Origin of the sequence: Paenalicyclobacillus macrosporangiidus (genome assembly GCF_900116805.1) — a bacterium.
GTDB classification, from domain to species: domain Bacteria; phylum Bacillota; class Bacilli; order Alicyclobacillales; family Alicyclobacillaceae; genus Alicyclobacillus_H; species Alicyclobacillus_H macrosporangiidus.
In genome coordinates this window covers 1-57671 of sequence record NZ_FPBV01000011.1, presented here as the reverse complement: position 1 = coordinate 57671, position 57671 = coordinate 1, and the positions used below count along the sequence as shown (strand labels likewise).

Sequence of the window (57671 nt, the reverse complement as noted above, 5' to 3'; positions counted from 1 at the left end):
CCCGTGCAGCCAATAGCTCATGTACAGCAGCATCGCCGCCGCAATGACCCCTGTCCACCCGGCGATGAGAAAGTTGTTCTGCCCGAACGCGCCGGAAGAAAAGACGAACTTGACGAGAATCGCCAACACCACGCTGACGCCGAGCCCGGTCCCGACACCGGCCCAGACCCACGCCCGGCCGCGGCGCGAACCCGACTTCTTCACGAACGCGAGCAGTGCGGCCACCACGAGGAGGGCTTCGAGACCTTCGCGGATCGGGATCATCGCCGCATCCCACACCGTGTACCCTGCCTGTGCGGCCAGAGGTGACAGATAGCCAATCATGGTGTCCAACAGCGTGATCGCACCGTGCGTGTCAGGCGGTGTGGCGGCCAGCATCGCGTTGACCGTCACCATGTCGCGCTCCGCGTTGTTGTAGACCGTGCTGGACTTGGCGACGACCTGCCCTTCGACGCTGAGCCACACCTGGCGGACCTGCGCGATGTCCGTCAAGGCCTGAGACACGTTCCCGCCGGCCGCTGCCGCCTTGGTCTGCTGCAGCAGGACGATGAACTGGTCGAGCGTGACGTCCTTCGGAATCACGGTCTGATCCGCGCCATACCGGCCCGCCGCAAACGCTTCGCACGCCTGGTCGAGCTTCTGGAGCGCCGTGACGGCCGCCTTCTGGTCGTGTTGCATCAGGGCGTATTCCACCTCGCCCATGGCGCCCTCGATGTCCGCGTACGCTTTGCCGGACTCCTGTTTCACGCCATCCTCAATCTGGAACCAGCGCTGATGGAATCCGTCATACTGCCGTTGGGCCTCGTCCAGACGGTTGGCCTGGGCCGCCTGCAACGCTTGCTCCACCTGTTGAGCAGCCGCATCCACATTGTGTTCCGCCTGCGTGTCGGCCAGGACGGGCTGGTTCAGAACGGGCTGGGCGAGCCCAAGCCAAAGCCCGACGGCCACCAGCAGGCGCATCATCCGGTTTGCCACCGGTCCCCCTCCTTCCCGCTCCGCCGGGTGAACCCCGGATGCGGGTTGCGTCGCGAAACCAGGTCTGGGATGTCCCCTCGCCATGGCCCGATTCACAACACGATTCTAAGGGATAATAATTGACTTCACAAGTCATGTTTTGAATTCGTATTGTGACGGATTTCAAAACGGAAATGATGAGAATTAGTCTAATCTAACATAGTGTTTCGCATGATGTTTCGCCGGTCTCCGGCGTTCGGCCTCTCACCGGCTTTTCATCAACAGTTCGATGGCTTCCCGAATCCCCTTGTCCGCGCAGCCGCCCCCCGACAGTTCGTCGCGGATGCACTGCTCCATATTCTCTCCGACCACGTACAGGATCACCCGGTCCACAGCCGCCCGAATGGCCGACAACTGTGTGACCACCTCTTTGCACGACTTGCCCTGCTCCATCATCTGAAGCACGCCACGCACCTGGCCCTCAATGCGGCGCAGCCGATGTTTCACCGGATCCGTGTATTCCATGAGACGTACCCCCTGTCGGTCCTCATTATACCCCCCTCCGTACAAAAGCGAACCCCGTCACCCTGTCGCGGTTTACGCTGACGCATATGGTATTCTATAGCCGTGTTCCCCCACCCCGCAGGCGGATGGAAAACGCACGACGGATGCGTGCGGTCGCATGAGGGGGATTGGGGGCAGCATCCACGATGAAAGAGGGTTCCCCAGTGTCTGGACAGACTGCGACGATTCGAAAGGGGATCTGGATTGAAGGGATCTCCGTTCTGTGGATGGCCCTGGAGGCAGGCGTGGCCATCGCCAGCGGACTCCTCGCCCGCTCCTTGGCATTGGTGGCGTTCGGGGCGGACAGCGTCATCGAATTGGCGGCCGGCCTGATCCTGCTGTGGCGGCTCTCGATAGAAGCCAAAGGTGCCCACCAGGCACGGGTGGAACGGGCGGAGAAGACCGCGTCGTGGGGCGTGGGCACCGCGCTGCTGTTGTTGGCGGTGTACATCGTGATCGCGTCGCTCCACAAACTGTGGACCCACGAAGGGGCGGAAGCGAGTCCCCTCGGCGTGGCCTTGGCCATCGCGTCGGGAGTCCTGATGCCCTTCCTGTCCCGGGCGAAAATACGGATTGGGCGCGAGATCGGCAGCCAGGCGCTGCGTGCGGATGGCGCCTGCAGCATCGTCTGCGCCTACATGGCGTGGACGGTGCTGGCCGGTGTCGCCCTCACGGCCCTGTTCGGTTGGTGGTGGGCCGACGCCGTAGCGGCGCTCGCCCTGGTGTACTTCGTGGCGAAGGAAGGCTGGGAGGCCATCGAAGAGGCGCGGGGGAAGCCGGACGCTTGCGGATGCGGCGGGTGCCACGATTGACGTGTCCGGATGGTGTACCCTGCTATTCTGGCTTTTCCATCCGGCGGCGAACGATGAGGCTCTGGTCATCAACCAGGGCCTTTTTCTTTTGTCCCCCTTTGTGCCTGATGAATCCACAACGAAGTTGTCCAAAATTCGGACAATAGGCTGGAGCACAGTGCGAATTAGGGCTTCGTCCATACCGTGCGCTTCTGCAGGGCATATCACTGTCTCAGGGAGAGCGGCAATCAGGAGATTGGGACGCCAATGCATTCGAAGCGAGGGGTCGAGATGAATGAGGTGGAACAGGTCTTCGGTGTCGTGTATGAGCCGGATGGATCGGGCAGCGAGGGCACTCATTCCCATGAGATTTTCTTGGTTACGTGGGATGGTCGAGTCCTTCATACGCACGGGTTCTCGGGTATCACGTCGTTTGACGTGGGGCATCGGCATGGATACGCCGGGGTGACCGAGCCCGCTCCCAGCGGCATACCACATACTCATGCATATTCCACCGAAACGACGTTCAACGATGGACACCGCCATTTCCTCAGCGGCCGTACGGGACCTGCCATACCACTCCCCGGTGGGGGCCACTACCATGTTTTTGCCGGAGTTACCACCGTGAATGGGAGAATCCCACACCGTCACTCGTACAGCGGTCGAACCGGGAATGAAATGCCGGTATGACACCCTCCGACGTGCGTTCGCAAGGAACGATGGCATGCACGTTCAGCCATACGACAGGTGTGGATGAATCCGTTGCCCATCACCGCTTCGGTCATGCTGACCAAGCACGCTTTCTCCCCCTTTCGCACAGGGGGAGAAAGCGTACCTTGTACGGTCGGACAACTCCGGCATCGGCCGTGGAGACCGTGTGAGACCCCGGTGCAGGGGCAGCCGAGGCATTCCACCGGCGGGTTACAGCGGATCACAGCAGTGCCCGTTCAATCGCAGCGTGGTTACGGCGGATGGAGGACGTCATCTCCTGAATCGCGTCGGTGAGGCGTCTCACCACGTCCGGATGCACATCCGCGGCTCCGCTGTCGGTCCACGTCACCTGTTGTTCAAGGGCAAAGACGCCCTTGAGGCACTCGCTCGCCCCGAGCACGGACAGGACGGGTTTCAACGCGTACTCCATGGCCAACAGGTGCGCCATCGTTCCTGCAATGGTGACGGGCAGCACCACCTTGCCGGACAGAATCTTCTCCGGAAGCAAGTCCAGGTAAGTTTTCAGCAGCCCTGTGTAAGCGGCTTTGTAGACGGGAGTCCCCACCACGACCCCTGCCGACTTCTCCAACCGCTCACAGGTGGCCAGGATGGCCGGGCTTTTCGTCCGGGCGTACACAAGGTCTTCCGCGGGCAGATCGCGGACATTCACCCAGGTGACATCGTATCCCTCCTGCACGAGCTGCGTTTCCACGATCCGCAACAGCCCGGAAAGCCTGGATGTGGCGGACGGGCTGCCGGCAATAATGGTCACATGCCCCATTCCAATCCCCTTCTTTTGCGCAGATTCCCATCGCCATCCGGAGTCCCCCGACGATGGCGCAGGCGCACACGTTCAGTCAAGCCGACTCGATCCGAAAGGCGCACCGTTCATCGTGTGGCCGGTACACCATAGTGATCGCGCAGGGTCACCCCGGTGTATTCGGTGCGAAACAACCCCCGCCGTTGCAGCTCTGGAATGACCAGGTTCACAAAATCGTTCAGCCCCTCCTCCATGAGCTGCGGCATGACGTTGAACCCGTCGGCCGCCCCGGTGACGAACCACTCCTCCATAAAGTCCGCCACCTGTTTGGCCGTCCCCGCGAAAGTGAGATGTCCCCGGCCACCTGCCAGACGCAACAACAATTGGCGGACGGTCAACTGTTCCCGTTGCGCCAGATCCACAATCAACTGCGTCCGGCTCCGATGACCTTCAATCTGCTCCGCCGGCGGCAGGGGCGGCAACGGGGCGTCCAGGGGATAATCCGTCAGATCCACCCCAATCCGGTTGGACAGCAGAAGCAGGCTGTGGCGGGGATCGGACAACCCGTGAAGCTGGGCCTCCTTCTCCTTGGCCTCCTCCTCCGTCCTCCCGATGATGGGGCAGATCCCCGGCAGGATCAGCACGTGATCCGGGTTTCGCCCGAGCCTCTCCGCCCTCGTCTTGAAATCGGCATAGAATGCGCGCGCCTCTTCCACGGTCTGCTGCGCCGTGAACACCGCCTCGGCGAAAGCCGCCGCAAACGCCTTTCCATCTTCCGAGGACCCGGCCTGAACCAGCACCGGATGTCCCTGCGGCAGGGGAGGAACGTTGAGCGGACCGCGCACACGGTAGTACCGTCCATGATGATTCAGTTCATGAACCTTTTCCGGATCCGCGAACACCCCTCTCTCCTTGTCCAAGACGAGTGCGTCCCGGTCCCAACTGCCCCAAAGTTTCAGGGCCACCTCCACAAACTCCCGAGCGCGTTCGTAGCGTTCGGCGTGGCTCGAAATTTTTTCGAACCCGAAATTCTGCGCTTCCTGGTCCGTCCCCGACGTGACAATGTTCCAACCCGCTCGCCCCCGGCTGATGTGGTCGAGGGAAGCCAGGCGGCGGGCCAGGTTGAACGGATCGTTGAAACTGGTGGAAACAGTCCCAATCAACCCGATGCGGCTGGTGCTCACCGCGAGCGCAGACAGAAGCGTCAACGGTTCAAATCCTGAAACCGTCCCCGATTGCACTGCACGGGGAGAGGTGGAGACGCGGTCCGCCAAGAACACGGCATCCATCTTGGCTTCCTCGGCCACCTGCGCCAGGTGTTGATAGTATCGAATGTCGGTGAGCCGCTCCGGCCGGGCGCTGGGATGGCGCCAGGCCGCCTCGTGATGGCCCATGCCGTTGATAAACAGGTTCAGGTGCAGCATGCGATGGTTTGCACCCATGGATTTCACCCCCGTATGAACGTTTCGATCCCCAAGCCGATCCCGCACGGCCGACCATCGAATGCAACGCGCATTCGTTTGCTTGCTCAACCTCCATAGCTGTCCCGCCACCGCAACAGGCGGCGCTCCAGCCACCGTACGAGAGAGTCGGACAGTTTCCCCACCGCGGCGAAGATGAGGAGGCCGACAAACACGACCGAGGTCTGCGAGAATTGGGAAGCATTTTCTATCAAGTAGCCAACCCCGGCACTCGAACCCATCAATTCGGCCACCACGAGCCCGAGCCAGGAAACCCCCAACGAAAGCCGCAGTCCGAGCAAGATGTTCGGAAGCGCAGCGGGCAACATCAGCCGGGTCACCAGATGGAGGCGATTGAATTCCAGGATGCGGGCGACCTCAAACAACTTGGCGTCCACGTTGCGAATTCCCGTGAAGGTGTTGACATACAGCGGGAAGAACGCGCCCAGCGCAATCAGGAGCACCTTGGACCATTCGCCGAGGCCAAACCAAAGAATGAACAGCGGCGTGATGGCCAGATGAGGGATGGTGCGGACCATCTGGATGGTCGGATCCGTAAAGCCCTCAAAGTGTTTGGAAAGTCCGGCGGCCATTCCAAATGCAAAACCGAGCGTTCCTCCCAGCAAGAAGCCAAAGAGCGCGCGGAGCAGACTGATTTCGATGTCATGCACCAACTCCCCGGTGGACACCAGATCAGCCAGCGCCCGTACAATGTTGACCGGAGACGGAAGCAGCGTTTCCGGCGCCCAGCCCAGCGAGCTGGCCACTTGCCAAAGCGCCAGAACCACCAGGGGAAGCGACGCCCCTTGAAGCAGCTTGCCGCCTCTGCCTGCGAAGGCCCTTTGAAACCGTGGATGCGACAACCGGGTCACCGCCCGGTCAGATGCCGCGTTGCGGGACATGCCAACGGCTGGATAGACGGCGTCCTGATTGGACGGATTCATTCGCCGCATCCCTCCTAGGTTCCGCTGCTTTGGTTGACCTTGTTGATGAAAGAGTTGTCCACCACCGCCGACACGTCGATCCGGCGATTGAGTTCGCCCAGCCGGTAGAGAAAGTCCGCCGTGCTCTGCTGGCTGGCCACCACGTCCGGCGTGACGGGTGCACTGACCGACTCACTGTTCAAAATCACGGTCCGGATGACCGACTTGTCAATCTTCCTGGCCTTGTAATACTCCTCCACCGCTTCGTCGAGATGCTGCTTCTGCCAGTTCAGCGCCTGCTGGTACACCTGCAGGAAGAGCACCACCAAATCCGGATGTTGTTTGGCAAACTGCGTCCGCACGATGGTGAACCCGGGAACCAGCACCCCAAGGGACTTGGCGTTCGCGAGGACCCGCGCGCCATGTTGCTGGGTTTCCAGCGTGATGAACGGATCCCAGATAGCCCACGCATCCACCGCACCCGATTCAAAAGCGGGTTGCGCCTCATTCGGTTGCAGCGGGACAATCTGTACGTCCGACGGCTTGAGCCCCGCCTTGTCCAGGGCGGTGTACAACAGGCTGTACGCCGCGCTGCCTTTGGCCACTGCGATTTTCTTGCCCTTCAACTCCTGCAGGGTTTGCACGTGGCTACCTTTGGGCACGATGATGGCGTCCCCGTACCGCCCGGTCCCGGTGATGCCAATCTCTTTGAAATCCACCCCGGCCGCCTGCCCCACAATCACAGGCGCATTCCCCACCTGACCAAAATCGAGCCGGTTGGACGCAATCGCTTGAAAGTAGGGAGGGCCGCTTTGAAATTCGATCCAGTTCACCTTGGCACCGACCTTGGCAAAGGCCTGTTCGTACCATCCCTTCTCCCTGGCCAGCCACAGCGGTCCGATGCTCTGTTGCACGCCGATGTTCACCGTGATGGTCTGCCCCGGCGCCGACGTGCCATTCGCAGCCGCATTGGCCTGATTTCCTCCGCTCCCGCAGCCGGCCAACAGCCCAAGCAAAGTGGAAGAGACAGACAACCAAGCCACCAGTCTTCGAATCATCCGCCCGTTGAACACTTCTGTGCGGCACCTCCTTCCAGAATGCGCGGTCATCCATGTCCCGTCTCACGATCCGGTCATTCTGCCGCGGTCCACACTCCTTGGTCGCTCAAGGCGCGCAGAATCTGGTTGCGGATCTCCTGAAACGCCCCGTCCACCCGCTGCCGCGGGTAGGGCAGGTCCACCGGGATCACCGCCTGGATGGCGGCCGGTTTCGGTGTCATGATGACGATCCGGTTCGCCAGCACCACGGCCTCGTCGACGTCGTGCGTCACGAGAATCATCGTGATCTTTTTCCGCATCCAGACCTCCAGCAGCGCCGTTTGCAAGTGCGCGCGCGTGAACGGATCCAGGGCACCGAACGGTTCGTCCAGCAACAGCACCTTGGGGTCGCGCAGCAGCGCCCGGGCAATGGCGACCCTTTGCGACATCCCGCCGGAAAGTCGCTTCGGATACGCCCTTTCGAAGCCTTTCAGGCGCACCAGCTCGGTCAGCTGGTCCACCTTCGCGCGGATCTGCGGATCTCTCAACGACAGGTTTGCGGCGATGTTTTGTTCCACTGTCATCCACGGGAACAGCCGGTGTTCCTGAAAGACGAATCCTTGCTGGACACCGGGGCGGACCACCTTTTGACCGTCTATCCACACGCTTCCCCGGTATTCCGTGTCCAGGCCCGCCAGGATCTTCAACAGCGTGCTCTTCCCGCAACCGCTCGGCCCGATGATGGTGACAAATTCACCCGGGTGAATCTGCAGCTGAATGGGACGCAGCACCTGAACCTCGCCGTGCTCCGAGTGAAAAGATTTGTGCTCCAGTTCGACGGTGACCGCGGACATGATCCACCCCCTCCCAAACGCTTGTGCCCCGCACGCCAACACACCCCTGCGGCACCAGTCGCTTCACCTGCGCCTCATCTTTCACCGACTACAGAGACGTCCCGCCATCAGACGCTTCACCGGGCTGTCACCTCCTCTTCAGCCGCCTCCATACAAAAAGGCCCTCCATCCCCGGGTTGGGGAGAGAGGACCTCCAGTGGTCTGGTCGGTGGATATCCAATTGGTCGTTCATCAACCCTTCTTGCGTCCGGAACCCGCGCGCGCCGCCGGGTTCGCATGGCCGGACGGCTTCGGAAGTTCCAGCCGGATGCGTTCGCGGCGTTCAATCTGCACGATTTGACCGTCATGGACGGTGATTTCCACCGTGCCGTACCGCATGCCGCTCAGGCTCTCCGCGATGCGTTCTTTCCAGACCTCGTCGAATTCATTCCCCATCGCTTCGTCTGCCACCCCCGCGACCGATCTGAAAAGTTCCGAAGACGACTGCACTCCCGCCTTCTCCTTGCAAACACAGACCGTTCATGGACGACACGGCATAATGCTTAGTAAACAAATAGACAATAAATGAATTGATGTCGCAAGTATAGGGGGTTTTCTGCCTGTTGTCAACAGTTCGCCCACCCGAAAGCCGCTGAACGCAAGGGCCCTTGATCTATCCCTTCGTGCTCGGGGATCCGATGTCGTTCCGATATTCCCACCAGGACAACGAACAGCGGGAATTTCTCCTTCACGACGGCCCACCACCTCTCTGACCCTCGGTCGCTTCGAATTGCATGCCCAGACGTATGATAATATGAATTTTGGGATGTTTCGATATGTGGCACTCCTGCAGTATCGTGCTTATGGGATAGGTCATGGATCGTGTGAGCCCTGTGCGGAGGGTGATGATGATGCAGGTCGCAAGGGCAGGTCTATGCGTACTGGTATCCATTGTCATCCTGTCAGGATGTGCAACGGGTACGACCGCCATTGCACCAGGCGAACCACAAAACAAGAACAAGACGGCGACACCGAAAAACGTCACTTCACCCCTGTCACCGGCTTCTGACATCTCTTTCGGCTGGCGCTATTTGGACCTCACATCGGCTTTTGGCCCCAATTCACAAATCGTGGGTCTGAAACCACAAGATTCAGTGCTGACGGTGATTGCTGCGCAAACGGTGCAGTCTGACGGCTTGATGAACGATGTGTACGCTGCGGCCCCCCTTCATTTGAGCACGTGGGCATTTACCTCGCAAAGCCATCCGGCAGAAGCACCTGTTGGCTACTCCGGACAGTGGAGCCTCAAATTTGGCCCAATGAACGGGCATCGTCCCGTGACCGTCACGCTCATTCACGATGGCCAGGCCGTCTTCTCTCTCCCGCCTTCGATTCCGGGGTATGCATCCGAGGTCAACCCGCCCCCCGGAGACCCCGGTTCATTTGACAATCGTATTCTCGGTGAAAGCGGTCCGTGGCTTTGGTTGGCCATGAAGGGCCCCGGGGATCCGCCGCTGCCAGAACTCGTGTGGGGTTACCGGGTATGGGACCGCATTGTTGCCATCAACACCGATACGCGTCAGACGTTCGTGTACTCCATTCCGCCATCGACATCGTCGGTGGACACCTGGGGTGTGACACCAGCTTTCGCAGAACAAAATGGAGTGGTCTATATCGGGACGGGATCGTGGCTTGGCGTGTTTCCTGCCAAGCCATCGGCAACCTTCAAAACACAGGTTGTCCAGCCGGAACCGGCGAGCGTGGAGAAACAGGACGAGAAGGATATGCTGAAGGCACTTCAGCAAGTGGTGGAAACCGGAGCGGACAGTGTTGCATTGCTGTGGAATGAGTACATCATGCGAGGAAAAACGAACATTCCTTGGAATTCATGGATTTTAAGTCCGCTGTGGTACGTCCACGGGACGTTGCCGCATGACATTGCTTGGGCTGTGAACTTCCCCCTCGAGGAAAACAGCGAGGCATTTCAACAGCGGGCAAAACTCTTGGCCGACCTGGAGACCCTTTTGAAGAATCCGTTGCCATACGCGTATGTGGCCTATACCAGTGCGCCGGACCTTCGCAAGCACTTTCACGCTCAGCCGCCGGCCCCACTCCCCGGTTACTCCGTCGAGCAGGGATATTACGTCAAGAACCATAAGTAAGAGAGGGTGACTTCTTGCCTCGAGTATTCATCTTCAATTCATGTACGTTGTGGATTCCATTCGAAGGAGTGATTCCCCATCATTCGAAAGCATGGGATCATTTTGGGGACTGTATTGCTGTTCCTGCTTGGAGTATGTGGCTATCAAGTGGTTAGCGTATGGGTTTATCAACAAGAAACGGCCAAGTCCAGCCTTCCAAAGCCGTACATATTACCGAATGACGACTTCGATCAGAAGACGATGAATGCCATCAGAGCAGCCATCGACCACTTCCAGGTAGCCACGACTCCTCACAATCATGAAGTGTACATCGTCACCGGTGGACTGGGTGAAGCGAATCCGCAGCTTGACGGATTTGATTCGGACGGAAACATGACCTTCCGTATGCGAACAGAGAACAATGCCACCATCGACATTCGGGAAACACCCGTTTCACCGGCGAGATGGCAAATGCAACATCAGGGCACAGGGATCATGGTTGCGGAAGATCCCAGCGGACCCGTCGCGGGCTTCTCACCCGTTCCATGGGTCCACAAAACCACCACAGACGGATTTGATTATTACGAGTGGGATGAGTTCCCCACAACGAAAGTGTACTACTTCCAAAAAGATAAGACCTATATCATCCTGACGGTGAACTACATCGGACAATTCGAATTCCCGGAGGGCATCATCCATCACCTGGAATCCATCGGAAACCCTCTCAGTTAATCGTGGGAATTTACGCCCCGGCATCTCGCCGGGGCGGAAGATGATTTTGGACCACAGGAGGCTACTTCTTGTCCCCATCCTCTCTGATCAGCTGCGCGCAGCACTCCACGTGGCTCGTCTGCGGAAACATGTCCACCGGCTGCACCTCGGCCACGTGGTAGCCGCCGTCGCACAGCACGCGCAGATCCCGCGCGAGAGTCGCCGGGTTGCATGAAACGTACACCACCCGCCGTGGCCGGGCCTCGAGGACCGCGTCCAGCACGCGCCGATCGCAGCCGCGCCGCGGCGGATCCAGCAACACCACGTCGAAGCGCCGGCCCTCCGCCGTCCAGCGAGGCAGCACCCGCTCCACCTGGCCGGTGACAAACGACGCGTTGTCGATCCCGTTGTGCGCCGCGTTCACCCGCGCGTCGGCGACGGCCGCCGCCACCGCCTCAATCCCCGCCACCTGCCGCACCCGTCGCGCGAACATCAGCGCCAACGTGCCCGTCCCGCAATAGCCGTCGAGCACCCGGTCCCCCGGCCGCACCTCCGCATACGCGAGCGCCGTCTCATACAGGCGGCGGGCCTGCAGCGTGTTGACCTGGAAGAACGACCGCGGCGAGATGAGAAACTCCAGATCGCCGATGCGCTCCGTCAGGTGATGATCCCCCGCCAACACGTCCACGGTGCGTCCCCACACCAGACCGTGCCGGTTGGGTTGCACCGTGCGAGCCACGCTGACGACCGGCGGGATGGCCAAGACGCGCTGGGCCACCTCCTCGAGCGGCACATCCTCCGCCTCGGCCGCGAACACCACCATCTGCGCCCCCGTCGTGAATGACTGCCGGACAATCAGGTGATGCACCCGGGCCGCGCGAGCCCCGAGAGAACTGGTCAGCTCGTCCGCCACCGCACGGATGGTCCGCTCCATTTCCACGGGCTCCAGGTGACAGCCCGGGACCGGGACCAGCGCATGGCTTCCCGGGGCGAAGAAGGCTGGAGTGAGGGAGCGGGTCGCGGGATCGAACGAGAGCGGCACCTGCACCTGGTTGCGGTAGCGCCAAGGCGCCGCCATGCCGAGGGTGGGATGGACCGTCACGCCTTCCATCCGCGCGATCCGCCGAAGGGCCTGCACCACCACCTCGCGCTTGTGCGCAAGCTGCGCATCGTACGCCAGGTGCTGCAGCTGGCACCCGCCGCAGATCCCAAAAGCGGCGCACGGCGGCGCGACACGCGCCTGCGCGTCACCCCGCCGCAATACGATCCGGCCGCGCGCGAACCGCCGCTCGACCGCGGTGATCTCGATGTCCGCCTGCTCCCCCGGCAGCAGGCCTGGCACAAACACCGTCAGCCCACCGACGGAGGCCACGCCGTCGCCGTCGTCGTTGAGGCGCACCGCCTCCACCGCATATCGATCCCCCGGCCGCACGGGCATTCCGGCCCCAGCACCGCCGGCTGGCCCAGCGGCAGCTTCGCATGGCGGCCCGCCGGCCGGCCCGGCCCCGTGGCCGGGGCCGACGTCCATTCCGCGTCCGGTCACTTGCCGATGCGCTCCAGGATCATCTTGTTGACCACCGCCGGGTTGGCCTTGCCCTTGGTCGCCTTCATCGTCTGACCGACCAGGGCGCCGAGCGCCTTCTCCTTGCCGTTCAGGTAGTCCTGCACCGACTTTGGGTTATTGGCAATCACCTCGTCGATGATGGCCGCCAACGCTCCCTCGTCGCTGATCTGCTCAAACCCGTGCTCGCGGATCACCGTCGGCGCGTCCTTGCCCGTCTCGCACATGATCTTGAACACGTCGCGCGCCTGCTTGATGGAGATGGTGCCCTTGTTCACCTCGGCGATGAGGCCTGCCAACTGCGCCGGGGACACCGGCGCCTCCTGGATGCTCAGGCCCTGGGCGTTGACGTACCCGAGCACGTCCGTCATCACCCAGTTGCTCGCCGCCTTCGGGTCCGCGCCCGCGGCGACCACCGCCTCAAAGTACGTCGCGACCCCGATGTCGCTGGTCAGCACCCCCGCGTCATACGCGGGCAGGTTGAACTCGCGCTCGTATCGATCCCGCTTCTGCAACGGCAGCTCCGGCAAACTGTCGCGCACCCGGGCCAGCCACGCGTCGTCCACCTGCAAACGCACCAGATCCGGCTCCGGGAAATAGCGGTAGTCGTGCGCCTCCTCCTTGGTGCGCATGGACACCGTCGTCTGCGTCGCCTCGTCGAACCGGCGTGTCTCCTGCTCCACGCTGCCGCCGCTCGACAGCACCTCCGTCTGCCGCTGCACCTCGTACTCCAGCGCCTTCTGCACGAACCGGAAGGAGTTGATGTTTTTGAGCTCCGTCTTCTCGCCGAACTTCGTCTCTCCCACCGGCCGCAGGGAGATGTTCGCGTCGCAGCGCAGCGACCCCTCCTCCATGCGGCAGTCGGAGACGTCGCAGTACTGCATGATGGAGCGGATGGCTTCCAGATACAGCCGCGCCTCCTCCGGCGAGCGGATGTCCGGCTTGGACACAATCTCAATCAACGGCACACCCGTGCGGTTGTAGTCGACCAACGAGTGCGACCCATCCGGCGCGTGCATCGACTTGCCCGCATCCTCCTCCAGGTGCACGCGGATGATGCCGATGCGTTTGCGCTCTCCGTTCACGTCGATTTCGACCCACCCGTCCTCGCCGATGGGTTGATCATACTGGGAGATCTGGTACCCTTTCGGCAGGTCCGGATAGAAATAGTTCTTGCGGTCGAACTTGCAGTCCTGGTTGATGCGGCAGTTGAGCGCCAGCGCCGCTTTGAGGGCCAGCTCCACCGCCTCGCGGTTGAGCACCGGCAGGGTGCCGGGGTGGCCCAGGCACACCGGGCAGACATTGGTGTTCGGCGGGGCGCCGAACTGGGTGGAACAGCCGCAGAAGATCTTTGTCTTCGTCTTCAGCTCCACGTGCACTTCCAGGCCGATGACCGTCTCAAACTGCGTCGTCATTGCTCCACCCCCGGCAGCGGCATCTCGAATCCGCGCAGCTGCTCATACGCGTGCGCGGCCGCGAGCAACGTCTTCTCGTCAAACGCCCGGCCGACCAACTGCAGCCCCACCGGCAGCCCGGCCTCGGTCAGGCCGCAGGGCACGCTGATGCCCGGCAATCCGGCCAGGTTGGCGGGGATGGTGTAGATGTCGTTGAGGTACATCTGCAGCGGATCGTCCACCTTCTCGCCGAGCCGGAAAGCCGGCGTCGGCGCGGTCGGCGTGGCAATCACGTCGCAGGTCTCGAACGCCTTCTGGTAGTCCTCCCGGATCAGCGTGCGCATCTTCTGCGCGCGCAGGTAATAAGCGTCGTAATACCCGGATGACAGGGCGTAGGTGCCAATCATGATGCGCCGCTTGACCTCGATGCCGAACCCTTCGCTGCGCGTGCGCTCGTACATGTCGATGAGCGAGTCGCCGGACACGCGCTTGCCGTAGCGGACGCCGTCGTAGCGGGCCAGGTTGGAGGAAGCCTCCGCCGGCGCGATGAGGTAGTAGGTCGCCACCGCGTAGTGCATGTGCGGCAGGCTCACCTCCACCACCTCGGCCCCCGCCCCCTCCAGGGTGGCGATGGCCGCCTCGACCAGGCGCCCCACCTCCGGATCGAGCCCTTCCTGGCTCAGGTCGCGGACGACGCCAATCCGCAGGCCCTTCACCCCGCGATCCAGGCCGCTGACGAAGTCGTCCACCGGCTCCGGGGCGGACGTGGAGTCGAGGGGATCGTGCCCGCTGATGGCCTGGAGCACGTACGCCGCGTCCTCCGCGGTGCGCGTGAAGGGGCCAATCTGGTCCAGCGACGAGGCAAACGCAATCAGCCCGTAACGGGAGACGCGCCCGTAGGTCGGTTTGAGCCCGACGACGCCGCAGAAAGATGCCGGTTGCCTGATGGATCCGCCGGTATCCGAACCCAGCGCGTACGGCACCATCCCGGCGGCCACCGCCGCGGCCGATCCGCCGCTGGAGCCGCCCGGCACGCACGCGGGATTGTACGGGTTGCGCGTCTTCTTGTAGGCGGAGTTCTCGGTGGACGATCCCATCGCGAACTCGTCCAGGTTCGTCTTCCCCACGAGCACCCCGCCGGCCTGGCGGAGTTTGTCCGCCACGGTGGCCGAATACGGCGGCACGTATCCCTCGAGGATGCGGCTGGCGGCCGTAGTTGGGATGCCTTCGGTGCACAGGTTGTCCTTCAGGGCGTAGGGGATGCCAAACAACGGGTGGTTCGGCGTCTCGCCGTCGAGACGGCGGGCCGCCTCCAACGCACCCGCCTCATCCACGTGCAGGAACGCGCCGATGCGCTCGTCCAACGCCCGGATGCGGGCGAGCGACGCCTCCGCCCACTCGGACGGCTTGCTCTCCCGCCGGCGCAGGGACTCCATGATCTGTTTGACGGTATGTACGGCCATGGTCAACCCTCCAGTACGGCCGGCACGCGCACCTGCTCGCCGTCGGTGTCCGGTGCATTCGCCAGTGCGCGCTCGCGCGGCAGGCTGGGCCGGGGTTCATCTTCGCGCAGCACGTTCACCAGTGCGAACGGGTGGCTGGTGGGCGGGACGTCGGCGAGATCGACCGCCTGCAGCTCGTCCGCGTAGCCGATGATGTCGCTCAACTGCGGCGCGAGCCGGGCCGCCTCTTCCTCACTGACCGCCAGGCGCGCCAATTTCGCCACATGGCGGACGGTGTCGGCTGAAATTTTCACGAGGTTCCCTCCTCACAGCGAAACGCCGGACGCTCGTCCACCGCGTGGGTGCACGGCCCGGCAGGATGTCACAGGCAGGGCATTCGTTGGGGATTATAGCACATCGAGAGGCCGCGCCGCACGACGGGCTTTGGGGGCACCGGCGGCATGGACCGCCGCGCCGGAGTGCCCCGCACAGGTCAGCGCCTCAATGGGACATGAGCAGAACGACGATGGAGGCCAGCGAGAAGCACACGCCGAGCAGGTACAGAAACGCCACCGTCTGCACCTGGCTGAGCCCCGACTTCATCAGGAGGTGGAAGGTGTGCCCCTTGTCGGCCACGTAGATGGGCCGGTTCTCCCGGACGCGCCGGATGACGACCCAGATGGTGTCGAGGATGGGCACACCGAGGGCCAGCACCGGCACGACCAGCGACACCAGCGTCGCGCTTTTGAACGCGCCGCCCACGGCGATGGCGGCCAGGACGTAGCCGAGGAACGTCGCGCCCGCGTCCCCCATGAAAATGCGCGCCGGGTGGAAGTTGTGGCGCAAAAACCCGAGCGCTGCGCCCATCAGGACGACGGCGAAGACGGCCATGGCCGCCTGCCCCTTCAGGAGGGCGATAAAGAACAGCGACATCGCCGAGATTGCCGACAATCCGGCGGCCAGCCCGTCGACGCCGTCGAGGAAATTGATCATGTTGGTGATGGCGACCACCCACAGGATGGTGGCCACCCACGACAACCACTCCGGGAACGTGTAATACGTCCCGCCCCAGGGCAAGGTCACGCCGCCGATGCTCACGCCGAAGCAGAGCAAAACCACGGCAGCGAGAATCTGGGTGAGAAACTTCGGCAGCGCTTTGAAATCCCGGCCGCGCGTCTTGTAGTAGTCGTCCACCACACCGATGGCGAAGATGAGGAAGCCGCCCACCGCGATGCCCCAGAAGGTGTTTCCCGCATGACCAAACAGCGCGGAGGTGACGACGACGCCGACGTACAGCGCGAGCCCTCCCAACAGGGGCACCGGTTCCTTGTGGATCTTGCGCTGGTTGGGCCGGTCCACAAAGCCGGTGCGCAGGGCGAACCGGCGCACGTACGGCACCAGCGCGTAGACAATCACGAAGGCGGTGAGAAAACTCAGGATGTAATACCACGCCGGATGCGTTCCCAAACGGCAACACCCTTCCTGAACCTGAGCCAAGACCTGCGTACGCCGCGTGCCGCCGCAGACCGCGCGGCAGGATCCTTACAGCCATTCGGCGGCCGGGCGCGGTTTTTGTCGAAACGGCGCGCGGATGGTTGAACCGAATCCCATTATACTCTTCGGACCTTGTACATACATATGGGATGAGGCGGCCGCCGCCGGCAATTCCAATCCCACAGGGAGGGATGGATGTTGACCCAGAACGAACTGATCCTCGCTTTGGTCATCGGCGTCCCGGTCGTGTTTGCACTGGGCCGGTTGTCCACGCGCGTCACCTGGTTCCATGCCAAGAGCGAGGAGAAGTACACGGTCTCCGAGTTCGTGCGCGGCCAGAAGTGACGGCCGATCCCCGGAGGGAGCGCCCGGCACCAGTCCGGGCGCTCGCACGGGCGCACTCCACTGGACAGCGGACCCGCGCGGCGGGTTACACGGAGGCACCGAGATCGCGCAGGCGAGCGAGGAACACAGCCTCGTCCCAAATCTCGAGCCCGGGCGCCTGTCCACTGTCGGCCAGCGCCCTCGCTTTGTCCAGTTTCGATCCCGCTTTCTCCCCCGCGACCACCACATCCGTCTTGCGGCTGACGCTGCCTGCCACGCTACCGCCAAACCGCTCAATCCATCCGGCGGCCGTCTTTCGGTCCATCGCCTGCAGCGTGCCCGTCAGCACGAACGTCCGGCCCGCCCAGGGGAGCGAGGCGCCCTCCGCGCCCGGGCCGTCCGCGCCCAGGTAGCGGGTGTTGACCCCGGCCTCCCGCAGGCGGGCGACGAGCGAGTGGGCCCCCTCGCCCCGGAAGTAGGTGACGATGCTCTCCGCCATCTTCGGGCCGATCTCGCGGATCGCCGTCAACTCGTCGACATCCGCCGCCATGAGCGCGTCGAGGTCGCCGAAGTTGCGCGCCAGCGTCTTGGCCGCCTTCTCGCCGACCAGCCGGATGCCGAGGCCGAACAGGAGCCGCTCCAGCGAGTTGCCCTTGCTCCGTTCAATTGACTCCAGCAGGTTGCTCGCGGACTTGTCCCCCATGCGTTCCAGGCCCAGCAGTTGTTCCTTCGTCAGGCGGTACAGGTCCGCGGCGTCCCGCACCAGCCCATGGGCGAGCAACGCGTCCACCCACTGCTCGCCGAGCCCGACGATGTTCATCGCGTCCCGCGACGCGAAGTGGATGAGCGCCTCGCGGATGAGCGCCGGGCAGGCCGGGTTGATGCACCGCCACGCGACCTCGTCGGGCAGGCGGTGCAAGGGTTCGCCGCACTGCGGGCAGCGATCCGGCATCCGGAACGGGACCTCGTCGCCGGTGCGGCGCTCGGGCAGCGAACGCACCACTTCAGGAATAATGTCCCCAGCCTTCTGCACGACGATGACGTCGCCGATGCGGATATCCCGCTCCCGGATGAGGTCCTCGTTGTGCAGGGACGCGCGCGTCACCGTGGTGCCTGCGAGGAAGACCGGATCGAACACGGCGGTCGGCGTCACGGCGCCCGTCCGGCCGACGCTCAGCTCGATGGTGCGCAGCACCGTCTCCGCCTGTTCCGCGGCGTACTTGTACGCGATGGCCCAGCGCGGGCTCTTCGCCGTGGCGCCGAGGGCCTGTTGGACGGCGAGATCGTCCACCTTCACCACCATGCCGTCGGTGGCGTAGGGCAAGTCGTGCCGCTTGTCCGCCCACGCCTCGATGTGCCGGATCACGTCCTCAATGTTGTCGTACACGGCATAGCTGGCGTTGACGGGCAGCCCCAGGTCGGCCATCCAGGCGAGCGCCTCGCTGTGGGTGGCGACGGGCGCCGGGGGATCGGATTCGGCCAGGGCGTAGGCGAACATCGACAGCCCGCGCGACGCGGCGACCTTCGGATCCAACTGGCGGAGCGATCCCGCCGCCGCGTTGCGCGGATTCGCGAACAACGGCTCGCCCGCGGCCTCGCGCTGCTCGTTGAGGCGCAGGAAAGCGGGCTTGGGCATGTACGCCTCGCCGCGCACTTCGATGGTTACCGGCTGGCGCAGCACCAACGGCACGGCGCGGATGGTGCGGATGTTGGCGGTGATGTCCTCGCCGGTCTCGCCGTCCCCGCGCGTGGCCCCGCGCACCAATCGCCCGCCCTCGTAGCGCAGGCTGACCGCCAGGCCGTCGATCTTCAGCTCGCACACATACCGCACGGCGCGTCCGGCGGCCTCGCGCACGCGCCGGTCGAACTCGCGCATCTCGTCCGGGCTGTAGGCGTTGGCCAGCGACAGCATGGGTATGTCGTGGCGCACCTTCACGAAACCTTCGAGCGGCGGCCCGCCGACGCGCTGCGTCGGAGAGTCGGGAGTCACCAGCGCCGGGTACGCCGCCTCGATGGCCGACAGTTCGCGCATCAGCTGGTCGTATTCGGCGTCCGGGATCTCCGGCTGATCCAGCACATGATAGAGGTAATCGTGATGGCGGATGGTTTCCCGCAGCGCCTCCGCGCGGGCGCGCGCCTCCGCCTCCGTCCCTGGGACGGGGATGGTCATGGGGCCTCCTCCTTCAAATCGCGTGTCCATGGCTTTCCCGCATGCGTCGTTGGGTCCACCCCGCATGCATCGTTGGGTCCGCATGCATCGTTTGGCCGCTCCGATTCCTGCGCATCCCCGGCTCAATCGACCTTGCGGATGGGGGCGAACTGGACCGCCAAGCGCTTGATGCCGGTGGGGGCCGGGAAGGCGATGGTCAACTCCTGATCATCCCCCGCGCCGTGCACCTCGACCACGGTGCCGCGACCCCATTTGCGGTGCTCCACCTTATCGCCGGCCCGGTACTGCGCGCCGCGGTCCGGCGTGAACGCATCACCCTCTGCGGGGACGCCGGCGGCAGCGCTGCGCGCGGCCCGGGGGTCCCGCATCCCTGCACTCAGCCCATCCGCAGCGTCTCGCCCGGACGATCCGGGCCTCGGCGACCACGGTGCCCTCGGACGCCGGCCGGGATCGTCCAACTGCACGTGCTGCGGCGGCATCTCCCCGAGAAACCGGGACGGCATGCAGGCCCGGTACTGCCCGAAGATGGTCCTCGTCGTGCACGTCGTCAGATAAAGTTTCTCCCGCGCGCGCGTCACGCCCACGTAGCAGAGCCGGCGCTCCTCCTCCATCTCCCGTTCGGAGTCGAGCGCGCGGCTGTGCGGAAACAACCCCTCCTCCATGCCGGGCATGAACACAATCGGAAACTCCAAGCCCTTGGCGGCATGCAGGGTCATCAACGAGACCTTGTTCTCGTCGGCCGCCGCGCCCGGGGCCGGCTTGCCCTGGTTGAGATCGGTGTCCGCCAGGAGGGCCACCTCGGCCAGGAATTCGGCCAGCGGATCGTCAAACCACCCGCCGTCCGCCAAAGGACCGCCCTCGGCCTCGTCCACGGCACCGTCCGCAGCGTCCATCGCGTCGCGGGACGCCGGGTCAGGGCCGGTCCGTCCAGCGCCGTCTCCGCGCACCGCCATGCCGCCGCCGGCCTCCCAGCGCTGATCGAACTCGCGTGTCACAGACAGGAACTCGTCCAAGTTCTCCACGCGCGCCTCCGCCTCCAGGGTCTTTTCGGCCGCCAGGGCCCGCCGGTAGCCGGTGCGCTCGAGAACCTCTTCGGTCAGCTCGGTGACCGAGAGAAACGGCCGCATCTGGCGCAGTTGATCCAAGGTCTCCACAAACTCGCCCAGCGCCTTGAGCGCCTTGCCGGACACACCGGCCTCCGCCGCCCGCCGGCACGCCTCCAGCAGCGGGGCGCCGTGCACCGCGGACCACTGCTGCAGCTTGTCCATGGTGCCATCGCCAATCCCCCGCTTGGGCACGTTGACGATCCGCTGCAGGCTGATATCGTCCGCCGGGTTGTGGATGAGGCGCAGGTACGCGAGGACGTCGCGGATCTCCTTCCGATCATAGAACTTCACGCCGCCGAAGATCCGGTACGGAATGCCCTGCTGCAGCATCGCCTCTTCAATCACGCGCGACTGCGCATTGACGCGGTACAGCACGGCCATCTCGCTCCAGTCGCGGCCCTGGCGCCGGTACTGCTCCATCTTTCCGACGATGTACGCGGCCTCGGCCCGCTCGTCCAGCGCCCGGTACAACGTGGCCGGCTCCCCCTCGGGGTTGTCCGTCCAGAGGGTCTTCTCCTTGCGCTCGACGTTGTGGCGGATGACCTCATTGGCGATGGCGAGGATGGTCTTCGTGGATCGATAGTTCTGCTCCAGCCGGATGACGGTCGCATCCGGGTAGTCGCGCTCGAACTGCAGGATGTTCTGGATGTCGGCGCCGCGCCAACCGTAGATGGACTGGTCGGAGTCGCCGACCACGCACAGGTTGCGCCGCTTGTCCGCCAGCAGCCGAACCAGCCGATACTGGGCGTGGTTGGTGTCCTGATACTCGTCGACGTGAATGTAGTGAAAGCGTCGGTGGTAGTACTCGAGCACGTCCGGCACCTGTTCGAACAGTTGCACCGTCTTCAGGATGAGATCGTCAAAGTCGAGAGCGTTGTTCGCCTTCAGCCGCCGCTCGTACTCGAGGTACACGTCCCCCGCCACCCGCTCGAACGGATTGCCCGCGCGATCGCGCACCTGCGCCGCCGTCCTGAGCACGTTTTTCGCATTGCTGATGACCGACAGCACGGCTCTCGGCTCATAGCGCTTGCTGTCGATGTTCAGGTCGGCGAGGATGCGCTTCACGGTGGCGAGCTGGTCCCCGTCGTCGAGGATGGTGAAGCCGCTCTGATAGCCGATCCGCTGGATATCGCGGCGGAGGATGCGAACGCACATGGCGTGGAACGTCATGGCCCAGATGTCCTGGGCGATGGGGCCGACCAGCCCCTCGATGCGATCCCGCATCTCCCGCGCCGCCTTGTTCGTGAACGTGATGGCCAGGATGCTCCACGGCGCCGCACGCCGGGTGCCGATGAGATACGCGATCCGGCGCGTCAACACGCTCGTCTTCCCGCTGCCCGCCCCGGCCAGGATCAGCAGCGGCCCGTCGGTGTGTTCGACGGCGGCGCGCTGCATCGGGTTCAGGCCGGCGAGAATGCCGTCCACCTCCGGCGTCGCTGCTCGCACAAGCACTCCACCTTTCCACGTGATCCCCGTTTGCGGGCGTTGGTGTCCCTCCCATTATAGTACATATGTTCGGGGGTTACGCCTCCTGCCCCACCTCGTCCGCTTCCGGCGGCAACAGCTCCGCCGCCCGATCCACCGGCAACTCCTGCACCCGCTGCAGCCGCCGCTCAATCGTCCGCGTGCGGCGCGTCGCCGTCTCGATGGAGTGGCTCGCCTCCTGCAGCTTCTTCTGCGTCTTCTGCAACAGCTCGCCGAACGTGCCGAACTGCGTCTTGATGGCCCCCAGCAGCTCCCACACCTCGCTGGAGCGCTTCTGGATGGCCAGCGTCCGAAAGCCCATCTGCAGGCTGTTGAGCAGCGCCGTCAGCGTCGTCGGCCCCGCCATCACCACGCGGAACTCACGCTGCACCGATTCCATCATGCCCGACTGGCGCAGCACCTCCGCGAACAGCCCCTCCGTCGGCAGGTAGAGGATCGCGAAGTCCGTCGTGTACGGCGGGTGGATGTACTTGTCGTGGATGGATCTCGCTTCCGCCCGGATCCGCTGCTGCAACGCCCGGGCCGCCTCCTGAAACGCCGCCGCGTCCCCCGCGTCCTGCGCGTCGAGCATCCGCTGATAGTCCTCCATCGGAAACTTGCAGTCGATGGGCAGGTACACCACCTGGCTCTCGTCCCCCTGGCCCGGCAGGCGGATGGCGAACTCGACCCGCTCATTCGATCCCGCGCGCACCGCCACATTCTTCTCATACTGCTCCGGGGACAACAGCTGCTGCAGCAGCATCTCGAGCTGCACCTCGCCGAACGTCCCGCGCGCCTTGACGTTCGTCAGCACCCGTTTCAGGTCGCCGACGTTGGCCGCCAGCGACTGCATCTCGCCGAGGCCCTTGTGGACCGCCTCCAGGCGGTCGCTGACCTGCCGGAAGGACGCCGCCAACCGCTGCTCCAACGTCGCATGCAGCTTTTCGTCCACCGTCTCCCGCATGCGTTCCATCTGCCGGGCGTTGTCCTCCTGCAGTTGGCGCAGACGATCATCCACCACCCGCCGCACCGCCTCCAACCGCTGTTCGTTGGCCTCCGTCAGGTGCTTCAACTGGCCTGCGAACGCCTCCAGCAACACCCGCTGCTGTTCACCCAGCCGTTGCATCTGATACGCCGTGCCCTCGTTCACCTGGCTCGTCATGCGGACAAACCCCGCCTGAATCGCGTCCGCCGTCCGCTGCAATTGACCCGCCAGCTCTTCGCGCAACAGTTTCGCCTGTTGGCTGTACTCCTGGCGCACCCCCGCCATGGCCCGGTCCAACGCCGACATCAGCTCCGTTCGCAGCGCCTCCTGCAGACGCTCTTGGTCCCGCCCGCCGTCCGCCCGGCGTGACAGGCGGACCCACAGCGCCAGTTGCGTCAGCAGCACAATTCCCCACAGCACCCACTGCACCGCGTCCAAACCAATTCCCCCTTGCACTCTCGTGTAAACCAAAACACCCGCCTCCATCTGGAAGCGGGTGTTCACGCGTTGGTCGGAATGACAGGACTCGAACCTGCGGCCTCACGGTCCCGAACCGTGCGCTCTACCACCTGAGCTACATTCCGTCGCGCCGGACAAAACGTAATATACCACCCGGACAAACGAGCGTCAACCTCTCTCGCCTGGAATCTCTCACCGCCCCGGGCGCTTTGCCGCCGGCATCCTCAAACACGTCAAAAGGGGCGGCCTTGGCCGCCCCGTGCCCTGCATTGCGACACACTCCACGTCAGGCCGATGCCTTACCGCCCGCGCCCTGGGTCGGGTGCTCCTTCTCCCCTTCCCACATCGTCCACAGGTTTAACACCGCAGTGACGATGCCGAGGATCACGCTCGTCCACGCCTCACCCTCGTTGCCCGTCAGGGACAGCACGAAGGGTTGCAGGATGAACCAGAGGCCGGTGAGGAACGAGACCCAGTTCTGCCAGACGCGCCAGTTCGGCCGATTGACGTAGGCCGCCCACACGGAGGCAATCACCTGGATGGCACCGAACACCACACTCGTCCATACGGCTCCGGTGACGTCAGCGAAACCGAGCACCCACGGCGCGATGATGAACCAGACACCGATGATGGCATTCAATCCGTTCCGCCATTTCATCCCGCGACACCTCCGGAAGTTTTGTGATTCACTTACGTCTCGAAAGTAACGCCGCCCCCGGATGGGTGTCAAAGTCCATCAAGGTCAATGTTCGCTTGTTAACATAATCCGATCGCGATCGCATGCAAACACCCCTCAATCCCGCGCACAATCTTTTCCGCGCGGGCCCATACGTGGCATGGGGGGTGGCTTCTCCGCAGATGCCCAGCGACCGGCTTGACCTGCACACCTCCCGCTCGAGGCCATAAAGACGCAGCGCGGTCCCCCGCATTGCGCCAGGGGACCGCGTATCCACCGCAGGCCGACGCGGGATGGCCGAGTCTCAGTGCACCCCCGCCAGTTCACGGACCGGCGCATACGCTTGGCCGAGGCGCTGCATGTATGTCGCCGGGGCCGGTTCCGTGAGGTAGTAGCCTTTCTTGATCATGTACTGTGATACCTCGAACGCATGCCGGCAGCACATCATAAATGCGTCCTCCAGGAAGGTGCGCAGCTGCGGGTCCGTGCACTCCATTGCCGCCCAGGCGTAATCGCGGCCCGCACGCTTGAGCGTCAAGAGGTACGACGTCGCAATCGAGCGGTCATCCAGCGCCGTCATCTGCGGATTCGGCGTCACCGGCTGCGCCATGGTGTGCGTGCCCCCCGCCGTGGCCGGCGGCATCGGCGGCACACCCAGCTTCTGCTGGCTCGACTGTTTAGTCGCCCACTCGACTTTCATGTTGTAATCCTGAATGTGGGCGGCTATGTGCTTCTGCAGAATGCCTTTCAGCTCCTGGCACTTGACCTGGCTCAGAAACAGCCCCATGCAGTTGATGGAATTGACGCAGCTCATCAGCAGTTCGTTCAACTCACACGCCTCGTGGGTCATCAAAGGCATTTGAGCACGCCTCCTCGTCTCGCAGAGTTCAAACGTTTGTCATCCTCACCAACCCGCCGTCCCCTCATGCACCGCGGCAATGGTAGTTTCTGTCGTTCCCAGCGGCATCCCCGTCTCCTGCGCGGCATAACGTCCGCGGTGGAGGTCCACACTTTGAAGGGGAAACCGTCGGGCGCAACCCCACCGGGGGCTTGCGGATCGACGGATCACGTCGTCTGCGATGGGAGCGTGCCCATGCCGGTCCATCCCCCTGCCCCCGTCTCCTGGTCCCGCCTCGTCCGGGTCTCCCTGCGGAACGCGGCGGCCAAGATGGTGTTCTACTCCCTGTTGCTGTCGGCCGCTTCGGTCCTGTGGCCGGACCTGTACCCGTCCTGGGTGCCGGCGGCATGCACCGTCATCATCCTCACCGCGGCCGGCGTCATCGGCGACGCCACGCTCGTCGCACGCTTTGGCAACGTGCCGCCGCTGGTACTCGGCTTCTTCGGCATGACCGCCATCCTCTGGGGTGTCGCCCGGCTCTGGCCCGCGGCGCACGTGACCCTCGGTCGCGCCTGCATCATCACCCTCGCCCTCGGCGCGGTGGAGTTTTTCCTGCACCGCTATGTGCTCGAAGCCCTCTACGGGAGCCACCGAAAGTCGTCATAATCACATCCCTGGCCAGCGCATACTAGCGCAGACGGACGGTCCGTCGCGGCTGTCCACCATGTCCGGGCAAAGGAGAGATACCCATGAGCACGATATCCAATCAAACGCTGGCCGATCTCATGGCCAACGCCCGCCTCATCGCCTCCGTGGGGCTGGTCGACGATCCCGACCGTCCCAGCTATCAGGTGGCCATGTACCAACAGTCGCAGGGGTACCAGGTGATCCCCGTCAACCCCAATGTGGACTCCGTCCTGGGCCACAAGGCTGTGCGCACCGTTCAGGACATCCCGGAACCGGTGGACATCGTCAACATCTTCACGCACGGCGACCAAGCGCCGGCCATCGTCGACGACGCCATCGCCAAGGGAGCGAAGGCCGTCTGGCTGCAGCCGGGCGTGGAGAGCCCAAAGGCCGAAGCCAAGGCGCGCCAAGCCGGCCTGCAGGTGATCTCGCACCGCTGCTTCAAGTCGGAACACCAACGCCTGCTGTCACACCGGCCGATGTGACGGGCTTCGGGCAGCAGGCCCTTCTGTTTGTATTTGCCTGCGACCGCGGCTCCTGCTAGAATGCTTGTGAACACGTCCCGCACGGAAGGAGCCGTCCCGCGTGCAACTGTTTCTGCCGTACTTCAATGAGGCATGCATCCTGGCTAGCGCCGTCGCGATGGCCCTCGGTTGGTTCCAGATCCGGCGCCGCCGCGTCGAGGCGCACCGCCGCTTGATGTTGACGGGCGTGGTGCTGGCGGCGCTGTTTTTCGTGACCTACGTCGCGAAGACCCTCCTCATCGGCGACACCGCCTTCGGCGGACCCGAGCGCTGGCGCCTCCCGTACCAGGTGTTCCTGCAGGTGCACTCCGTACTGGCCACCGTCGCTGCCATCCTCGGCATCATCACCCTCCGCGCCGCGTACCGCGAGAACTTCTCCTTGCATCGGCGGATCGGCCCTTGGACCGCCTCCATCTGGTTCATCACGGCCGCCAGCGGCCTGGTGGTGTTCCTGTTGTTGTACATCATCTTTCCGCCCGGTCCGACGACCGATCTGTTCCGCGCTTGGATCGGGCATTGATCCATCAAATCCAGGTTTCGTTTCCAATTCCACGCTTGGAGAAACAGGAATTTCCCATCCTTTGTCGAAATGAGAGGAAAACGCGAATTTTTGTGGCGAGGAGCGTTGACCTCTGTGGACAGACAACAGGGTTGGATTCCTGCCGTATTCCGCAATCGTGATTTTTCCGTATTTTTTGCAGGCCAGGCGATCTCCCGCCTGGGCGACAGCATGTTTACCATCGCCATCGTCTGGCTGATGCACGAGCTGACCAATTCATCGCTCTGGATGTCCGTGGCCTTGGCGGCGGGATTCGTCCCGCACGTGGTGATCGCTCCCGTGTCCGGCGTGTTGGTGAACCGTTGGCCCAAGCGCCGGGTCGTGATCCGCACCGACGTGCTGCGCTTTCTGTTGCTGGCGGCGCTGACCGCGGCCACTGCGGCGCACCACACCGCACCGTGGATGCTCGTTGTGGCCAATCTCCTGTTGGCGACAGCCAGCACCTTCGCCACGCCCGCGTACATCGTGGTGCAGAAACGGATTGTCCATGATCATCACCTGATGCAGGCCAATTCCGTCAACCAGACGGCGCTCAACATCACGCAGATCATCGGCTACGCCGCGGGCGGCACCCTCATCGGCCTGCTCGGCGCGGCCGCCGCGTTCGCCATCGACGCGGTCAGCTTCCTGTGCGCTGTCGCCGCGATGCTGCTCATCCGCGTGTCGGAACCTGCGGTCGAACGAAAGCCCCTGACGGGGATGAACCTGCTGCGCGACATCGCGCAGGGGGTGCGCATCGCCGCCCGGTTCCCGCTCGTGCGCCTCCTGACGCCGGTGATCCTGTCGTACACCTTCTTCGTGATCGCGGTCGAAAACCTGCTGCTGGTGCAGTACATCGCCAACACCCTGCACCGCGGGTCAGCGGCGGTGGGGGCGGTGAACGCCACGATGGCCGTGGGTGAGTTGGTCGGCAGCTTGCTCGTCACGTCCGTCACCAGACGCATTGCAGTACAGAGGCTCCTGATCATCAACATGCTCGTTACCAGTGTGTGCGTGGGACTCACCGGAATTGCCCCCGGCGTCGCGGTCATCTGTGCCCTGTTCGGCATCAGCGGATTCTGCATGAGCATGGTGAACATCACGTTTTTCACCAGCATTCAGCAGGTCATTCCGTCGGAATCCCTCGCGGCGGTGTGGGGCATGGTCGCGGCCGTGTTCAACGCCGTCGTGCCGGTGGGCCAGTTGGTGTTCGGCGCCATCGGGCTGGCCGTGGCGCCCGGCCGGCTGATTGTGATCCTCGGCCTGTGCGCCGCCCTGTGCGCTGCGGCCCCCGTTTGGTCCCCCGCGCTGCGCCGGCAACTGCGCGACGCCAGGCCCACGGACGCGGGCCCGGCGCCTTGAGTCCGTCGCGCCGCCCTGCCTCCCTGCCACAATGTATGGCGCACCACGATGGGGCATCCGTGGGGAATACTTACTTCAGTGAAGCTACTGTGCTACACTGTAAGCAAGGAGTGAAGCCCCATGGCGTTTCCCCAGATGTGTCCCAAGTTTGAGTCCGCCTTCGAACTGCTCGGAAAACGTTGGACAGGCCTCATCATTCGCGCGCTGATGAGCGGTCCGAAGCGGTTCAAGGACATCTCCGAGATGATCCCGAACATGAGCGATCGCATGTTGGCAGAGCGGTTCAAGGAGCTGGAGGCGGCGGGCATCCTGGTGCGCAAGGTGTATCCGGAGACGCCCGTCCGCATCGAATACGAGTTGACCGAGAAAGGCAAAGGGTTGGGGCCGGTGATGGACGAGGTCCAGCGCTGGGCCGACACGTGGCTGGATCCCGGCCACAAGCCGGACTGACCCCCCTGCGCCCCATTTTCGCCCCTCTCCGCCAATCCTCCATCCTCGCACGAACATAACGCTTGTGTCCGCATAATACTGTAGCAATGTCTGACATCCGGGGGCTGGGTGCCCGGCGCGGCACCGCAGACCCGCCGACGGAGAGGGCGAACAGCATGCGGTCCTTCGTGCGATCCTTCGTGATGATGCTCCTTTTGGCATCGGCCCTGTGCGTGAATGCGTGCGCCCCCTGGCGGACCGCTCAGCCCTCGGCTCTCAAACCGCTCGCGAATTCCACACCAGACGCGCGAGCGTTCCCCGCGCCCGGACCGGACAACAGCGCTTCGGGAAACCAGGGCAACACGGGCAACCCGGCTGATCCATCCCCCAACCCGGGTGCCGTCGCGGCCCTGCCGCTGCTGCAGGCAGGGAGCAAGGGTCCCGCGGTCGAACGGTTGCAGCAGTTGCTGGGTGAGCTCGGCTATCTGCCCATGCGCTGGGTGCCGGACGGACCGGAGCCGCAGACGCTCGACGATGAATACCGGGCCGTGCAAAGCCCGCCGAAAGGCCAGTGGCGGCCGGCCTACCCCAACACGCCGCCGGCGCTCACCGCGCTGTGGGAAGAGTCGTCGTTCAACACCCTGGTGCGCGGCGCCGTGATGACTTTCCAGGAAGCGAAGGGCCTCGGCACCGACGGCGTGGTCGGACCCCAGACCTGGAACGCGCTGCTGAAGGATGCCCTCGCCGAGCACCAGAACCCGTTCGGGTACACGTTCGTCGTGGTCAACACGCGCGTTCCCCAGACGGTGACGGTGTGGTGGAACGGGAAGACGGTGCTGGCCTCACCCGCCAATGCCGGGATCGCGCAGAGCCCGACCGTCCGCGGGACCTTCCCCGTCTATCTGCGCTACCGCACCCAGACGATGAGCGGGGTCACGCCGTGGGGAGAACATTATTCCGATCCCGGCGTCCCCTACGTCAGCTACTTCTACGGAGGAGAGGCGGTGCATGGTTTTGTCCGCGCCTCCTACGGCACGCCCCAGAGCCTCGGCTGCGTGGAGCTGCCCGTCGACAAGGCCGCCGTGGCCTGGGGCTACATGCACTACGGCACCCTCGTCCACGTGCAGTAGTCCCGCGGCCCCCAGGTGTCGCAGGCGGCGCGGCACCGCGCCGCCACCGCCTGGATCGTCCCCTCTTCGCTTGGGATGCAGCGTCCTCCCAAGCCGCGCACTGGCCGCCTGCCGCCGCGCCTTCCGCGGAATGTGGGTGGCCGTGTGGCCCCGTGCACCCCGCTAGTTGAACGTGTTGATCTGGACAATCCCCGCCTCCCCGGCGTCGTCGCGCGCCAACAGGTAAAACGGGTGGTGGCGCGGGATGCTGTACGATCCCGTATCCCAGCGGGCCTCCCACGACCCGTCCGGGCGCACTTCGGCCCGGGCGATCCGCTGGACATGCCGGGCCGATCTCAGCTCCAGGTGATCCCCCCGGTGCACCACGTTGCCGGATGGAAGATAGTAGATGTCAACCGTCCGTCCGTGCCAGCGCTGGCGCGACAGGATGTGCACCAGCCGGCCGGTGCGGTACGCCATGATGACCGGCGGCCGGGATTGCGGCGTCACGGCCAGGGTCTCCGGCGCCCCGGCGATGGAACGCGGCAGCACCTCCTGCACCGAGGCGGACGGCGCCTCCGACAACGCTCCGGCGCGGCGCCCGCCGTACAGCGGCGTACAGGCCGCCAAAAGCGCGAAGGCCGCCAGGCACAGCCACAGTGGTCTTGGCATGGGCTCCCTCCTGTCGGATGTCGGTCACAGGTAGTGTGCCCAATCTCCGCCAAAACCCGGCTCTGCCCGGCGGCCGCCGGTCAGGCGCAGCGAAGCCGCAAGGAATCCGCCAGCGCCGTCGGTGCGCGCGTCACAACAGATTCAGGTGCACAGTGTCGAGGCCGAAGCTGTCGCGCAGGGCCTGCTCGGCCAACTGCTCGCTCCACGGCACCCAGACCTTGTGGCCGCCCGAGACCACCCATTTGCCGTGCGCCTTCACCACCGCCTGCCAATCGGGCGTCAACAACCACACGTACGATCCCGCCACGGCCATTGCCCGCAACTGCGCCCACGATTTCCACTGGCCGTGATCCCAGGCGCCCCCCGCCCGGTAAATCGCCGCCCAATAGCTGTTCAGCCAGGTGAAGTGCTGCCAGTGCAGCCGCTGGTACACCGAGCGGCCGCTCTGCAGGGCGCCGAGACCAATCAGGGCGTCGCGCGTCGAATAACCGCTCACCCCGGAGTAGGTGCCGCCCGTGTTGTCGTACCGGAAACCGCCGCTGGCCGGATCGAAGAAGGACAGCAAAGCGCTTAAGGGCGTGCCGCCCGGTTTGGCCCAGGACTGCGGATGAATCCCGAGACTCACCAGCGCATCCACCACGACGCCGGTGGAGTCCGCGTTGCTCGTCGTGCCGCCGTTCACGAAACCGCCGTCGTCCGCCTGCTGGGTTTTGAGGAACGCGATGGCCTTGGCCACCGCAGGGTTGTCCGCCGTGTAGCCGAGCGACGACAGCGCCACCAGGGCACTGGCTGTGTCATCCGCGTCGCTGCTGCTGTACTGCGACGAGTACCCGAAGCCGCCGTCCTCGTTTTGGTGCGCCAACAGCCACTGGGCGGCCGCGGCACGGTTGTACGACACGCCGCCCGCGTCCTCCAAGGCGATGATGGCCCACGCCTGGGCGTTGATGAGGTCGGTCCCCGTCCCGTCCAGGTTGTCGGCGAACTTCCCGGCGTCCTCGCCGGAGGTGATCTGGGCGCGGGCCAGCTTGGCGACCACGTCGCCCGCCTTCGTCTGGTGCGGATCCTCCCCGGCGGCCAACGCCCCGAGGATGAAGCGGGCGGCGTCCGTGCTGGTGGAGAGCCCGGACACCTCCGCGTCGAGCGCGGCATTGGCTTGCCGCTTCCCGGTCGCTGCGAACGTCGCTATTGCCGTCCAGTCGGGCATCTTGGTGGCCTGCTTCTGCCACATCCACTGGCTGGCGGACGCCGCCGCGCTCTCGGCGGAGGGCACCGCCGTGGCGGTGGATGCCGCCGATGACGTACCGGATGCGGGCGCGGTGGAGCCCGGCGTGGCGGCCAGGGCCGCCGGCACTCCGGTGGATACGGTGACGAGAGCGGCCGCAGCCGCCTGGGTGATGCGTTTCATGAATTATCGCTCCTCTCCCATGGATGACCTGTATGAACTCGCCGGCTGCGGGAGCCGGCGGCGAAACCGTTCCAAGACCGACAAGGTCGGCCGGCCGGCGGCCGCTGCGAAGGCCGCGTTCGCCAGCGCGTGCAGGGTGTCGAACCAGATGCTGGCAACGCACAGCGCGAGATACGCCGTCCAGGTCGGGCGGCCGTCCCCGAGGAGGGACCAGGTGTTCATCATCCAGCCGAACAGATATCCCCACGCGAACCCGAACGGGATCAACGCCCGCCACGTCAGGCGCGGCCACAGGCGGCGCAGCCAGCCCGCGGACGCCCCCGCCAATCCCCAGGCGGCCATTTGCCACGGGGTCCAGCCGCCCTCCCCCAGGAACACGTTCGATCCGATGGCGGTGAACGCCCCCACCGCCGCCCCGGTGACGGGGCCAAGGGAGAACCCGCTGGCCAGGATGAGGAAGGTGGCGGGCTGCACCCCGGGAATGCCCTGCATCGCCGCCCGCCCCACCGAGGCCAGGGCGGCCAGGGTGGCGACGAAGGCGATGTACCTCGGATCGGAGGCGTACGCCTCATACCATTCGAGGGCGGCATAGGCACCGAGCAGCAGCGCCGCCGCGGCGGTGGCGTACCACGGCCAGCCGAGCCAGGCGCCGGCGAACACCACGGCGAGCACCGCCAAACCGGCGATCCCGGCCAGTGCGCGCCGCCCCCGGGCCGCCGTAGCGCCGCCGTTCCGAGCGGGTCCGGCGGACACGGTCCCCACGGGCGGTTTTGCGCGCCCCCTCACCGCGCCCACCCGGCCGCCACGGCATCGGCCAGACACAGGATTCCGGGGGCCACCCCGCGCAAGGCGCGGGCCAACACGGGGGCGAACCAGAGGGCCGCGCGGAACACCTCACCCGGGGTGCCGGACAGCACCACCTGGCCTTGATCGACGAACAGGACCCGATCGGCGAACTCGGCGACGAACTCCAAGTCGTGCGTCGCCACCGCCACCGTGCGGCCGCCCGTCCGCAGCCAGCGGCCAAGGGCCTGCTTCTGCGCCGGATCCAGTCCGCGCGTCGGCTCGTCAAGCAGCAACAACTCGGGTTCCGCCACAGCCAGGGCGGCCAACGCCACGCGCATCCGCTCCCCGCCCGACAGGTCCCGTGGATGGCGAGGAAGCAGCGGATGGATCCCGAAACCGCGCGCCACCTCCGCCACGACCTCCCGCGTGCGCGCGTCATCCGCTCCCTGCAGGCGGAGCGACAGCCCCAGCTCCTCCTCGACCGTCTCCTGGCTGAGAAGATCGTTCGGATTCTGCGGGAGGAAGGCCACGCGCGCGGGCGGTGCGGTCTCCCCGTTGGCCGCCGCCGTGCGGAAGCGGCTCCTCGCCCGCCGGCTCGGCGGATGGTCCCCCCGCAGACCCCCGAGAACGCCGGTCAGCCGGCCGCTCGCCAACGGTTGCAGGCCCGCCCACACCCGCAACAGGGTGGACTTGCCCGCGCCGTTGGGTCCGATGAGCGCGGTCACCCGGCCGCGCACCAGCCCAGCCGTGCACTCGTCGAGGGCCCGAACCTCCGAGGGCGGATAGAGGACCACCGCCCGTTCGACGCCGATGACGATGTCCTCCAGTTCACGGCTTGCCCCCGCTCCGGCCTCCGTCCGCGCCACCGTCTCTGCGACGGGGGTCTTCCTGCGGCCCACCTCCCCGCCAGACAAGTGCCCCCCTTCCCCGCCAGGCACGCGCAGCTCCTGGCGGATGCGCTGGCGCACCTCACGCACGGTCAGGGCCGGCACGTCAGACGCAGGCCACAGGCGCGCCAGCACCGGGGCGCTGTCGGGGTGCGCCTCGCGCAGCCAGGCCGCCACCTCCCGCGGCGGCCCGAGCTGCACCAACCGGCCCCGGGACAGGACCGCGACCTGGTCGACCCAGCCGTACAGCCGGTCCACCCGGTGCTCGCTCATGACGAGGGTGAGGCCGAAGTCGTCCCGCAGGCGGCGGAGCACGTCCCACAGTTCCTCGGCCGCGACCGGATCGATCTGCGACGCAGGCTCGTCCAACAACAACACGCCGGGCTGATGCACCAGGGCGGCGGCGAGCGCCACGCGCTGGCGCAGGCCCCCGGACAGCGAGGCGACGGGATCGCCGGCCCGATCCGACAGGCCGACCATCGCCAGCGCCTCGGCGACCCGCCAGCCCATCTCCCGCGGCGGCACACCGAGATTCTCCAGGGTGAACGCGACCTCGCGCGCCACGGTGGCGTGCACCTGCTGCGCCTCCGGGTCCTGGTACACCACGCCGATACGGTGGACCCGTTCAGCCGCGGACATCGCCTGCGGCGACAGGCCGCCGATGCGCACACGCCCGGCCATGGTGCCGCCGTAGAACGCGGGACAGGCGCCCGACAGGCACTTGAGCAAGGTCGATTTGCCTGATCCGGTGTCGCCGTGCAACAAAAGCCACGTCCCGGGCGGAACGGTGAGGGACACCTCCTGGAGCGCGGGCGTCGGCGCACCCGGGTAGGTATACGTCAGCCCTTCCACCTGGACCTCAAGCACCCTGTCTCCCCCCCGTCCACGCCCCCGCCGCCAGCACCAGCGCCGCGGCAGGCACCTCTGTCCATCGCGCCGGCCCTCCGGCGAGCGGCAGGATCGCCATGAGGACCGCGAGCGCGCTCACGCCCGCCAGAATCGCGTCCTGGCGGCGCCAACGAGGGGGCCGGTAGGCGGTGCGGCCCGGCGCCCCGTATCCCCGCGTGTACATTGACTCCGCCAGCGTCCAGGCGCGCTCGAGCCCGTTCATCAGCAGGGTCTGGTAGACCACCGCCAGCACCCGCACGCGTTCGCGCAGACCGCCGCCCGGCAGCGCTCCGCCGCGCAGACGGAGCAGTTCCGCCACTCGATCCCGCTCCCGCAACACCTGCGGCACAAACCCGACGACCATCTGCACCGTCAGCCCGGCGCGGCTGAACCGGCGCCCCAGCCAGCAGGTGATGTCGTCCGGCCGCACCACGCGCCCGAACCACGCCATCCACAGGAGCAAATTCCACAGCCGCAACCCGCGCCGCACGGCGTCCTCCAGGCTGCCGGGGGTGATCACCAGGGTGCCGAGCCCGGGGATGTGAGGGCCCCGCCACCAGACCGTGCCCGCCACCGTTCCGAACAGGCTGCCGATGGCCACGTACAGCACCAGGAAGGGGAGCGCCCACCACACTGCCCCCATCCCCGGACCGGTCCCCGGCCCGCGGACGATCCAGCGATGCACGGCCATGGCCGCCAGCAGCATCGCCAGGAGCACCTCCCACGAAGCCGTGCGGTAGACCACCACGCCCCATGCCAACGCGCACATGCCCATCGCCGCCGGGTGCGGGCGCGGCCGCCAACGCGCGCCCCTCATCCGGACACCTTCGCTGGATCCCAGCGATGGTAGTCCCAGGTGTCCACGTCGCCCGCATGCGGATAGATGTCAGCCGCCCCCACCTGCGCCTGGTTCCCGTTCACGTAGAGGAACCAGTCCACCGGCTGCCGTTTGTCCACCGGGACGCCGGTCCACTGTGATTTGATGCCGTTGATGGACACCATGAAGTTGTCCCCGTACGCGGTGGTGATGGTGAAATATTGATGCATGTAGTCCATGAGCGACTCTCCCGTCACGATGGGGACCGTCTTTTTGGCGATCACAGTCGCCCCGTTATCCTCGCTGACGACGATGGTGAACTCGCCCGCGCCCGGTTTCGCCGGCGGCGCCGGGGCAGAGTGGGACGGCGGCGCCGGAGAAGATGCGTCCCCGCCGGTCCCGGTTGCTCGCCCGGCGCCGCTATTGGAGTAGCCCCCGCTACCGCTGCCCCCGCTACGATGGCCTGGGGGCGGAGTGGTGGTCTGCCCGGCCTGGGACAGACCCGCGGGGCCCGGATCGCCCGCCGGATCTGCCCCGCCACCGGCCGAATCGCTCCGCCCGCCCGCCGGTTGGTTTTCCGCCGTCGAGGCCGCTGACGCCGAGCCCGGAGCGATGGCGTTCACCCCCTCCGGCGCAGCCCCTGTCCCGGCGCCGGGTTCGGCCGTTCCCGCGGAGCCCGCCTCCCCCGCGCCAGTTCCCGTGGCCCCGTTCACGGCAGCCACCGCATGACCGGCCCCGGTTGCCCCCGAAGCCCCTGCGACCGCGGCCAGCCCGGCGTCCACACCGGCCGGCCGATGCGCGTGCATCGCCCCGTAGAGGACGGCGACCGCCGCCATGCCGAGAATTCCCGCGCGCCACGCCCAATGCCGCAACGTCCTCATCTCCTTCCGCACCGGTGCTCCGTCTGGTGGTGTCCACTCGCGTCCACTGGCGTTCATGAAAACCCGCCGCATTTCCGGCGAATATGGAAAAGGCTCCCGCGGAGGGAGCCTTCGATGTTCGTGCGGACGGTGCGTTCCGCCCTACCCCCGGCTTCCCTCCGAAGCGGGTGGCATCGCAGGCTGCGGCTGGTCTCCTGACTCGTGACATGCCTACTGTCTCGCCTTCCCACCTTGCGGCAGTGGCCCTGAGAGTTCGTAGTCACTTACAGTAGCGGGGGCTGTTCCGGATTTTCACCGGATTCCCATTTCACTCGCAACGCGAGACCGCAGCCCGTTGGATTCGATTGTCCGGATCAGCCAAGCTTTAAAGACGGAAACCATCTGTCTCCGCCCTCGTGCAAGGCTTGACAGGGAAAGTATACGCCAGGGCAAGCCCGGCAGGCAATCCGTCGAAGAGGAGGACCTTGTGGTCACTTGACTCGGCGCGCCATGAGCGGCTCGTATAAGTGCAAGTCGCGCACAATTCTGTCCGGATCGTACCGGTTAAACACCATTCGGTCACTATCGCAACGTCCCCCACGTCCCCCACGTCTTCCCACTTCCCTCCCGCCGAATCGGCCGCGAACGCATGCGGCAGGTCCACGAATGGGCCACATGAGCCCCACGCTTCACGCCGACCGGCGCGGGGTGATACAATCAGGGCGACATCCGCGTACGGTTCACCGGCGAAACGGTGCTCGTCACCCGGTGCATTCTGCACTTCCCTGCCCGCGGACTGGACCGCGGACGGCATGGTTTCCGAAGGAGGCCGTTTTTTGCGCGCAAACACTGTTTGGAAGAATCGAGATTTTCGCTGGCTCATCACGGGGCAGACGGTGTCCGAATTCGGATCCGCCGTCAGCAACTTCGCCCTGCCCTGGCTGATGCTGCAGATGACCGGGTCCGCGCTGCAGATGGGTCTCGGATTCGCGGTGGGCTTTGTGCCCTATCTCATCCTGTCGCTGCCGGCCGGGGTGTGGGCGGACAGGCGGGATCGCAGACGGCTCATGATGCTCGCCGATGCCATCCGCATGCTGCTCATCGCCACCATCCCCGCGGCATACCTCCTCGGGATGTTGACGGTGGCGCAGCTGTATCTCGTCATGGCGGGGATGAGCGCGTGCAACGCCGTCTTCGACGCCGCATACGTGTCGTGCCTGCCGAACGTGGTGGAGAAAGACCAGTTGCCCGCGGCCAACTCCGCGCTGCAGGCGGGCGTCTCGGCGAGCCAGATCCTCGGCCCCACCCTCGCCATGGGCCTGATTGGCTTTGCCGGTGCGGCGAACACCCTCGTGATCGACGCCCTGTCCTACCTGGTCTCCATCCTGTCGCTCCTGGCCATCCGCAGCCGTTTCTCCGCTGCAGCGGACGCCGCCCGGCCGCGAGCCGGGATGCTCCGCGACATCGCGGAGGGACTGCGCTATGTGTGGAATCATTCCCTCATCCGCACCATCAGCCTGTTCACGCTCGTGGGCAACCTCGGCGGTTCGGCCTCCAGCGCGCTCATTCTCTACCGTCTCAACCACGATCTCCACGCCAGCGTCTACGCCTCCGGCCTCGCCATGGCCGGCGTGAGCGCAGGGGCCATGGTGGGGTCGCTGTTGGCCGGTGTCCTGACACCGCGCATGCAGGCCGGCCGGATGATGATGATCTCGCTGCTCGCCTTCGCCATCCCGGACTACATCATCGCCGCCGCCCGCCACGCGTGGGTCATCGGCTTCGCCAACCTGCTGCTCGGCGTCAGCATGGTGCTGTGGAACGTCCAGTCGCTCTCCCTGCGCCAGTCGGTGATCCCCGACCACATGCTCGGACGCGCCAGCAGCAGCATCCGCATGTTGGTATGGTGCTCCATCCCCCTCGGCAACGCCCTCGGCGGCGTGGCCGGCGAGTGGTTCGGGACCGTTGCCGTCTTCACCGCTACCGGGATCATGCACACCATCGTCTGGATTGCGGGTTGGCGAACCCCACTCTATCACTGGGGCCGCAACGGCACGGAGGCCGCTCCGGACGAATCGCCTGTCCCCGGTTGAGCCGCGACTCCGGCCGCGAGCAGGTCCCGCAACGGCCCCAGCCGGTAGCCTCGCGCCGCGAGCGCCTCGGTCAGTTCCGGCATGAGTTCGATCACGCGCTCCGGCGCCCCCGCCTCGCTCCCCCACGTCTCGTCGCTGTCGTGCAGGACGAGGATGGCTCCCGGGTGGAGCCGCCGCAGGATGCGACTCCGCAGGACCCCCGGCGCCGTCCGCCGCCAGTCGCCGACCATGATGGACCAGGTGACCATCCGCAATCCCCTGCGGCCGCCCCGGGTCCACCACAGAGCCGGCAGGTTGCACAAGCCCCAAGTGGGGCGGTACCACCGGATCGACAGGCCGAACCGCTCCCGCAGCTTCTCTGCCGCGGTGAACACCTGTTCCCATGCCGATCTCGGCGGCAAAACGGGCACCAGCACGTGCCGCATCCCGTGCACCGCCACCTCGTGCCCTTCACGGATCATTCGCTCCACGATCTCCGCGTGGCGCATCGCCTTCTCGGCGATCACGAAGAAGGTCGCCCGCACCCCGCACTGCGCCAGCACATCGAGCAGACGCGGCGTGTACTTCGGATCCGGGCCGTCATCGAACGTCAGAGCCACCCGCCGGCCGGCGGCCGGGACGCGGCGGAGCGCCGTCCGTTTGAACACCCGCGTCCAGATGTTGGGCATCACAGCGTAGCCCAACGCGACCGCCGCCACGACGAGGACCACCAACCACCATCCCCGCATCGCAAAGACCTCCGGTTCTCATCACATTCGCTATACTGGAGACAACGACAAAGGAGGGAAAGGCATGAGCCGTTATCAGGAATTGACCACGCTGGACCAGTGGGCGCAGGTGTACGAAGCGTCCCGGCAGCAGCCGACGCTGGTGTTCAAGCACAGCACCACCTGCCCCATCAGCGCCAACGCCCACCGGGAGTTCGAGCGCTACCTGGAGACGGCACCCGAGGGGACCGCGTACGTGTTGGTGAAGGTGATTGAGTCGCGGCCCGTGTCCAACCAGATTGCGCAGGATCTCGGCGTCGTGCACCAATCGCCGCAAGCCATCCTCATCCGCGACGGCCAGCCGGTCTGGCACGCCTCCCACTGGGACATCACGGCCGCCCGCCTGCGCGAGGCGGTGGAAGGCGCGTCCGCGGCGGATGCGCAAGGCTGAGGGGGCACCCGCCCTCCGGCCTCTGCGCCGGCAGCGCTCACACCCCGCGGCGATTTCCCCACAGAAGCGTGTGCAGCTGTGGCAGGACGTGGACCGCGTTGAGGGCCTCGTCCTGCACCACCCGGTCCACCAGCCACGCCAGCCGCGCCAGCAGGTGCGCGGCCACGTCGCCCCCCGCGGAGGGGTCCGGGTTGCCAACCGAGAGATACAGCGGTACCTCCGGCCATGTCCGGTGGACCCGCCGGGCGTAGTCCAGATCCGTATCGTCGAAGATCGGCACCTTGAGCGAAAAGTGAACCCCGTGGTCCGACAGGCGCCGGACCATCACGTCCAACCCTGCCCAATCGGTGTCCATCCCCGAACTCGGCGGTTTGGGCGAGATCGTGAGGTCGTCTATCTCCACGAACCAATCCTGCCACACGCTGCCCTGCGTCTCGAGGCCGACGCGGATGCCGTGCCCATGCAGAAGGGCAATCAGCTCCGCCATCGGGTCCCGGATCAGCGCCGGATTGCCCCCGGAGATGGTGACGTGATTAAACCGCCTTCCCCCGGCGGCCACGAGCTCCGCCCACACCTCGTCGGGCGTCAGCATGCGAGCCCGTTCGCTGCCGTCCCACGTGAACTTCGAGTCGCACCACGCGCAGCGGTAATCGCACCCGGCGGTGCGCACGAACATCGTCTTGCGGCCGATGACCATGCCCTCGCCCTGAATGGTTGGACCGAACACCTCCAGGACCGGGATCCGGCTCACCGCAGGTCCACCCCTGGGCGCGGGCGGAAGACGACGTAGCTCGTCGGCGTCTCCCGGACCACCACCTGCAGGCAGCGCGGGCGGTTTGGCTTCTGGTCCAGCAGGGCCTGGATGCGCTCCCACACGACTCGCGCGACCACCTCGGTGGAGGGAAAGCGGTCGGGATCGTTCGGATCGAACACGTCCCGGTCGTCGTTGAGCAGGGTGTGATCCCAACGGCCGTGGACGGCCTCTTTCAATTCCTTGAAGTTGACGAGAAAGCCGGAGTCGTCCAGATCATCCCCAGCCACGGTGATGTTGATGAAATAGGTATGGCCGTGCGTGCGCGCGCACACGCCCGCATCCGGGTGCGGGATGAAGTGCGCCGCGGCCAGATGCATGTCCTTGTTCAACTCGTACCGGTAGTGATGCGGCACCTGCGGGTAGAATTGCTGCAACATGCCGGCACCCCCTTTTCGCTCCCCAGTATACTCGTCCGAGGCGGCGACAGCCAACGGATGAAGGGGGAAAGGGCGTGCGCCCGCGGCGCCACGCGCCCATCCGCTTTTACTTCCTGCTGTCGAGGACCGCCGCCCGCCGTTCCTGAATCTGGGCCAGGTGGTGGTACAGGTGATCCGTCACCTTTTGGCATAACGCGGCCACCGTCACCGGCCCATCCTCCTCATGGGTGCCCGCCCGTTCCAGCGCGTCGGGGGACAGCCGGCGCAGAGTGTGGATGTGAAACCGGCGGATGGCCGCCACCACCGCGATGGTGTCCTGCACCGGCATCTCCGACGCGAAAAGGCCGTCGACCCACCGGTCTTGGTCAAACATGGTCAACAACCCGCCCGGCTCCGCCACCACTTTGCGCATCCGGTGCGTGTAGACCAACTCCGCATCGGCCAGGTGTGCGACGATCTCGCGGATGGACCACTTGCCCGGCCGCGGCCGCCAATCGAGCTGCGCATCGTCCAAGCCCTCCACCGCCGCCGCCAGTGCAGCCGGCCCCTCCTCATACCGCTGCAGGACCTCGTTCCACGCCATCGAATCCATGGGCCTCCTCCTCCCCCGCACAACCCATCCTGTTTTTCCCTTCTCCCCTCACGCTAACCGTCCTGCACCAAGCTGTCAAGCCAGGGGTACCTCTCGCATCCGCCTTACACACCGGCCGGCCCCCTGGGGCGCCGCGGTCAATGGTTCCCTGTGTAAATGAAAAGAGGGAGCTTTCGCTCCCCCTCGCAAACCGGGCGTCGCTTCACGCGTTGCCCTGAGACGACGATCCCGCCGCAGTCCCCGAACCGGTCGATCCCGCCGACCCCGATCCATCCTGAGCCTGGCCCGAGCTGCTCCCCGGCTGGGCGCCCGGTTTGTGACCGAACACGCCCTTCTGGTTGATGAACTTCTCGATACCCTCGTTGACCTTCTGATCCACCGCCTGCTCCAGCTCGCTCGTCAACTGGTTGACATCGACACCCTTGGCCTTGGCCACGTCGGCGATGGACTGGCCGCTCGCCAGGTCCTTGCGCAGCTCCGCGACGGTCATGTTCAGGTCCTTGGCCGCCAACTGCAGGAGGTCTGCGCCAAAGATGATCTTCCCGCGCGGCCCGCCAAAGCGCAAGTGCGTGTCGGCCGCCAGCGCCGGGAGTTGCGCACCGATCTTCTGTTCCATCTGCGCCACTTGGTCCGCAGTCAGTTTACCGGCCTGCACCTTCTTCTGCAGTGCGTCGTGAACCAGCGTCTTGAGCTCCGTCTGCAGGTCGGACTGAGACTTGCCATGGGCCGCCGCGATGTCGTTGAGCGACTTGCCGGCGGCGAGCTGTTGGCGCAGCTCGTCCTCGCTGATACCAAAGTACTGTGCCAACTGGGGCATCCACTGGCCGATCATCACGCCCCCGGGCGCGCCCCAACCGCCGCGCAGCCCGCCCGCCTGCGATCCCGCCTGCTGCTGGGTTTGTCCCGCGGCGGTGCTGTTTCCGGTGCTGTCTGCGAACGCGTACACGCCGAACACCCCTGCACCAGCCAGAAAACCTGCCGCCGCGCCCACCAGCGCTGCCATCTTGGCTTTGCCCATCGGTGCCATCCAACATCTCCTCCTTTGTCCTCGGATGGCACCATCCTAGCCCGCAATCCTTGAAATCGGATTGAATCGAACGCCCCCGCCCCGCGATCTGCAACCCCGGATTTGACGTTCACGTAAATTTACAGTATATTTTATCCCATCCAACAACGTGTCAGGAGGGGCGGCACCATCGCGCGACGGTACACCATCACCGAACTGACCCAGATGTTCGATGTCACCCCCCGCACCCTTCGCTATTACGAAGAGGTCGGGCTCCTGCAGCCAGAGCGGCGGGGAGCGCAGCGGCTGTACACCGACCGCGATCGCGTGCGCATCCAGCTCATCCTGCGCGGCCGGCGGATCGGTTTCAGCCTCCCGGAGATCGCCGAGATGCTCGAGCTGTACGACGCCGATCCCACCGAGATCACCCAACTGCGGGACGTGCTTCGGCGCGGCGACCGCAAGCTGGCGGAGATCGACCAGCAGATCCGGGAGCTGCAGGCCATCCGCGAGGAATTGTTGGAACTGCGGGATCGACTGCAAAGAACCCTGGACGAAAAATTAAAAGGAAGGGATCTGTCTTGAACCCCATCTCCTACGCCTACGGCACCAACCATTTCACGCGCGACGTCCTGCTTCAGGATGTGCTGCGCCACTTCTGGCCGGCGTATCCCGAACACGAGAGCGAGCTGGTGCGCTTTGGGGCCTACGTTGGCCGCGAGGTCTATGAAACCGTTTACCATGTCGATCACGATGCCCCGCCCATCCTCATCCATCACGACCTGGACGGCCGGCGGATCGACCGCGTCCGGCTCAGTCCTGCCCACCGTCAGGTGCTGCAGGAGTTGGCCGCCATCAACCGGCCACCCTACGAGGGCGGCAGCTGGCACCATCACTTCTCCTTCGGTTACCTCATCGGCGATCCGGGCCTGTACTGCATCCTGACCATCACGAATCAGGTGGCCTACGCCATCCACAAGTACGCGCCCGAGTTCTCCGCGTGGAAGGACGCCCTGCTCTCCGGCCAGGCGTTCGGCGCGACCTGGATGACCGAGTCCCAGGGTGGCAGCGATCTCGGCGCCAACCGCACCACCGCTCGCCGCGACGGTTCGGTATGGCGGCTGACCGGCGACAAGTATTTCGCCAGCGGCGCGGGACTGACCGACTACGCCATCACCACCGCCCGCCCCGAAGGCGCGCCCGCCGGCCCGAAGGGCCTGGCGCTCTTTCTCCTGCCCCGGCTCAACCGCGACGGCGAACTCAACTTCCACGTCCGGCGCCTGAAGGACAAAAGCGCGACCCGGGCCGTCCCCTCCGGGGAGGCGGAGTTGATGGACAGCGAGGCGTATTTGATCGGCGAGGCGCGACTGGGAATCTACTACACGCTGGAGAACCTGACGGTCTCTCGCCTGGCCAATGCCATCGGCGCCATGGGGATCGCCCAAAAGGCGCTGCTGGAGGTCCTCGGGCGCGTCACCCGGCGCACCAGCTTTGGGCGCCTGCTGCAGGACCATCCGCTCATCCGCCGCGATCTCGCCGACTTCCACGTCCGTCAGGCGGGGGGGCTTGCGCTCACGTTCCAGGCCATCGACGCCTTCGATCACGCGTGGTCCGACCGGCCCCCTTACACCCCGGCCTACCATCACGCGCGTTTTCTCACGCATCTGGTCAAGACGCGCACGGCCGATCACGCCGCCCACCTGACGGCCCTCGCGATGGAGCTGTTCGGCGGCCTCGGCTTCCTGGAGGAATACGGCGTGGCGCGTTGGCACCGGGAGGCGCTCATCACCCCCATCTGGGAGGGGCCGAGCAACATCCAGGCGCTCGACTTCCTGGAGACCGTCCTCAAACAGAAGGCCCACGAACGCTTCCTCGAAACGGTGGTGGTGCCCCTCGAGGGGGTCGGCCAAGCGGAGGCTCGACAGGCCGCAAAGGCGGCGCAGGCGGCGCTCGAACAACTGGCCGCCCTGCCCAAGGAGCAGGCGGAGTGGCACGCCAAGCACACCCTGCGACTCATCGCCGACGCGGCCCAGGCGGCGGCCCTCTACCGGTTGGCGGAAACCGCGGGCGAACGATACGAGAAGTTCGCACAGCTGTACATTCGTCACTTCATCCAGCATGAGGAATATCCCGACTGGGTCCTGTCCGACCCGGAGGTATGGGGGGTTGGTTTGGATGCGGCGCGGTCTGATTCCTGAGTTGTTGGCGGACGCTGCTTGGCAGTACAGCGATGTGGAGGTGGTGAGCGGGAACGTCCGCCACACGTACGCCGAATCGTGGGACCGCGTGGTGCGTCTGGCGCGCAGCCTGAGCGAGTTGGGCGTCCGGAAGGGGACAGTGGTCGGCGTCCTCGACGTCAACAGCCACCGGTATTTCGAGCTGCAGTACGCACTGGGACTGGCCGGCGCTGTCGTACACACCTTGAACTTTCGCCTTCCGATGGAGGACCTGGTGTTCACGGTGCGGCACGCGCAGGACGAGGTGCTGTTCGTGTGGGACGGGTTCCGCTCGCTGGGCGAAGCCCTGCAGCCGTACGTCCGGACCCTTGTGTGGATGCCGGAAGACCCGGGCGTCCCGGCAACCGGCGGACGGGCGGCGGACGGAACAGACGGGGGCACCCTTTCCAGAGCGCCCACCTCGGAGGCGCCACTGGTCTACGAGTCGCTGATTCAGGCCCAACTCCCTGGAATCTCACCGCCGGACGTGTCGCTGTCGGACACGGACGCCTATTCTATCTTCTATACCACCGGAACCACCGGGCGGCCGAAAGGGATGGTGTACCGGCACCGGGACATGGTGCAGGCGCCATTGCAGATCGCCCATCACCTGGCGGTGCATGACACCGGGGCCAAGGTACAGGCGGGCGACACCATTCTCCCGCTGATCCCGTTCTTTCACATTCACGGCTGGGGAACGCCATTTTTCGCGCCTTACCTGGGCTGCAAACTGGTTCTCCCGGGGCGCGCCGACGCGGGGGAACAGCTGCGCCTCATCCGATCCGAGCAGGTCACCTGGTCCAACATGGTGCCCACACAGCTGACCATGCTGCTCGACGCCCTGGCCGGCGAGCCGGCCGCGAACGGCCACGGCTTCTTGCCCCTCAAGGTACTGACCGGCGGGAGCCCGCTGGCGTCGGGGTTGGCCCGGCGCGCGCACCAGGCCGGTGTGGAATTTTCCCTCATCTACGGCGGTTCCGACCAACTGGGCGCGGCCATCTCCGCCGTGAGGAGTGGCAGGCAGGAAGAAGAGAATCGGTTGGAACAGCTGTCCACCCGCCTGCGCCCTCTGCCCATGGTCCGCGTCCGCGTCTCCGACGACGCGGGACAGGACGTCCCCCGCGACGGAAAGACCATCGGCGAACTGTGGGTGCAGAGTCCCTGGCTTCCTGACGGATACCTTGGAGATGAAGAAGCCAGCCGCGCGGCGTACCGCGACGGATGGTTCCGCAGCGGAGACCTGGCCGTCTGGCACGCCGATGGCTGGTTCCACGTGGTGGACCGCTTCAAGGATGCCGTGAAGAGCGGCGGAGAGTGGATCGCGACCAGCGTGATCGAAGGTGTGCTGTCGGAGGTCTCCGGGGTCGAACTGGCCGCCGTCATCCCCATCCCCGACGACCGCTGGGGTGAGCGGCCGTTGGCCGTGCTCCAGGCCCGGGACACCGTCGACGAGGCCACCGTGCGCGCCCATCTGCAGGCCGCCGTCTCATCCGGGCGCCTGGCCCGCTTCTGGTTGCCCGACCGGGTGGTGTTCGTCCAAAGCATGCCTCTGACCAGCGCAGGCAAGATTCACAAAGCGGCGCTGCGGCAGATGCGTTTCTCGTGAAGCCGCCCCGCCCATGGCGGGCGGGGCCGATCCGTTTTTAACAAACCTGAATCTGAAACCACAGGCTGTCATCGAGCGTGGTTCACATTCGAACCATGGCCTGATGCAATGTCCACATGTCATGGTACCATCCACGCTGGCGAAGGAGTGCCTCGTGAGAGCCTCGTTCCACGATGGTTCCATGACGCAGCACCAAGATCTCGTCCATCCGCTCCAAACCCACCAGCCGGTGGGTCACCATCAAGAGAGAACGATGCCGCAGGGCGTACAACAGCTGCTCCATGAACGCCTGCTCGGTGATGGCGTCCAGATGGCTGGTGGGTTCGTCCAACAGCACGATCGGGGCGTTTGTCAACAGGGCGCGGGCCAACGCCAGCCGCTGCCGCTCCCCGCCGGACAGGCGCATCCCCAAATCCCCCAACTGCGTGTGAACCCCGTCCGGCAGGCGGGCTACGGTCTCCTCCAGTTGGGCCAGGCGGACGGCCTCCTTCACCTCGTCGGCCGTGGCGTCCTCCCGGGCCAGCCGCAGATTGTCCAGAAGCGTGGCGTTGAACAGATAGGTTTGTTGCGGGACCACCGTGATCCACCGGCGCAGCAGGGGCTCCGGAACGTCGTACAAATCCATGCCGCCGATGGTGATGGCCCCCGATGCCGGCAGCACCAACCGCAACAGCACCTTGAGCAGGGTGCTCTTGCCGGCGCCGCTTTCCCCCACGATGGCGATGTGCCGGCCTGGCCCCAGCTCCAAGTCCACGTGCCGAAGCGCCCAGGGCCCGAGCGATGCGTAGCGGACGCCCAGATTGTGGATACGAAGGTCCAGGCGCGGCGGCCCTTCCGCGACAGCGGCCGCTGTCGGTGACGGTACTTGCGCCATCGCCCCCGAGAGGCCCGTGCGTGCGGTCCCAGGGAGGCCGGTCTGTGCAGTCGCATGAAGGCCGGTCCGTGCAGTCCCAGGGAGGCCGATTCGTGCGGCGGTCGCGTCTTCGCGGGTGGACGCGTCCATCTGCGCGGGCATCAGGTCGAACAACCGGCGCCCCGCCGCCGATACCCGGCCCAGGTTTTGCAAGGCGCCTGGCAGCGGCGCGAGGGTCTCCAGGCTGGCCTGCACCATCAGCACCAAGGCGGCCAACAGCACCCCGTCCAACCGGTGCGCCCACACCCGTTCCATGGCCACCCACAGCACCACCCAGACGCTGGCGTGCATCGACCACAAGAACAGCCCGTCCACCCAGGCCCCGACGCGTTCATGCCGGGCCTCCCGTTCCGTCAACCGCTCCTGTGCCTGGTGAAATCGCCGCACGGCCTCGTCCTGGCGCCCGTAGGCCAAGAGATCCGCCATGCCAGAGAGGATGCCGAGCACCTGTTCGGTCAGCGCTGACCTCGCCTCGGGCAACCCGCGCCCGCTCCTTCGGCCGAGCCGGTAGGCCAGCATGGGGATCAACATGCCGCACACGAGGGCACAGGCCAAAAACGGGATCGACAGCGTCCATCCCCAGAAGGCCAGCCCCCCGGCCACCGCCAGGACCGTCAGACACGCGGTCAGAGGTGGCGCGAGGGCGCGGATGTACAGGTCCTGCAGGGTGTCCACGTCGGCAACGATCCGCTGGAACACATCGCCGATGCGGAACCGTTGCAGCAGCGGGATCGCGACGGGTTCCACCTTCTCAAAGACATCCTGGCGGATGCGGGAGAGCACGCGAAAGGTGAGATCGTGGCTGAACAGGCGCTCCAGGTACCGGCAGGCGGCACGGGACAGCCCGAAGAAGCGCACACCCACGACGGGCACCCACAGAAGCAGGATGGTGGCCGGGTGCAGGGCCGCCTTCGAAATCAAGTACCCGGAGGTCCCCAACATCCCGACGCTCGACAACGTCGCCGACAACGACATCCCCAGAGCCAGGGCCAGCCGGCCCTTGTACGGCCACAAAAAGCGCAACAGCCAAGCCCATACGCGCATCTAGCTCACCTCCCCCCGGTAGGCGGAGAACAGCCGCCGGTACAATCCGTCCGCCCCCATCAGGGCGTCATGGGTGCCCTCCTGCACCACCCGCCCCTCATCCATCACCAGGATGCGGTCGGCGCGCATCGCCGTGCTGAGCCGGTGGGCGATCACGATGGCCGTCCGCCCGCCCCACAGCGCGTCCAACGCCTGCTGCAGCGCGTGCTCGGTCTCCAGATCCAACTGCGCCGTCGGTTCATCCATCAACAGCAGCGGCCGATCCGCGGCCAGCGCGCGGGCCACCGCCAGGCGTTGAATCTGGCCGCCGCTGAGCGGCACATCTTCTCCCAAAAACGTCAGCTCCCCGTCCGGGAGCCGTTGGATGAACGCCTCCGCGTGCACCGCGGCCACCGCCTGCCTGACCCGTTCCGGATCCATCCCGGGATCGGCGAGGCGCAGATTGTCCAGGACGGTCCCCGGGAACAGGTGCGGATGCTGCGGCACGTACGCCACCTGCTGCCGCCAGCAGGCCACGGACAACCGGGACAGGGGTTGTCCGTTCACCAAGATGTCTCCGCTCTCCGGCCGGAGAAATCCCAGCAGCAGATGCAGCAACGTGCTCTTTCCGCTGCCGCTCGGCCCGACGATGGCGACGATTTCCCCGGCCCGGACCGTCAATGACAGCCCGCTGAGAGCCGGCTTCTGCGAATCCGGGTACCGGAAGAACACCTTCCTCACCTCCAGGCGGATGCCGGCACCGGACGTGGCCGTCGCGGGTGTCGTACCGGCCCCCATCCCTGCGCCCCTCTCGGCCTGTATGCCGGGTGCGACGCCAGGCGCCGTACCGGCCCCCGCACTGGCCCCGTCCGCGGTGTCGGCCAGCCCGGGTATCGGCGTATCGAGGATCTCGAAGATGCGCCCCGCCGCGTTCAAGCCGCTCAATCCCGCGTGATACTGGGCGCCGAGGAGGCGAATCGGTTGGAAAAATTCCGGCGTCAACAACAGGACGGTGAAGGCCATCTCAAAGGGAATGCGCCCGCTCGCCAGACGAATCCCCAGGTCCACCGCCACGAAGGCGGTGCTCAGCATGGCAAACAACTCTAGGACGAGCGCGGACAGAAACGCCACCCGCAGGGCGGCCATCGTCGCCTTCCGGTGCTGATCTCCCATTTCGGCGATGACCCGCCCTTGCCGCCCGCTGCGCCCAAACACCTTGAGCGTGACGATGCCGCGCAGGACGTCCAGGAAGTGGGCGCTCATTCGGCACAAAGCGTCCCACTGGCGGCGCGTGATACGCTCGGCGGACAGGCCGATGAGGATCATGAAGAAGACCAACAGCGGCCCCGTGATCGCCAAAACCAGCGCGGAGACCCGGTCCTGGATGGCGATGAACCCGAGGATCGCCAGGGGGATGCCCACCGCCAGGACCGCCTGGGGAAGGTACTTCGCCAGGTACGTCTCCAGCTCGTCCAGGCCCGTGGTGACCGTCATCGCCAACTCGCCGGCCTGCTCCCGCCGGGTATAGGCAGGCCCCAGTGCCAAAAGATGCCGCACCACCCGATCCCGCAGCGCGACCTTCGCCCTCCTGGCAAACGTACCCGCCCACCGCTGGCGGCCGGCGCTGGCTCCCGCCCGTACCGTGAGGATGGCCAACAGGGCCATCATCCAAGGAGCCACGTCCGCTTTGGCGGCACCGCCGAGGAACACCCCGTTCACCACATGGGCAAAGACGGCCGCCTGCGCCACGGTCGCGGCACATTCCGCCAATCCCACACCCACCGTGGCCGCGAGCAGCCATCGCACCGGTTGAATCCGTTGGATCAACGCCCTCTCCGCACGCCTCATCGCGCGCCGTCCCCCCTTGGATAGACCATCTGGATCCGGTCGTACGTCTGCATGAAGTCGAGCCGCGCGTCCACCTGCACCCGCACATCCAATCGCTCAAACGTGCGGCGCCACCACGCCTCGCCTCGCCACTCCGCCGCCTGGTACCGGTACACCTCCCGGCCGATGCCCAACACGTCCGTGTGCAGGGGAGACTGCGTCCACTGAATCGCGCGCGTGACCATCCCCTGCGTCTGCCGCTCCACCTGCCGTTTGAGGCTGTCCAACCCGGACTGGAGTTCTACCGGGACGCAGGCCCCGCCCTCCACCGATCCGCGCATCCGGACGTCGACGTCCACGTAGGGGCGGGCGCCAGACAGGTTGCGTACGCGCAGCCGGCTGTGCACCGATTTGACATCAATGACAAACTGCCTGCCGGGGTCCTCCGGGCACGGCAAGGCCAACCTGGACTTCGGAAATTGGTTCTCGAGCATCAGCCACCCGGTGAACTGGGGGCCGGTCAGAACTCCGGCCAGCCGGTCGCCGGAGAAGACCGCCAGCCCGTCGATCTGCGGCGCGGACAGCTTGGAATCAATCCCCGTGATGAGAAGCGCATACGGCTCAATTCCCGGGGTGGCCAAACGTTGGTGAAATCCCCCAATCGTGGCGTCGTACGGGCGGTTGACCCAAATCCGGTTCCGGAACAGATCCGCCAGGTACATGGCCGGGATGACGTCCAGTTCCGGGCTTTTCTCAAGGAACGCCCGGGTGGACGGCTCCGACACGAACACCCACAGGTTGCGGCTGACAATCCGCGTTTGCACGAGCGGGTTCAGCAGGGTGAAGATCCCCCGCTCCGCCAATTGCCGGTGGATGACGACCGCCTGCAGATGGCCGAAAAACAGTCTCCGGTTCAAATCCAATTGAATCTTGTGCAGGGCTTCCCCGACGCCGCGCCCTTGCTCGCTCACGGCAATCACCGGTGACCCTTGTCCGCCCCCGCCGGACGACCCGCCGGAGGGTGGGATGCTGAGGCGGCGCGGTTTCGCCAGTTGCAGCGTCACCTGCACGTGATCCGGGGTGTCGCCGGGATCGATCCCCATCATCAGGACGATGGCCCGCTGCTGTATCTCGACCCCGTCCCAACACCCGGTCAGCCCCATCGACACAGCCAGACAGACCACGACGGCGAGCAGGCGCATCCGTCTCATCCAGCATGCACACCGCCCTTCCACACGGTCCACATCCACAGGCCGATGACGATCCCGAGGAGGACGCCTCCCATCCCTTCCACCACCGGGGCATAGTACCGAGATACCTGCTCAAACGACTCCGGGATCACGGACAGCGCAATCACCGCGGCCATCAGCGGCCCGATGACCCATATTCTGCGAGCGCGCGTGTGGAAGACGGCGATTCGGTACCCGGCGTACAGGTACAGATTCACCGCGGAGGAGACGGCCGACAGGACGGGGAGCAGAAACAACACCGCCCAGCGGCCCCCGTGCTGCATGCGGACGGCTTCCACGATGGGCCAGTTCAAAGCCGCGCCTTCAAAAGGGCCGAAATCGACGACGACCACGGCCACGTTCAGAAGCTGCAGCGCGACGGCGGCCAAGACGCCGCCCAGGACCATGCCCCGCATCGGTTGGGCCTCCACGCCAGCGGCGTGAAAGACGGGCAAGTACACGGCGGCAAGCAAAAATCCCGGCAAAAGATAGAGGATCTCCGGAAGGGTGCATGCCACCGCCCGCCAGCTGATGGGCCAGAGCGGCAACAGGTTGGCCACGTCCGACACCTCGAGACAGAGCAACAACATCAGAACGCCGATGATCACGGTCGGCCAAAACAGGGCCAATTCATACCGGAGGAGGGCGTCAAAGCCGCCGAAAAACAGTTGCAGCGGAATGAGCATCCCGAGCACCACCAACACCAGGACCGGCGTGTCGGGCAGCGCCACATACTTAATCAGGTGAATGGCCATCCGCAGGACCATGGCCGCGTTGACGAGAAACACCAGCAGCATCAGGACATTGAGCGCCTCCGCGACTCTCTGCTGCGGCAGGAGGGCGTCGAACACCGTCACCGCCTGTGCCCTGCGTACGCGGCCCTGGCAGACGAGATAGACCATGATCTGCGAGAGCGCCACCGCCACCGCGACGTAGACCATCAACGGGATCCACACCGCCGTCCGCGCCCGGCCCAGCCAAGCCGGAATCCACTCGAACATGCCGGAGCCGATGATCAACTCAAAGGTCAGGACGGCCACCGCATTCGCATTGCGTTGTTTCAGCATGCCGCTCTGTCAACCTCTCCAGCCCCCGCGCCGCCGAAGTTGCCATGCGCGCGGGCTCCAGTAGGTCGCCGGACGAAGCACCGACCACTGCGTCGGCCCCTTGACCAGGGTGTCGAGCCAGTCGACGTACGCCAACTGGGCAAAGGGGCTGAGGTACGGGACGCCAAAGGACTTGAGTGTCGAGAGATGGGCGACGAGCAGCAGCGCGAACACCAGCGTGCCCATGATGCCGAACACGGAGGTGGCCATCAACATGGGAAAACGGATCATGCGCGTGACAAAGGCGGCCTCATAGTTTGGAATCGCAAACGCGCCGAGGGCGGTCAATCCAACGACCACGACCATCATGGGGCTGACAATGCCCGCTTGCACGGCGATGTCCCCAATCACCAACCCGCCGACGACCGTGAACGACTGTCCCATCTGCTGCGGCATTCTATTCCCAGCCTCGCGCAACAGTTCGACCATGAATTCCATGAAGGCCGCCTCGAACACGATGGGCAGCGGAATGCCTTCCCGCGTGGCGGCCAACTGGATGACCAGGTTTGTCGGCAGCAGCTCCGGATTGTACATGGTGAACGCGATGTACAACGACGGAGAGAAGACGGACAGGGCCAGGGCGAAGATGCGCACGATGCGGATAGCGGACCCCGAGATCCAGCGCTGGCTGTAGTCATCCGACGTCTGGAAAAAGGAAACCATGACCGTCGGCACCAGCAGGGCAAAGGGGCTGCCGCCGACGAGGATCGCCAGCCTGCCCTCCAACAACGCCGAGATGGTTTTGTCGGGGCGCTCCGTGGATTGGATTTGCGGGTACGGCGACCACGGGTTGTCCTCAATCCACTGCTCCAACCCGCCGCTGTCCAGCAGCCCGTCCACCTGAACGCGTCGGAGCCGTTGCACCGCCTCGTGAACGATGTTCGGATTGGCCAGATCCTCGAGATACAGCAACAACACCTTGGTCCGGGTGCGCTGGCCGAACTCAAAGGTCTGGATGACCAGGCGGCGATCCCGCAGGCGGGATCGAATGAGCGACACGTTGGTGTCCAGGGACTCCGTAAAACCGTCCCGCGGCCCCCGGATGGACATCTCCGCGGCGGGTTCCTCCGGGAGACGCCGCTGCAATCCCTGGACGTTGACCAGCACATAACCTTTCGGAAAGCAGATCACCGCGTGACCGTCGAGCAATTTCAACGCCGCCTCGCGAGCGTCCCGCGTGAGGCGCAATTCCCCCAACTGCAGGGTGTCGCGCAACCACCGCTCGATATTTCCTGGCCGCTTTGACGGATTTCGGGTCAACGGGCCCAAGAGTCGCTCCTCCACGCGGGTTAAATCCACCATGGTGGAGATGAAGACCACATCGAGGCCACTGGACGGAATGGGGCGCACCACGATGTCGTACGCGTCGTGCAGTTGCTGCATCAACTGTTGAGTCGGCTTCATCCATGCCACATCCTGTGCAGTTCATCCCGTCATCGTCTGCAAACGTGAAACAAGCAGAGGATAGAATGCCCAGAGGAAGGCGATTCTATGAGGAAAATCCAACGGCCCCCATGCCGGGGGCCGTTGGCGCGTCGGAGGAACCGTAGATGGAGAGGAGTCAAAACACCCGTAGGGTCAACCGTTTCAGCCGTTACAGATTCGGCGCGGACGGCTCCGCCACGGTCGGCGTGGCCGCGGCCGGCTTGTCCGTCACCGGATCCAACACGTCGTCTTCGTCGAAGATGGGCCGGGACAGTGCGCTGCGGATCCCCCAGTAGTACGTGGCGACGGACCAAACCACCACGGCCACCTGGTCCCACGGCGACCGCAGGATGCCCTGTCCGCCGTCAAACGTGCCGAGATACGACAGAACCATCATCACCGCTTCGTACACGACGAGCCAGACCGACGCCCTCACCTGTTCCGCGAGCGGCACGTGGTTCGGAGCGATACGGCGGAAGAGGAGATACACGACGAACATGACCAATTGGGCGCCGAGCAGGAGGGAATCCGTCTTCCACCCGGTCCAGTAGATGATCAGCGACGCCACCACGAAAGCCATGGGCGACAGGACGCCTATCCCCTTCAGGCGGAAAGGCCGGTTCAACTCCGGCGCCGTGCGCCGGAACGCATGGGCCGACACGGGGCCGAGAATGTACGTCAGCACCGTGGCGGACGAGACCACGCCCACCAGCTTGTCCCATGACGGGAACGGCAGAGTGAAGAACACGGACAGGAGGAACGCCAGCCACAGGGCCGGACGCGGCACACCCGTCCGGCCGTCGAGGCGCGTGAACAGGCGGAAGAACGTCCCGTTCTTCGCCCAGCCATAGATCACGCGCGCCGTCGCGGACAGATAGATGTTCGCTGTGCCGCTCGGCGAGATGACGGCATCCCCCAGGATCACCGTCGACAGCCACCCCAATCCCAAAGCCGCCGCCACGTTGGCAAACGGGGAGGTGTAGTCGAGCGCGTCCCACCCTTTGGCGATGGCGGAGGCCGGCACCGCCCCCACAAAACTCAACTGCAGCAGCACGTAGAGACCGGCCGACAGGACCACCGCCAGCAGGATGGAGACCGGCACGGTGCGCTGCGGATTCTTGGCTTCCGAAGAGAATCCCACCGCCTGCTGGAAGCCCAAAAACGCGAAGATGATTCCGGCCGTCGAAACCGCCTGCTCAATCCCGGAGAACCCATACGGCGCCATGCCGTGCACCGAGAAGTTGGCGGGCTTCAGATGCATGAACAGCACCACAATGGTCAACGTCGGCACGATGAACTTGACAGCCGTCAAAATGGTGTTGATCTTCCCGAACAGGTTTACCGACCAATAGTTGAGCAGGAAGAAGACCGTCAGCAAGGCCAACTGCACGAACCACCCGAGCGCCGTCGGACTGCCGCTGCCGAGGGTCGGCCACCAGGTGTCGGCGTACTGGCGCATCGCTTCGGCTTCAATGCCTGCCACACTGGCGAACGCCACAATCGAAGCGAAGCCGAGCAGGTATCCCACCAACGGTCCATGCGAAAAGTCGGGATACCGGACGGTTCCGCCGGCCCGTGGAAGGGCTCCGCCGAGCTCCGCGTAGACCAGCCCCAGCAAAGTGACCGCCAATGCGCCAATCACCCAGGAAATCCAAGCCGCCGGTCCGGCGATGTGCGCCGCCCGCTGCGACGCGAACAACCATCCGGACCCGATGATGGACCCGAGGCCGATAAACGTCAAATCAGCCAGCGACAGCTGGCGTTTGAATCCTCCTCGCTGCATCGCACTCATGTCCTTTCCGTTCGGGTCCATCTTTTCCGGACGCCGTGTATTGGGACGGTCGATCCCTGTTTTCAATCTACAACGGTTTCCCTCTCAATGCATCATGAAATTGTTGGTTTTCTCCATATTAAACGATTCATTCGGTAATTTTAAAATCCCTTATATTCCAGTTCCTCCCCTTCCCTAGCCTCCCTGGAAAGATACGGAGCGCCCTCCGACGTATTGACTGCGGCCTGTGTTGTACCGTATCCTGTCAGGGCACTTTGCGTTGATCCCTGCGGACAAGGAGGGTGATCCATGGAATCGGTCGTGTTGCGTTCCTACGCCGATGTCGAGCGGGCGGTGGAGGCCCTGGTCGAGGAGGAATTCTTCAACGGCGCTTTCCTGCAGACGTTGGGCGCTGGCGCCTACTCCTATGCGCAGATCCGCCACTTTGCCCTTCAGTACGCCTACTACAGCCGCAACTTTCCGCGGGTGCTCGGAGCGGCCATCTCTGCCATGCCGCCCATAGACACCTGGTGGGTCCCGATTGCCGACAACCTGTGGGATGAGGCAGGACGGGGCGAACCCGGACGGGCGCATGAAAAGCTGTATCTGACCTTTTTGCGATCTGTTGTCCCCGATGCGCGCCTGGACGCGAACGGCATCCCCGATGAACCGATGTCCCCCGCCGTCCAGAAGGCCATCGACACGTTCATTGACTTCTTCCGGCATGCGTCCCCTCTGCAGGCGATGGCCGCCGTTGGCCTCGGTTCGGAGATGTTCGCAGGCGCGGTGATGGGCCGCATCGGCCAATACTTCCAGCATCCAGCTTACAACCGGGATCGCGTAATTGACGTGCGCTTCTGGCAAGTGCACGCCGATGAACATGAACCCAGGCACTATCAACTGTGCAAAGACGTGCTTCAGTCGTTCACGTCTCCCGACGATTTGAAGACCATGTACGAGACGGGGAAATTCATCGCACAGTCGGAAGCCAGGATGTATCAGGAACTGCACGAGGAAATGATGCGCCTCGAAGGCTGAGAGGCGCATCCTCCCCCTTTTCCACATTGATTTCGTTCCCAATAGAACGCCCCGGAGAACAGAGAACAACCCGCCAGCCAGGACGCGGGATGGGTGTTCGGGCGGGATGTTCCCCAACCCAGGGACAGGTGGGCATCGCCGCCTGGGATGACAGTCCACACTGTTGGCCCACTTGCCTGCATACCCTGATTGAGAATCGAGAGGTTCATCGTGGTTTACCGTTGGACCTGACTTGGGACCGAGGCATGCCGAAGGGACGAGAGGTGAATGAACCGTCAACGTCGCCGCATGCGGGAAAAGGCCCTCGTGTCCGGGATTCTGCGGGCAATTGACATCTGGATCGCCATCCTGCTTCTTACAGGTCAGTTGACCTGTGGCGGCGTGTTCCTTGCATCGGGAGCCATCTGGCTCAGTCTTGCCGGCCCCATCACCGGCAGTACAAGGATGGAAGGGCAGGGAGACGGGGCGGGATTCGTTCTCGACGCCATTGACGTCATCATCGCCCTGCTCTTGATCACAGGTCAAATCACCAACACGGGGCCATGGATCTCGTCGGGGAAGTTTAATTTTGTGGTCACCGGACCGGTGTTCGGCAACCCCAACATTCCTGTCGCCGCCGACCCCAGTGAAACCAGCGGCCGTGCCCAAGAGTTCTTTTCCGATCTGCGTTCCGCCATCATCGAGCGCGAGATCAAGCGCGGCCCACTGTGGCGCCTCGGTGGACGCCCTGACACCCCGCCGATCACCCGCTTCAATCTGCAGCCTTCGCCGACCATCGGGTCCTTCCTGACGTCTGGAGCGCAGGTACCCCGTCCGTCCAACACCACTCGGGCCAAACGGTCCAAAAAGATTTCTGGCACCCATTCCGAAGCACGAAGGGTGAGGTGATCTCGATGTTCCTGCATAAACTTCCTGCCGTGCAACTTCCGCAGCCCGTCATCTATGGAGCCGCCATTCTCTTGGCGACGTTCTACTTTTGGTTCACGCGCCCCGCCGAAGAAGTCAAGCCCGGCGGCGCAGCCGCTCCTCGCCGGCCAGAGATCTGAGACAGGCGCCGGCGCCGATGATGCTTATCGGTGTCGTACCAACGCTGGATGGACTGCGGGACAGGCCAGCGTCGGTTTCGGTTGCCCATTCTCATAGGTATCCTACAAACGTCGCGCGTGGCTTTACGAAGATGGCCGAGGCAGCGTTTCGAATCCTCATATGGTACCCTACAAACCGGGCTCGATTCCAGAGACCATGGGGATCACCTCCGTTATGTTTCCAACCCTCATAGATACCCTACAAACACCGTCGCCGCCTTCTCCGCAGGACGTAACTCTTTGTTTCCAATCCTCATAGGTACCCTACAAACGCGGTTGTGGCGGGAGGCGGCCGGCACAAGGGGCGGGTTTCCAATCCTCATAGGTACCCTACAAACGAAGGGCATTGACCGAAGCCTGAACGGAAATACCATGTTTCCAATCCTCATAGGTACCCTACAAACGGTTGCGCGCAACCGTTGTTCGATACCGTTGATGTCAGTTTCCAATCCTCATAGGTTAAAGTCTCAAGTAGTGGTGTAAAATGCGTCGTCCACAATTGACGACGAAGCCACCGTGCGTGTCTACTAGAGTGTGGCGAAACAAACTAGTAGGAGGAACGCAACGATGGCTTCTGTCAATAGCTTCGCAGTTCTTGAGTGGATTCGCAAGCTCCAAGGCGTGGAAAATAAC

The 57671-nt window shown here is 65.0% G+C and carries 54 protein-coding genes, 1 tRNA gene and 1 riboswitch (1 of these 56 running past the window's edge); of the genes, 19 read left to right on the top strand and 36 right to left on the bottom strand.

Annotated elements, in window-relative coordinates; translation table 11 throughout:
- Both BM357_RS10595 and BM357_RS10590 read right to left on the bottom strand, forming a co-directional pair.
- A protein-coding gene (locus tag BM357_RS10595) for an FTR1 family iron permease (RefSeq protein ID WP_245783942.1) crosses the window boundary here: on the bottom strand, positions 1-975 show its 5' portion. Its footprint begins 516 nt before the window's first position; only the first 975 of its 1491 coding nucleotides appear in the window; the start codon lies at positions 973-975; its stop codon lies beyond the left edge, outside the window.
- A 243-nt stretch (positions 976-1218) separates the two neighbouring features.
- Positions 1219-1479 carry a metal-sensitive transcriptional regulator gene (locus BM357_RS10590; RefSeq protein WP_074952780.1) on the bottom strand — a complete coding sequence of 87 codons (261 nt, stop codon included), beginning with the start codon at positions 1477-1479 and terminating at the stop codon, positions 1219-1221.
- Positions 1480-1682: 203 nt separating this feature from the next.
- Here BM357_RS10590 and BM357_RS10585 point away from each other — a divergent pair, with 203 nt between their 5' ends.
- A complete protein-coding gene (locus BM357_RS10585; protein ID WP_245783941.1) occupies positions 1683-2330 on the top strand; it encodes a cation efflux transmembrane domain-containing protein in 648 nt (215 codons plus the stop codon).
- A 246-nt stretch (positions 2331-2576) separates the two neighbouring features.
- A complete protein-coding gene (locus BM357_RS10580) occupies positions 2577-2999 on the top strand; it encodes a YmaF family protein (RefSeq protein WP_342741616.1) in 423 nt (140 codons plus the stop codon).
- 241 nt (positions 3000-3240) lie between these two features.
- Here BM357_RS10580 and ssuE read toward each other — a convergent pair whose 3' ends face one another.
- From ssuE to BM357_RS10550, 6 genes are all read right to left on the bottom strand, one after another.
- A complete protein-coding gene (gene ssuE / locus BM357_RS10575; protein WP_074952774.1) occupies positions 3241-3801 on the bottom strand; it encodes an NADPH-dependent FMN reductase in 561 nt (186 codons plus the stop codon).
- 107 nt (positions 3802-3908) lie between these two features.
- Entirely contained in the window at positions 3909-5222 is a 1314-nt protein-coding gene (locus tag BM357_RS10570; protein ID WP_074952771.1) for an LLM class flavin-dependent oxidoreductase, read from the bottom strand.
- Positions 5223-5308: 86 nt separating this feature from the next.
- Positions 5309-6184: an ABC transporter permease gene (locus BM357_RS10565; RefSeq protein ID WP_074952769.1), complete on the bottom strand. Its 876-nt coding sequence runs from the start codon at positions 6182-6184 to the stop codon at positions 5309-5311.
- A 14-nt stretch (positions 6185-6198) separates the two neighbouring features.
- A complete protein-coding gene (locus tag BM357_RS10560; protein ID WP_083430416.1) occupies positions 6199-7221 on the bottom strand; it encodes an aliphatic sulfonate ABC transporter substrate-binding protein in 1023 nt (340 codons plus the stop codon).
- Positions 7222-7295: 74 nt separating this feature from the next.
- Positions 7296-8054 carry an ABC transporter ATP-binding protein gene (locus BM357_RS10555; protein WP_074952768.1) on the bottom strand — a complete coding sequence of 253 codons (759 nt, stop codon included), beginning with the start codon at positions 8052-8054 and terminating at the stop codon, positions 7296-7298.
- Between the two features lie 231 nt (positions 8055-8285).
- Positions 8286-8543, bottom strand: a complete 258-nt coding sequence (locus BM357_RS10550; protein ID WP_425426538.1) for a YezD family protein — start codon at positions 8541-8543, stop codon at positions 8286-8288.
- A 398-nt stretch (positions 8544-8941) separates the two neighbouring features.
- Here BM357_RS10550 and BM357_RS10545 point away from each other — a divergent pair, with 398 nt between their 5' ends.
- Positions 8942-10195 carry a hypothetical protein gene (locus tag BM357_RS10545; protein WP_139234664.1) on the top strand — a complete coding sequence of 418 codons (1254 nt, stop codon included), beginning with the start codon at positions 8942-8944 and terminating at the stop codon, positions 10193-10195.
- A 102-nt stretch (positions 10196-10297) separates the two neighbouring features.
- Complete coding sequence (locus BM357_RS10540) at positions 10298-10906, top strand: hypothetical protein (RefSeq protein WP_074952762.1); 609 nt, start codon at positions 10298-10300, stop codon at positions 10904-10906.
- Between the two features lie 61 nt (positions 10907-10967).
- Here BM357_RS10540 and rlmD read toward each other — a convergent pair whose 3' ends face one another.
- The 5 genes from rlmD to BM357_RS10515 all read right to left on the bottom strand — a co-directional run bounded on the left by rlmD (position 10968) and on the right by BM357_RS10515 (position 16749).
- Positions 10968-12428 carry a 23S rRNA (uracil(1939)-C(5))-methyltransferase RlmD gene (gene rlmD, locus BM357_RS10535; protein WP_083430403.1) on the bottom strand — a complete coding sequence of 487 codons (1461 nt, stop codon included), beginning with the start codon at positions 12426-12428 and terminating at the stop codon, positions 10968-10970.
- On the bottom strand, positions 12425-13861 hold the full coding sequence (gene gatB / locus BM357_RS10530; protein WP_074952756.1) for an Asp-tRNA(Asn)/Glu-tRNA(Gln) amidotransferase subunit GatB: 1437 nt from the start codon (positions 13859-13861) through the stop codon (positions 12425-12427). The genes rlmD and gatB overlap by 4 nt, the downstream gene beginning before the upstream one ends.
- A complete protein-coding gene (gene gatA, locus BM357_RS10525; protein ID WP_074952753.1) occupies positions 13858-15303 on the bottom strand; it encodes an Asp-tRNA(Asn)/Glu-tRNA(Gln) amidotransferase subunit GatA in 1446 nt (481 codons plus the stop codon). The genes gatB and gatA overlap by 4 nt, the downstream gene beginning before the upstream one ends.
- 2 nt (positions 15304-15305) lie before the next feature.
- On the bottom strand, positions 15306-15596 hold the full coding sequence (gene gatC / locus BM357_RS10520; RefSeq protein WP_074952748.1) for an Asp-tRNA(Asn)/Glu-tRNA(Gln) amidotransferase subunit GatC: 291 nt from the start codon (positions 15594-15596) through the stop codon (positions 15306-15308).
- Between the two features lie 187 nt (positions 15597-15783).
- A complete protein-coding gene (locus BM357_RS10515; RefSeq protein WP_074952745.1) occupies positions 15784-16749 on the bottom strand; it encodes an MraY family glycosyltransferase in 966 nt (321 codons plus the stop codon).
- 225 nt (positions 16750-16974) lie between these two features.
- Between BM357_RS10515 and BM357_RS19865 the strand changes: the two genes are divergently transcribed.
- Positions 16975-17121, top strand: coding sequence for a hypothetical protein (locus tag BM357_RS19865; RefSeq protein ID WP_175511507.1), 147 nt, complete (start codon positions 16975-16977; stop codon positions 17119-17121).
- A gap of 85 nt (positions 17122-17206) precedes the next feature.
- Here BM357_RS19865 and ligA read toward each other — a convergent pair whose 3' ends face one another.
- The 6 genes from ligA to BM357_RS10485 all read right to left on the bottom strand — a co-directional run bounded on the left by ligA (position 17207) and on the right by BM357_RS10485 (position 24819).
- Complete coding sequence (ligA, locus tag BM357_RS10510) at positions 17207-19270, bottom strand: NAD-dependent DNA ligase LigA (protein ID WP_074952742.1); 2064 nt, start codon at positions 19268-19270, stop codon at positions 17207-17209.
- Positions 19271-19392: 122 nt separating this feature from the next.
- Positions 19393-21771: a UvrD-helicase domain-containing protein gene (locus BM357_RS10505; protein WP_245783951.1), complete on the bottom strand. Its 2379-nt coding sequence runs from the start codon at positions 21769-21771 to the stop codon at positions 19393-19395.
- Positions 21772-21898: 127 nt separating this feature from the next.
- A complete protein-coding gene (locus tag BM357_RS10500) occupies positions 21899-23254 on the bottom strand; it encodes a DNA recombination protein RmuC (protein WP_245783950.1) in 1356 nt (451 codons plus the stop codon).
- Positions 23255-23333: 79 nt separating this feature from the next.
- Positions 23334-23409, bottom strand: a tRNA-Pro gene (locus tag BM357_RS10495).
- Between the two features lie 161 nt (positions 23410-23570).
- Entirely contained in the window at positions 23571-23942 is a 372-nt protein-coding gene (locus BM357_RS10490; RefSeq protein WP_074952736.1) for an SPW repeat protein, read from the bottom strand.
- A gap of 322 nt (positions 23943-24264) precedes the next feature.
- Entirely contained in the window at positions 24265-24819 is a 555-nt protein-coding gene (locus BM357_RS10485) for a spore coat protein (RefSeq protein WP_074952734.1), read from the bottom strand.
- Positions 24820-24972: 153 nt separating this feature from the next.
- On the opposite strand from BM357_RS10485, the gene BM357_RS10480 reads away from it, so the two are divergent.
- The 6 genes from BM357_RS10480 (at position 24973) to BM357_RS10455 (ending at position 29468) form a co-directional block, all read left to right on the top strand.
- Positions 24973-25464: a DUF2512 family protein gene (locus BM357_RS10480; protein ID WP_074952731.1), complete on the top strand. Its 492-nt coding sequence runs from the start codon at positions 24973-24975 to the stop codon at positions 25462-25464.
- An 83-nt stretch (positions 25465-25547) separates the two neighbouring features.
- A complete protein-coding gene (locus BM357_RS10475) occupies positions 25548-25970 on the top strand; it encodes a CoA-binding protein (protein ID WP_074952729.1) in 423 nt (140 codons plus the stop codon).
- A gap of 100 nt (positions 25971-26070) precedes the next feature.
- The gene (locus BM357_RS10470; RefSeq protein ID WP_074952727.1) at positions 26071-26529 is read left to right on the top strand and encodes a DUF420 domain-containing protein; all 459 of its coding nucleotides are present in this window, start codon (positions 26071-26073) and stop codon (positions 26527-26529) included.
- 114 nt (positions 26530-26643) lie between these two features.
- The gene (locus tag BM357_RS10465; RefSeq protein ID WP_074952724.1) at positions 26644-27909 is read left to right on the top strand and encodes an MFS transporter; all 1266 of its coding nucleotides are present in this window, start codon (positions 26644-26646) and stop codon (positions 27907-27909) included.
- Between the two features lie 120 nt (positions 27910-28029).
- Positions 28030-28359: a winged helix-turn-helix transcriptional regulator gene (locus BM357_RS10460; protein ID WP_074952722.1), complete on the top strand. Its 330-nt coding sequence runs from the start codon at positions 28030-28032 to the stop codon at positions 28357-28359.
- Between the two features lie 155 nt (positions 28360-28514).
- A complete protein-coding gene (locus tag BM357_RS10455) occupies positions 28515-29468 on the top strand; it encodes a L,D-transpeptidase family protein (protein ID WP_074952719.1) in 954 nt (317 codons plus the stop codon).
- 162 nt (positions 29469-29630) lie between these two features.
- Here the strand turns inward: BM357_RS10455 and BM357_RS10450 are convergent, their stop codons facing one another.
- The 6 genes from BM357_RS10450 to BM357_RS20490 all read right to left on the bottom strand — a co-directional run bounded on the left by BM357_RS10450 (position 29631) and on the right by BM357_RS20490 (position 35774).
- Positions 29631-30119 carry a hypothetical protein gene (locus BM357_RS10450; protein ID WP_074952716.1) on the bottom strand — a complete coding sequence of 163 codons (489 nt, stop codon included), beginning with the start codon at positions 30117-30119 and terminating at the stop codon, positions 29631-29633.
- A gap of 130 nt (positions 30120-30249) precedes the next feature.
- Positions 30250-31524 carry a prenyltransferase/squalene oxidase repeat-containing protein gene (locus tag BM357_RS10445; RefSeq protein ID WP_074952714.1) on the bottom strand — a complete coding sequence of 425 codons (1275 nt, stop codon included), beginning with the start codon at positions 31522-31524 and terminating at the stop codon, positions 30250-30252.
- A gap of 3 nt (positions 31525-31527) precedes the next feature.
- A complete protein-coding gene (locus BM357_RS10440) occupies positions 31528-32310 on the bottom strand; it encodes an ECF transporter S component (protein ID WP_175511506.1) in 783 nt (260 codons plus the stop codon).
- Complete coding sequence (locus BM357_RS10435) at positions 32307-34064, bottom strand: ABC transporter ATP-binding protein (RefSeq protein WP_074952712.1); 1758 nt, start codon at positions 34062-34064, stop codon at positions 32307-32309. Before BM357_RS10435 ends, BM357_RS10440 begins: the two co-directional genes overlap by 4 nt.
- Positions 34057-34902: an energy-coupling factor transporter transmembrane component T gene (locus tag BM357_RS10430; RefSeq protein WP_074952709.1), complete on the bottom strand. Its 846-nt coding sequence runs from the start codon at positions 34900-34902 to the stop codon at positions 34057-34059. Before BM357_RS10430 ends, BM357_RS10435 begins: the two co-directional genes overlap by 8 nt.
- Positions 34899-35774: a DUF4430 domain-containing protein gene (locus BM357_RS20490; protein ID WP_074952706.1), complete on the bottom strand. Its 876-nt coding sequence runs from the start codon at positions 35772-35774 to the stop codon at positions 34899-34901. Before BM357_RS20490 ends, BM357_RS10430 begins: the two co-directional genes overlap by 4 nt.
- Positions 35775-35950: 176 nt before the next feature.
- Positions 35951-36127: riboswitch (cobalamin riboswitch) on the bottom strand.
- 471 nt (positions 36128-36598) lie between these two features.
- Between BM357_RS20490 and BM357_RS10420 the strand changes: the two genes are divergently transcribed.
- A complete protein-coding gene (locus tag BM357_RS10420; RefSeq protein WP_074952703.1) occupies positions 36599-37852 on the top strand; it encodes an MFS transporter in 1254 nt (417 codons plus the stop codon).
- Here BM357_RS10420 and BM357_RS10415 read toward each other — a convergent pair.
- Positions 37795-38580: a polysaccharide deacetylase family protein gene (locus BM357_RS10415; protein ID WP_074952701.1), complete on the bottom strand. Its 786-nt coding sequence runs from the start codon at positions 38578-38580 to the stop codon at positions 37795-37797. The genes BM357_RS10420 and BM357_RS10415 overlap by 58 nt on opposite strands.
- Before the next feature lie 64 nt (positions 38581-38644).
- Between BM357_RS10415 and ytxJ the strand changes: the two genes are divergently transcribed.
- Entirely contained in the window at positions 38645-39010 is a 366-nt protein-coding gene (gene ytxJ / locus BM357_RS10410; RefSeq protein WP_074952698.1) for a bacillithiol system redox-active protein YtxJ, read from the top strand.
- Between the two features lie 37 nt (positions 39011-39047).
- Here ytxJ and queE read toward each other — a convergent pair whose 3' ends face one another.
- The 4 genes from queE to BM357_RS10390 all read right to left on the bottom strand — a co-directional run bounded on the left by queE (position 39048) and on the right by BM357_RS10390 (position 41820).
- Complete coding sequence (gene queE / locus BM357_RS10405) at positions 39048-39761, bottom strand: 7-carboxy-7-deazaguanine synthase QueE (protein WP_074952695.1); 714 nt, start codon at positions 39759-39761, stop codon at positions 39048-39050.
- Complete coding sequence (locus tag BM357_RS10400) at positions 39758-40201, bottom strand: 6-pyruvoyl trahydropterin synthase family protein (RefSeq protein ID WP_074952692.1); 444 nt, start codon at positions 40199-40201, stop codon at positions 39758-39760. The genes queE and BM357_RS10400 overlap by 4 nt, the downstream gene beginning before the upstream one ends.
- A 106-nt stretch (positions 40202-40307) precedes the next feature.
- Positions 40308-40793, bottom strand: coding sequence for a DinB family protein (locus tag BM357_RS10395; protein ID WP_074952690.1), 486 nt, complete (start codon positions 40791-40793; stop codon positions 40308-40310).
- 202 nt (positions 40794-40995) lie between these two features.
- The gene (locus tag BM357_RS10390; RefSeq protein WP_074952687.1) at positions 40996-41820 is read right to left on the bottom strand and encodes a hypothetical protein; all 825 of its coding nucleotides are present in this window, start codon (positions 41818-41820) and stop codon (positions 40996-40998) included.
- A gap of 117 nt (positions 41821-41937) precedes the next feature.
- Here BM357_RS10390 and BM357_RS10385 point away from each other — a divergent pair, with 117 nt between their 5' ends.
- Genes BM357_RS10385 through BM357_RS10375 form a run of 3 tightly spaced genes read left to right on the top strand, consistent with a single transcriptional unit; the run spans position 41938 to position 45621 of the window.
- On the top strand, positions 41938-42384 hold the full coding sequence (locus BM357_RS10385; protein WP_342741618.1) for a MerR family transcriptional regulator: 447 nt from the start codon (positions 41938-41940) through the stop codon (positions 42382-42384).
- The gene (locus tag BM357_RS10380; RefSeq protein WP_074952681.1) at positions 42381-43997 is read left to right on the top strand and encodes an acyl-CoA dehydrogenase family protein; all 1617 of its coding nucleotides are present in this window, start codon (positions 42381-42383) and stop codon (positions 43995-43997) included. The genes BM357_RS10385 and BM357_RS10380 overlap by 4 nt, the downstream gene beginning before the upstream one ends.
- Positions 43975-45621 carry an AMP-binding protein gene (locus BM357_RS10375; protein WP_074952678.1) on the top strand — a complete coding sequence of 549 codons (1647 nt, stop codon included), beginning with the start codon at positions 43975-43977 and terminating at the stop codon, positions 45619-45621. Before BM357_RS10380 ends, BM357_RS10375 begins: the two co-directional genes overlap by 23 nt.
- Positions 45622-45703: 82 nt before the next feature.
- Here BM357_RS10375 and cydC read toward each other — a convergent pair whose 3' ends face one another.
- The 6 genes from cydC to BM357_RS10345 all read right to left on the bottom strand — a co-directional run bounded on the left by cydC (position 45704) and on the right by BM357_RS10345 (position 54927).
- A complete protein-coding gene (cydC, locus tag BM357_RS10370) occupies positions 45704-47578 on the bottom strand; it encodes a thiol reductant ABC exporter subunit CydC (RefSeq protein WP_074952675.1) in 1875 nt (624 codons plus the stop codon).
- Positions 47579-49405: a thiol reductant ABC exporter subunit CydD gene (cydD, locus tag BM357_RS10365; protein ID WP_074952672.1), complete on the bottom strand. Its 1827-nt coding sequence runs from the start codon at positions 49403-49405 to the stop codon at positions 47579-47581.
- Positions 49402-50595, bottom strand: a complete 1194-nt coding sequence (locus BM357_RS10360) for a Ger(x)C family spore germination protein (protein WP_083430397.1) — start codon at positions 50593-50595, stop codon at positions 49402-49404. The genes cydD and BM357_RS10360 overlap by 4 nt, the downstream gene beginning before the upstream one ends.
- A complete protein-coding gene (locus BM357_RS10355; RefSeq protein WP_074952666.1) occupies positions 50592-51680 on the bottom strand; it encodes a GerAB/ArcD/ProY family transporter in 1089 nt (362 codons plus the stop codon). The genes BM357_RS10360 and BM357_RS10355 overlap by 4 nt, the downstream gene beginning before the upstream one ends.
- 9 nt (positions 51681-51689) lie before the next feature.
- Entirely contained in the window at positions 51690-53123 is a 1434-nt protein-coding gene (locus BM357_RS10350) for a spore germination protein (protein WP_074952663.1), read from the bottom strand.
- Between the two features lie 190 nt (positions 53124-53313).
- On the bottom strand, positions 53314-54927 hold the full coding sequence (locus tag BM357_RS10345; protein WP_083430396.1) for an APC family permease: 1614 nt from the start codon (positions 54925-54927) through the stop codon (positions 53314-53316).
- Between the two features lie 297 nt (positions 54928-55224).
- On the opposite strand from BM357_RS10345, the gene BM357_RS10340 reads away from it, so the two are divergent.
- The 3 genes from BM357_RS10340 (at position 55225) to BM357_RS19855 (ending at position 56999) form a co-directional block, all read left to right on the top strand.
- A complete protein-coding gene (locus BM357_RS10340) occupies positions 55225-55953 on the top strand; it encodes an iron-containing redox enzyme family protein (RefSeq protein ID WP_074952660.1) in 729 nt (242 codons plus the stop codon).
- A 306-nt stretch (positions 55954-56259) separates the two neighbouring features.
- Positions 56260-56841, top strand: a complete 582-nt coding sequence (locus BM357_RS19860; protein WP_175511505.1) for a hypothetical protein — start codon at positions 56260-56262, stop codon at positions 56839-56841.
- Positions 56842-56846: 5 nt separating this feature from the next.
- Positions 56847-56999 (top strand): hypothetical protein, encoded by a 153-nt coding sequence (locus tag BM357_RS19855; RefSeq protein WP_175511504.1) that lies wholly within the window; start codon positions 56847-56849, stop codon positions 56997-56999.
- The last annotated feature ends 672 nt before the right edge of the window (positions 57000-57671 follow it).

Coding starts and splice junctions, on each gene's coding strand:
- BM357_RS10590 (WP_074952780.1), bottom strand. CDS start 1,479: ATGGAATACACGGATCCGGTGAAACATCGGCTGCGCCGCATTGAGGGC.
- BM357_RS10580 (WP_342741616.1), top strand. CDS start 2,577: ATGCATTCGAAGCGAGGGGTCGAGATGAATGAGGTGGAACAGGTCTTC.
- ssuE (WP_074952774.1), bottom strand. CDS start 3,801: ATGGGGCATGTGACCATTATTGCCGGCAGCCCGTCCGCCACATCCAGG.
- BM357_RS10570 (WP_074952771.1), bottom strand. CDS start 5,222: ATGGGTGCAAACCATCGCATGCTGCACCTGAACCTGTTTATCAACGGC.
- BM357_RS10565 (WP_074952769.1), bottom strand. CDS start 6,184: ATGAATCCGTCCAATCAGGACGCCGTCTATCCAGCCGTTGGCATGTCC.
- BM357_RS10560 (WP_083430416.1), bottom strand. CDS start 7,221: ATGATTCGAAGACTGGTGGCTTGGTTGTCTGTCTCTTCCACTTTGCTT.
- BM357_RS10555 (WP_074952768.1), bottom strand. CDS start 8,054: ATGTCCGCGGTCACCGTCGAACTGGAGCACAAATCTTTTCACTCGGAG.
- BM357_RS10545 (WP_139234664.1), top strand. CDS start 8,942: ATGATGCAGGTCGCAAGGGCAGGTCTATGCGTACTGGTATCCATTGTC.
- gatB (WP_074952756.1), bottom strand. CDS start 13,861: ATGACGACGCAGTTTGAGACGGTCATCGGCCTGGAAGTGCACGTGGAG.
- gatA (WP_074952753.1), bottom strand. CDS start 15,303: ATGGCCGTACATACCGTCAAACAGATCATGGAGTCCCTGCGCCGGCGG.
- ligA (WP_074952742.1), bottom strand. CDS start 19,270: ATGACCATCCCCGTCCCAGGGACGGAGGCGGAGGCGCGCGCCCGCGCG.
- BM357_RS10505 (WP_245783951.1), bottom strand. CDS start 21,771: ATGCAGCGCGCCGCCGTCGAACACACCGACGGGCCGCTGCTGATCCTG.
- BM357_RS10490 (WP_074952736.1), bottom strand. CDS start 23,942: ATGAAATGGCGGAACGGATTGAATGCCATCATCGGTGTCTGGTTCATC.
- BM357_RS10485 (WP_074952734.1), bottom strand. CDS start 24,819: ATGCCTTTGATGACCCACGAGGCGTGTGAGTTGAACGAACTGCTGATG.
- BM357_RS10475 (WP_074952729.1), top strand. CDS start 25,548: ATGAGCACGATATCCAATCAAACGCTGGCCGATCTCATGGCCAACGCC.
- BM357_RS10460 (WP_074952722.1), top strand. CDS start 28,030: ATGGCGTTTCCCCAGATGTGTCCCAAGTTTGAGTCCGCCTTCGAACTG.
- BM357_RS10455 (WP_074952719.1), top strand. CDS start 28,515: ATGCGGTCCTTCGTGCGATCCTTCGTGATGATGCTCCTTTTGGCATCG.
- BM357_RS10450 (WP_074952716.1), bottom strand. CDS start 30,119: ATGCCAAGACCACTGTGGCTGTGCCTGGCGGCCTTCGCGCTTTTGGCG.
- BM357_RS10445 (WP_074952714.1), bottom strand. CDS start 31,524: ATGAAACGCATCACCCAGGCGGCTGCGGCCGCTCTCGTCACCGTATCC.
- BM357_RS10430 (WP_074952709.1), bottom strand. CDS start 34,902: ATGAGGGGCGCGCGTTGGCGGCCGCGCCCGCACCCGGCGGCGATGGGC.
- BM357_RS10415 (WP_074952701.1), bottom strand. CDS start 38,580: ATGCGGGGATGGTGGTTGGTGGTCCTCGTCGTGGCGGCGGTCGCGTTG.
- ytxJ (WP_074952698.1), top strand. CDS start 38,645: ATGAGCCGTTATCAGGAATTGACCACGCTGGACCAGTGGGCGCAGGTG.
- BM357_RS10400 (WP_074952692.1), bottom strand. CDS start 40,201: ATGTTGCAGCAATTCTACCCGCAGGTGCCGCATCACTACCGGTACGAG.
- BM357_RS10395 (WP_074952690.1), bottom strand. CDS start 40,793: ATGGATTCGATGGCGTGGAACGAGGTCCTGCAGCGGTATGAGGAGGGG.
- BM357_RS10390 (WP_074952687.1), bottom strand. CDS start 41,820: ATGGCACCGATGGGCAAAGCCAAGATGGCAGCGCTGGTGGGCGCGGCG.
- BM357_RS10375 (WP_074952678.1), top strand. CDS start 43,975: ATGCGGCGCGGTCTGATTCCTGAGTTGTTGGCGGACGCTGCTTGGCAG.
- cydC (WP_074952675.1), bottom strand. CDS start 47,578: ATGCGCGTATGGGCTTGGCTGTTGCGCTTTTTGTGGCCGTACAAGGGC.
- cydD (WP_074952672.1), bottom strand. CDS start 49,405: ATGAGGCGTGCGGAGAGGGCGTTGATCCAACGGATTCAACCGGTGCGA.
- BM357_RS10360 (WP_083430397.1), bottom strand. CDS start 50,595: ATGAGACGGATGCGCCTGCTCGCCGTCGTGGTCTGTCTGGCTGTGTCG.
- BM357_RS10355 (WP_074952666.1), bottom strand. CDS start 51,680: ATGCTGAAACAACGCAATGCGAATGCGGTGGCCGTCCTGACCTTTGAG.
- BM357_RS10350 (WP_074952663.1), bottom strand. CDS start 53,123: ATGAAGCCGACTCAACAGTTGATGCAGCAACTGCACGACGCGTACGAC.
- BM357_RS10345 (WP_083430396.1), bottom strand. CDS start 54,927: ATGCAGCGAGGAGGATTCAAACGCCAGCTGTCGCTGGCTGATTTGACG.
- BM357_RS10340 (WP_074952660.1), top strand. CDS start 55,225: ATGGAATCGGTCGTGTTGCGTTCCTACGCCGATGTCGAGCGGGCGGTG.
- BM357_RS19855 (WP_175511504.1), top strand. CDS start 56,847: ATGTTCCTGCATAAACTTCCTGCCGTGCAACTTCCGCAGCCCGTCATC.